Below are 52360 nucleotides of genomic sequence, written 5' to 3'. Positions count from 1 at the left end.
CCGCCACCGCCGCCGCCCGCCCCGCCGGTGGAATTGAATGGCCTCGTGCAGCGCAGCAGCGGGCGCTCCACCGTCTGGCTGAACGGCACGCCCCAGCAGGAACCGCACAACCAGCTCGACCAAGGCCAGGGCCAGGGCGGCACCCTGAGCCTGCGTCTGTCCAGCGGACAATTGATCCTGCTCAAGCCGGGCCAGCGCTACGACCCGGCCAGCGGCAGCGTCACCGAAGCGCCGCAGGGGCAGCCATGAGCCTCCCTCTGCCCCTGCGCCGCCGGCGCCAGCGCGGCGCGGCCCTGCTCCTGCTGGTGGCCGTGCTGGGCCTGGGCGCGGCCAGCCTGCTGATCGGCGCCTTCGGCCGCAACACGGGCGAGGCCGCGCGCCAGCAGCGCACCCTGGCCACCCTGGCGCAGGCGCGCGACGCCCTGCTGGGCTTTGCCGCCACGCATGGCCGCCTGCCCCGCCCCGCCGCCTCCGCCCTCGACGGCCGCGAACGCCCCGCCGACTGCGCCAGCGATGCCGATTGCAGCGGCTTCCTGCCGTGGGTGGCGCTGGGCGTGGCGGGCGCCGACGCCTGGGGCAAGCTGCTGCGCTACAGCGTCACGCCGGAAATGGCGCGCGCCCCCGTCAACTCGTTTTCCGCCGTCGCCAACCGCGTCGTCCTCACGCGCGACGGCCGTGGCGGCCTGGCCTACGTGGCGGGCCAGGACCAGTGCGACGTCAGCGCCCAGTGCCTGCCCGTGGTGCTGTTCTCGCAAGGCAGGGAGGGCTATGGCACGGCCGCCAGCGGCGTGCCGCAGCGCAATACGGCGCTCGGCAATGCCGATGAGGCGGACAACGACCGCGCCAGCCGCCGCTTCATCAGCCGCCCCGCCGCCCGTGACGGCGCGCCCGGCGGCGCCTTCGACGACATGCTGGCCTGGATCACCTTGCCTGCCCTGTACCAACGCATGCGCGCCGCGCGCAACCTGCCATGAACCGCCGCCCCCTCCCTGGCCGCCGGCAGCGGGGCTTTTCCCTCATCGAGATCGCCATCGTGCTGGTCATCGTCGGCCTGATGATAGGCGGCCTCGTCACGCCGCTGACGGTGCAGCTGGAGCAGCGCAAGGTGGCCGAGACGCAGCAGGCGCTGGACGAGGCGAAGGAAGCGCTGACGGGTTACGCGCTGCGCTACGGCTACCTGCCCTGTCCCGCCATCTCGCCCATGAATGGCCTGGAAGACCGGCGCGGCGCCCGCTGCAACGGCGACAAGCGGGTCGGCTTCCTGCCCTGGGCCACCCTGGGACTGCGCCAGGCCGACAGCTGGAACAACCTGTTCCGCTACAGCGTCACGCCCGCCTTCAGCGACAGCGAACAGCCGTTCGGCCTGGGCACGCCGCGCGACATCAGCATCGTCACGCGCAATGGCGGCGCGCTGCTGCAGGCGACGGCGCTGAACGACATCCCCGCCATGATCATGTCGCACGGCAAGAACGGCTACGGCGCCACCAGCGTGCAGGGCCAGCGCCAGGCTGCGCCCATCGGCAACAATATTGACGAGCGCAGCAATGCATCGGGCGCGGCCATCTTCATCAGCCGCCCCGCCAGCGGCGCCCAGCAGCCCGGCGGCGAATTCGACGACCTCGTCGTCTGGCTGTCGCCCAACATCCTCTTCAACCGCATGGTGGCGGCGCAAAGGCTGCCCCGCTGATGCCGATACCGATGCTGCGTCCCGCCCTCACCATCGCCCGTTACACCCTGCTCGAAGCGCTGCGCAGCCGGCTGCCGTGGCTGTTCGTGCTGGCCGCCTGCGGCGCGGCGGCCCTGGCCGGCTTCCTGCAGCAGCTGGCACTGACGGAAAGCGGCGCCGTGCAGGCGGCGCTGCTGGCCGCCACCCTGCGCCTGACCAGCGTCTTTTTGCTGCTTGCCTTCGTCATCACCAGCATGGCCCGCGAAGGGGCGGACAAGGGCCTGGAACTGCTGCTGGCACTGCCCATGCCGCGCGCCGCCTACCTGCTGGGCAAGCTGCTGGGCTACGGCGCGCTGGCGGCCGTGCCGGCCGTGCTGTTCGGCCTGTTGATGGCGCTGTTCGCCCCGCCCGCGCAAAGCGCGCTGTGGGGCGCCTCCCTGCTGGGGGAATTGTGGATCGTCGCCGCCTTCAGCCTGCTGTGCGCGGCCAGCCTGCAGCAGCCGCTGCCGGCCCTGGCCGCCGCCGGCGGCTTCTATGTGCTGGCGCGCATGGTGGGCAGCCTGCAATTGCTGGCGCACGGTTCGCAGGCTGGCCATGCGTGGCCGCAGCGGGCCATGGCCGGCGCCATCGACGTGCTGGCCCTGCTGCTGCCCCGCCTCGACGACTTCACCCGCACGGAGTGGCTGCTGTACGCCACCGGCGACTGGCACGCCCTGGGCCGCGTGGCGGCGCAAACCTGCATCTACGTCGCCCTGCTGGCCGCTGGCGCCCTGTGCGACTTTTACCGGCGCAACATCTGATGGCCGCCGCCCTGCGCCCCTGGTCCAGCGTGCCGCGCCCCGCGTGCTGGCTGCTGGCGGCCAGCCTGCTGCTGCAGCTGGGCTGGCGCCTGGCGCAGCTGCAGTCGCCGCCGCAGGCGCGTCCGCTGCCCGCCGCGCCTGCGGCGCCCGTGGCGCGCCTGGCCAGCCTGGGCGAGCCGCTGGCCATGTCGAAAGCCATGCTGCTGTACCTGCAGGCGTTCGAGGACCAGCCCGGCGTCAGCCTGCCGTGGCGCGTGCTCGACTATGAGCGCCTGGCCGGCTGGCTGGAAACGGCGCAGACGCTCGACCCGCGCAGCCGCTACGCGCTGGTGGCCGCCAGCGAGGTCTATGCGGGCGTGGCCGACCCCGTGCGCGTGCGGCGCATGCTCGATTTTGTCGCCGCCAGCTTCGCGGCCGACCCGGCGCGCCGCTGGCCCGCCATGGCGCAGGCAGCGCTGGTGGCCAAGCACCAGCTGCACGACCTGCCCCTGGCCCTGTCGTATGCGCGCGCGCTGCGCCGGCTGGCGACGGGGCCGCAGGTGCCGTCCTGGGTGCGCGAGATGGAAGCATTCATCCTGGAAGACATGGACCAGCTCGACAGCGCCCGCCTGGTGATCGGCGGCCTGATCCAGAGCGGCCAGGTGAGCGACCCGCACGAGCTGGCCTTCCTCGCGCGCCGCCTCGACGAACTGGCCGACCAAATTGCCGCAAAGAAAGCAAAATGCGCGCACGGAAACAGCCCCCCGTGCGCGCCCGGAATCACCATTCCCGCCCATGGCCATTTGCAGTAAACTTGCCCCTGACCCGGCCCCGCAGGCCCACGCTTTTGATAAGGAATTCCCATGCTCCCACGCCGCCAGCAAGGCTTTACGCTCGTTGAAATCGCCATCGTCCTGGTCATCATTGGCCTGCTGCTGGGCGGCGTGCTGAAGGGACAGGGCCTGATCGACAGCGCCAAGGTGAAGAACATCATCCAGCAATCCAATTCCCTGACGGCCGCCGTCAACGCCTACCAGGACAAGTTCCGCGCCCTGCCCGGCGACGATATCCAGGGCACCGTGCACGTGCCCAATTCGGCCGGCAACGGCAATGGCGACGGCCAGATCGGCGACGGCCAGCCGCGCGAATTCACGCTGGCGCCGCAGCACCTGGCGCTGGGCGGCTTCATCACGGGCTCCTTCAACGGCACCTCCCAATTCATGACCAGCGCCCAGGGCGGCGCCGTCTACCTGTACAACGATGAGGTGGGCGGACGGGCCGGCAACGGCATCCGCTTCGACAACTTGCCCGAAGGCTACGCGGAGCAGATCGACAGCAAACTCGACGATGGCGTGGCCAGCACGGGCAGCGTCCGCGCGAACATGCCATATGGCAATACCGGTGCTATCATTCCCCGCACTGCCGTGTTTTTCTGACAAGGCTGTCACTATCAAAGGAATAGCATGACACTGCACCGCACACTCATCGCCGGCGTGGCCGCCTGCATCCTGCTGGCCGGCAACGCCCAGGCCCAGTACGTGGGGCCGTCCACCACGGCGGAGGCGCCGAAGACCGTCGCCGCCATCCTGAAGCACCCCGTCGACGACCAGGCCGTCGTGCTGCGCGGCTATCTGCTGCGCAAGGTGGGCAAGGAGAAATACACCTTCTCCGACGGCACGGCGGAAATCCGCGTGGACATCGACGACAAGGTCTTCATGAACCGCAAGATCGACGCCAAAACGCAGGTGGAAATCCGCGGCGAAGTGGAAAAGGATTTCATGGAAAGCCCGGAGATCGACGTCGACGTGCTGACCGTGGTGCCGTAAGCCGCCCTGCCGTCCGCCTCCCGCCGCCACGGCGGGTTGATAGTAGAGCCCGCCTGCCGTCCGCGCAGCGCGGCGCCCCTGTGTGTGCCATGCGCAACCTTTTTTTCATGCCAGAAACTAGGCTTGTCAAAAGAATCAAATTCGTCTAGCATCTTTTCATTCAACGTCAGCCAGCGCCAGCGTGAGCCTGCCTGTCGACTCATCCATTCTGGGAGCCTTCCGGGTGCAAGATTTGCCTTCGATACGCTCAAGAATTTCATGGCTGGTGCTCGCCTGGGTCATTCCGACGGCACTCGTCTTCATCCTGCTGGTGGCGCAAAGCTACACGCGCGAGCGCGACCACGTCGTCAGCGAGACGGCGCAGGCGGCGCGCGCCGTGGCCGCGGCCGTCGAGCGCGACCTGAACGGCGCACAGCTGGCCGCGCGCGTCCTTGCCGCCTCGCCTGCCCTGCGGGACGGCGACGTCGCCGCCCTGCGCGCGCTGGCCGGCAGCCTGCTGCAGCCGGGTGTCGCCGTCAGCGCCTTCATCGTCTCCGATGCGACGGGCCGCCAGTTGCTCAATACCTCCCTGCCCACCGCCCAGGTGCCGCCGCCGCTGCCGCAGAAATGGGCGGCCAGCATGCAGCGCGCGCGCGAACAGGGCAAGCCGCGCCTGACCAGCCTGTTCGGCGCGCCGGGCGAACCGCCGCAGCTGGCCCTGAACCTGCCGCTGCCGCGCCAGCGCGACGCCGCGGGCGGCGCCTGGGTACTCACGGCCCTGTACCCGGCCGACTACCTGCCCGTGCTGATGCGCGAGCTGAACATGCCCGCCTACCTGGGCGCGGCCATCATCAATGGGGACGGCATCAACGTGGCGCGCACCCTGGCGCCGCAGCGCTACGTGGGACAGCGCAGCGCGGCGCCCCTGCTGGAGCAGATGCGCCAGGCGCGCGAAGGCGTGCTGCGCCATGCCACGCTGGAAGGACTCGACGTCTACACGGGCTTTCACCGCGCCCGCGACGATGCGTGGACGGTGGCCGTCACCATGCGCACCAGCACCGTGGCCGGCGCCCTGCTGCGCTCCGTGGTGACGGGCTCCGTCATCCTGGCCCTGCTGCTGGGCGCCGCCTACGTGCTGGCCTGGCGCGTGGGCGGCCGCCTGGCGCAGACCCTGCAGCAGCTGACGCAGCAGATCCAGGCCCTGGCGCAGGGCAAGCCCTTGCTATCGGGCAAACACACGGACCGCGAATCGGCCGACATGGCGCGCGCCCTGGACGGGCTGGAGCGCGACCTGCGGCGCCACCGCACGCAGCTCGAAAGCCTGGTGGCCGAACGCACGCTGGCCCTGGAAAAATCCACGCGCCTGCTGGAAACCGTGTACGCGACGGCGCCCATCGGCATGCTGTTCGTCGACCGCGAGCTGCACATCGTCATGATCAACCAGTACCTGGCCGCCATCAACGCGGCCAGCGTGGAGCAGCATATCGGGCGTCCCGTGGGCGCCATGCTGTTCGACGACGCCGTGCGCGTGGAGGTGGAGCGCTGCCTGCGCCAGGTACTCGAGACGGGCCTGCCCATCGTCGACATCGAACTCAAGGGCACCAGCGGCCAGCAGCGCGAGCAGGCCAGCCACTGGATCGTCTCCTACCACCCGATCTTCGGCCAGGAACAGCAGCTGCTGGGCGTATCGGGCCTGTGGCTGGACATCACCGAGCGCAAGCGCAGCGAAGCGGAATTCCGCCGCTCCAAGCACCTGTTCGGCACCATCATCGAGAACATCCCCGCCATGGTCTTCGTCAAGCGCGCCGACAGGCTGAGCTTTGAAATGGTCAACCGCCACGCGGAACTGACCCTGGGCCGCTCGCGCGAGCAGCTGCTGGGCAAGACGGACAGCGATTTCTTCCCGCCCCAGCAGGCGGCCGCCTTCACCAGCGCCGACCGCAGGCTGCTGGCCACGGGGCAGATGGTGGAGATCGAGCAGGAGCCGATCAACACGGCCGACGGCACCACGCGCCACTTCACCACGCGCAAGGTGGTCCTGCGCGACGACGCGGGGCGGGCCAGCCACGTGCTGGGCGTGTCGATCGACGTCACGGAACGGCGGCGCGCCACGGAAGTGCTGCACGCCACCACCTGGCGCCTGGAGCAGAGCGAGCGCTTCATCCGCACCGTCACCGACAACCTGCCCGGCATGGTGTCGTACTGGGGCCACGACCTGCGCTGCCGTTTCGCCAACAAATTCTATAACGAGTGGTTCGGCCGCAGCAGCGCCGAGCTGGCCGGCATCCACATGAGCGAACTGCTGGGCCAGGAACTGTTCGACGTCTACCTGCCCCACGTGGAAGGCGTGCTGGCGGGCCGGCCGCAAAGCTTCGAGCGCGACCTGCTCGACCCGACGGGCCAGGTACGCCACACGTGGACCAACTACATCCCCGATTTCGACGACGGCGGCGGCGTGCGGGGCTTCTTCGTGCTGGCCTCGGACGTGTCCGAACTCAAGCGCACGGAACTGCGCCTGCACGAGCTGAACGAACAGATGGTGCGCGCGCGCGACAAGGCCGAGGCGGCCAGCATCGCGAAGAGCGAATTCGTCGCCAACATGAGCCATGAAATCCGCACGCCGATGAACGCCATCATCGGCCTGGCGCGCCTGCTGGAAGAGTCGCCGCTGGAGCGGCGCGAGCGCAGCTATGTCGGCAAGATCCAGATGGCCACGCAGTCGCTGCTCAACATCGTCAACGACGTGCTCGATTTTTCCAAGATCGAGGCGGGCCAGATGGTGCTGGAACAGCGCCGCTTCTCGCTCGAGCGCATGCTGGGCAGCATAGGCGTCCTGCTGGCCAGCACTGCCTGGGCGCGCGGCGTGGAGCCCGTCTTCGTGCTCGACCCGGGCGTGCCGGCCGAACTCGTGGGCGACGCCCTGCGCCTGGAGCAGGTGCTCATCAACCTGGTGGGCAATGCCGTCAAGTTCACCACCGAAGGCGAGGTGGTGCTGGCCATCCGCATGGACGGGGCCGATGCAAGCGGCGTGACGCTGGCGTTTTCCGTGCGCGACACGGGCATCGGCATCGGCGCGGCGGAACAGCAGCACATCTTCGACGCGTTTTCCCAGGGCGACAGCAGCACCAGCCGCAAGTACGGCGGCACGGGCCTGGGCCTGGCGATCTGCCGGCGCATGGTCGAATTAATGGGCGGCAACATCAGCGTGACGAGCACGCTGGGCGAGGGTTCCGATTTCCGCTTCCGCTGCCGCTTCGAGCGCGTCGCGGAAGCGGGCGTGGCGCCGGCCGCCGCGCCGGCCAGGGCGGCGCCGAAAGCCCTGTCGCTGCTGATCATCGACGACAACGCCAGCGTGCGCGCCATGCTGGAAGACTGGTGCGCGGCGCAGGGCTGGCACAGCCGCAGCGCCGGCAGCGGCGCGGCCGGCCTGGCCCTGCTGCGCAGCCACGCCGACGGCGCCGACGGCATGCCGGCGGCGGACATCGTGCTGCTCGACGCGGCCATGCCGGGCATGGATGGCATTTCCATGCTGACGCAGGCACGCGCCGGCGAGCATGCGCCCCTGCCGCCCGTGATCATGCTGGTGGCCGACCAGGACAGCGAAAACCTGGAGCGCCTGGCCGACAGCCTGATGCTGGCCGGCATCGTCGCCAAGCCGGCCACGCCGGCGCGCCTGCTCGCTGCCGTGACGGCCGTGCGCGACGGACGCAACGGGCGCAACGCGCCGCCCGCGCTGCCCGTCTCCACGCCCCTGTCGGGCTTGCTGGCAGGCATGCGCGTGCTGCTCGTGGAAGACAATGAAATCAACCAGGAAGTGGCGCAGTACATCCTGCTGCACTCGGGCGCGCGCGTGGCCGTGGCCGCCAACGGCCGGCTGGCCGTCGACTTGCTGGCGCGCACGCCGCACGCCTGGGACGTGGTGCTGATGGACCTGCAGATGCCCGTCATGAACGGCTATGACGCCACCCTGGCCATCCGCGCGCTGGGCCTGCCGGACCTGCCCATCGTCGCCATGACGGCCAATGCCATGGACGACGACCGCCTGCGCGCCATCGCCAGCGGCATGAATGCGCACGTGGCCAAGCCCATCGACGTCGACGACATGATCCAGACCCTGACGCGGCTGGTGCCGCAGCCGCGCGACGGGGCCGGCGGCGCGCCGTCCGGCGAGCCGGCCGCGGATGGGCTGGAAGTGCCGGCCACGGTGCCCGGCATCGACCTGGACGCGGCCCTGCACCGCTTCGGCGGCGACTATGGCGCCTTCCTGGCCCTGCTCAAGCGCTTTGAGAATTCGCAAGGCGACGCCGTCGAGGAAACGCGGCGCCTGCTGGCCGAAGGCCGGCGGCAGCAGGCGGCGCAGCTGCTGCACCGCGTGTGCGGCGTGGCGGCCAACCTGGGCGCCGCCCGCATCGCCAGCCTGGCCGCCGGGACGGAAAAGGCGCTGAAAACGGGGCCGTCGCATGCCACCGCCGCCTTGCTGGACCAGCTGGAACAGGCCATGGCCGAAGTCATCGAGGCGGCGCGCACCCTGCCCTCGCCCCTGCGGCGCAGCGATGCGCCATCGCCGGCCTCCGGCGCGCACGCCATCGACCTGCAGGCCGGCCTGGCCGAGCTGCTCGTCCTGATCCGTCACAACAACCTGAAGGCGCTGGCCCGATTCCACGCCCTGCACCCCGCCATCCAACAGTCAGACCGGGAAGCCGCGCTGGCGATGGCAAACGCGATCGAGACGCTGAATTTTTCCGAAGCGGAAAGACTCGTGCTCGATCAGCTGAAACGAGAGGAAAACAAGTGAGCTGGACCAACCTTGCCATGAATGGGCGCATCCTCATCGTCGATGACGCCATGGAGAACATCCAGATCCTGCACCAGCTGCTGCGCGAAGAACACGAGGTGCTGTTCGCCCTGAGCGGTGTCAAGGCGCTGGAAATTGCGCAAAATCAACTGCCGGACCTGATCCTGCTCGACGCCGTCATGCCCGGCATGGATGGCTACGCCGTCTGCAAGGCGCTGCGCGCATCGGCCATCCTCAGCGCCATCCCCGTCATCTTCGTCACGGCCCTGAACCAGCCCGAGGACGAGACGCGGGCGCTGGAAGCGGGCGCCGTCGACTTCATCACCAAGCCCTTCAATGCCGCCGTCGTGCGCGCCCGCGTGCGCAGCCAGCTGACCATCAAGCGGCAGGCGGACGCCATGCGCGAACTGTCGCTGACGGACTCGCTCACGGGCGTGGCCAACCGGCGCAGCTTCAACGACACGATGGAAAGCGAGTGGCGCCGCTGCGCCCGCGACGGCGCGCCCATGGCCATCATCATGGCCGATATCGACCATTTCAAGGATTACAACGATACCTATGGCCACCAGGCGGGCGACCTGTGCCTGCAGCAGGTGAGCGCCGCCATGCGCCGCTGCGCCGTGCGCCCGCCGGACCTGCTGGCGCGCTACGGCGGCGAGGAATTCATCGTGCTGCTGCCGCAGGAGACGCGCGCCGGCGCCGAAGTGGTAGCCCAGCGCATCCTCGACGAAGTACGCGCCCTGCACATCCCGCACGCCAGCTCCAGCGTCGGCCCCCACGTCACCGTCAGCCTGGGCATGGCCAGCGTCATGCCCACGGAAGGCATGGATTCCAGCGCCCTGATCCGCGCCGCCGACGCCCTGCTGTACCGCGCCAAGCACACGGGACGGGACAGGTATTGCGCGTCGGAAGAGGAATGAGCAGGCGGGCTAGCTGCTCTTTGCCGGTGGGGCATTCGAGCGCTTGCCCCCGGAGGGCCGTCCCGTCGTGCTGGGCCAGCCGCCCGCATTTCCCGGGCCGGCCCCCCTGCCCGTAGCGCTGCTGCCCCTGGCGGCCGCCTTGCTGCTGCCCCTGGCGGCCGCCTTGCCGCTGCCCCTGGCGCCCTTGCCGGCGCCGCCATTTCCGCTGTTTGCCTGGTTGGACATCATCGCCTCCTTCGCCGGAAAACGCCGGCGCGCCACCAGCGTACACCTGGCGCACGCGCAGAAGCGCACAACTGCCGACCAGCCCGCGAAGCGGGCTCAACGTACAGCTCAGGGATAGCAGCGCATCAGAAACTCCGCCACGCATACGGGTTTCGCATCGCCTTCCCGTTCCATGGTGACGGCCCAGTTCACTTGCGCCCCTTCCGGCAGGTCATCGACGGACAGGATGTCGAGCCGCGCCCGCAGGCGGCTGTTCACGGGCACGGGACCGGGAAAGCGCACCTTGTTAAGACCGTAGTTGATGGCCATGCGGATGCCGGCCATGTGCAAGGCGCCCTGCAACATGGCGGGCAGCAAGGACAAGGTCAGGAAGCCGTGCGCCACCGTGCAGCCGTAGGGCGACTCGCGCGCGCAGCGCTCCGCGTCCACGTGGATCCACTGGTGGTCATCCGTGGCGTCGGCAAAGGTGTCGATGCGCTGCTGCGTGATGGTGAGCCAGTCGGAGACGGCCACGTGCTGTCCCGACAGGGCCTGGAAGCCGGCGATGCCGGCGATATCACGCACGGACCTGCTCCTCAGGCGCCACGGGGCGGCGGCCGAACATGCCCATGCCCTCGACGGTCGTCACCAGTTCGCCATGCTGGTTGCGCACGCTCCACACGGAAATGACGATGCCGCGGTCCGGCTTGCTGCTCGACGGGCGCACTTCCTTGACCTGGTAGGTCAGGTGCAGGGTGTCGCCCGCGCGCACGGGCAAGATCCAGCGGATGCTGTCCAGGCCGGGCGAGCCCATGCTGGACGAATGCCTGAGCAAGTTGTCCACCACCAGGCGCATCATCATGCCGCAGGTGTGCCAGCCGCTGGCGATGACGCCCTTGAAGATGGTTTTTTCCGCCGCCGCATGGTCGACGTGGAAGGGCTGCGGGTCAAAGTCCGTGGCGAAATCGATGATTTCCTTTTCCGTCACGTGGCGCTGGCCCAGGTCGATTTCCAGGCCTTGCGTAAAATCTTCGAAATACCAGTGCTTGGGTTTGATTCCGGTCAATGCGGTCATGCAGTCTCCGTCGGCAAGAAGCCCGGCTGGGCGATAAAGCGTTCGATATGGTGTTCCACGTCGCCCAGGGTCAGGGCGATCATGCTCAAACGCTTGAAATGGTGGGCGGCAGGCAATTCATCCGTCACGCCCATGCCGCCATGCAATTGCACGGCTTGCTGGCCAACAAAAGTGGCGGCCAGCCCCACCCGCGCCTTGGCGGCGGACACCGTGCGGCGGCGCTCCGCCGCGTCCTCGCTGTCGGCCCTGGCGGCGGCCAGCATGGCCATCGAGCGGGCTTGCTCCAGGTGGATGAACATGTCGGCCATGCGGTGCTGCAAGGCCTGGAACTTGCCGATGGGCGCGCCGAACTGCTGGCGCGTCTTCAGGTAGTCGAGGGTGGCGGCAAAGATGGCGTCCATGGCGCCCACGGCTTCCGCGCACAGCAGGGCGGCGCCGTAGTCGGCGGCCGCGTCCAGCACGGCCCAGCCCTGCCCCGCCTGGCCGACGAGCGCGTCGTGGCCCAGCACCACTTGCACGAGGGTGACGGTGGCGGCCCGCTGGCCATCGATGGTGCGGTAGTCGCACACGGAAACGCCCGGCGCAGCGACGGGCACGAGGAAGAGCGAGATGCCGTCCGTGCCGTCCTGGCCGCCGCTGCTGCGCGCCGACACGATGAGGGAATCGGCCTGCGCGCCGTGGATGACGACGGTTTTCTCGCCATCGACCACGAAACCGTCGCCGCTGGCCGTGGCGGTCGTGGCGATGTCATGCAGATCGTGGCGCGCCTGGCGCTCGCCCAGCGCGCACGCCAGTTTCAGGCTGCCACCGGCGACCTGTTCCAGCACGCCGTCGTGGCCGCCCGCCAGGGTGAGAAAGCGCGCGCCCAGCACGGTGGCCAGGTATGGTTCGACCACGAGGCCGCGGCCCAGTTCCTGCATCACCAGCAGCATGTCGACAGCCGTGCCGTCGAAGCCGCCCGCACCGGCCGGCAGCGGCAGGGCCGTCATGCCCAGCTCGGCCAGGGTGGCCCAGGCCGCATCGGACGTGCCCGTGGCGGAATGGATGATTTTTTGCCGCGTTTCAAACGGGTAATCCTTGTCGACCCAGCGCCTGAGCGCGTCGGCAAATTGCTGCTGTTCCTGATTAAAATGGAAGTCCATGTCGTCTCCTTCTCGCTTACAGGCCCAGGATCATCTGCGTGATGATGTTTTTCTGGATTTCATTCGAGCCGCCATAGATCGAGGTCTTGCGGTAATTGAAGTAATACGCGGCCAAGGGCGCTGCCAGGTCGTCGCCGCCGGCGCCGTGCGGCGCGCTGCCGTCAAGGAATGCCGGATCGAAGGGCAAGGCTTGCGGGCCGATGGCTTCGACCATCAGTTCCGTCAGCTGCTGCTGCAGTTCCGACCCGCGCACCTTCAGCATGGACGCCTGCGGTCCCGGCCCCTTGCCCTCCTCGCTGATGACGCGCAGGACCGTCATTTCCAGCGCCATCAACTCGATTTCCACATGCGCCACCTTGGCGGCGAAGGCGGGATCGTGCAGCAGCGGCGCGCCGCGCTTGGTCTGCTGCATGGCCAGCTGCTTGAGGAACGTCAATTCGCGCTTCGAGCGGCCCACGGCGGCGATGCCCGTGCGCTCGTGACCCAGCAGATACTTGGCGTAGGTCCAGCCCTTGTTTTCCTGTCCCACCAGGTTGCTGACGGGCACGCGCACGTTATCAAAAAAGACTTCGTTCACTTCATGCTCTTCATCCAGCATGATGATGGGGCGCACGGTGATGCCCGGGGTTTTCATGTCGATCAGCAGGAAACTGATGCCTTCCTGCTTGCGCACCGTGCTGTCCGTGCGCACCAGGCAAAAGATCATGTCCGCGTGCTGGCCCAGGGTGGTCCAGGTTTTCTGGCCGTTGACGATGTAGTGGTGGCCGTCGCGCTGGGCCGTGGTTTTCAGGGACGCGAGGTCGGAGCCGGCGCCCGGCTCCGAATAACCCTGGCACCACCAGTCGTCGCAGTTCAGGATGCGCGGCAGATAATAGGCTTTTTGTTCGGCATTGGCGAAGGCCATGATGACGGGCGCCACCATGTTGACGCCGAAGGGCAGGATGGGCGGCGTGGCGGCGCGCGCGCACTCGTCTTCCCAGATGTGGCGCTGCACGGCCGTCCAGCCCGTGCCGCCATATTCCACGGGCCAGGCCGGTGCGGCCCAGCCTTGCTTTGCGACAATCTTGTGCCAGCGCACGTAATCGTCGCGGTTCAGGCGCAGATGCTGGCGCACCTTGCGCTGCAGGTCCGCCGGCAGATGGGTGTCGAGGAAGGCGCGCACCGTGTCGCGGAACGCCGTCTCCTCGGCCGTGTAATGCAAGTCCATGTCTGTCTCCTTGTTCTTATGAGTTGCCGTGATGCCTGCACGCAAGGAAGCTCAGCGCACAAAAAAGCACGACCGTTCTCAAGGATTGTACAACAGATTGGGAGGCGCGCCAGGGGTTTTACACGGGCTGGCGCGCAAGGTAGCGGGTGGAGGTGACTGACTGCTGCCCCAGGCACGTCGCCTATGTATGCGACAGGATATTAATGAGCTTGCCGAAAGGGTCGCGCACGAAAAACCGCCTCACTCCCCAAGGTTCATCGGCAGGACCATATTCAATGGGAAACCCTGCTCCACGCATGCGTGCCAATGCGGTATCCACGTCATCGACTTCGATGGAAAGGTCTGGCACCGCCGTGTTCGAGCCGCCTTCCGTCGCGAAGCTCACTTGCACGCTCATCTCGGTTTGCGAGCCATACGTCATGATCCAGCCGTGGTCCATCAGCAGGCTCAGACCCAGCACGTCTTCGTAAAAAGTCCGCGCCAGGCCCGGATCCGACGCCGGGAAATTTGCAACGATGCGCTTGACTTGCATAGCTTTCCTCACTCCCCAAGATAGTCGCAGACAGGATTCGCCCGCACAGCGGATGTAGGACGCGATGACCGAATCCTCGGCGGCTCAATTCGTTCAGTTTCACTCAATGGCTAAGCCTTGGCAGGCCAGGCTGCATCACGAATCTCTGGTTCGTGCGTCGAGAACACACTGACGCAGGTGGCAGCCGTCACAATGATCCACTCCCGCTGCTGCCGGGCATAGCCTAGACGCTCGTGTTCTTCCTTCGCCCAGCCGCCATCGAAGACCTCAAGGACCGGATAACCCGAAGGAAAGTCTTCGGCGGCCCAGTAGTGCGCCAGCACGATTTCGTCCAGAAGCCGGAAACCGTCAACTTGAGAAAATGCAACCTCGATCCCGCTGTTTTTGTTGCGGTTTCGAAGGACGCGTATTAACAAGCTGCCATCGTAGTCCAGGGAATGTATGTCTGCCCCCCAGTCGAATTGCTTCTGGAAACCAAAAGGACTCGCCTTGATTGGCATATAACTCCTGCTATCTCTGTATTTCTTTGCTGTTAGCTGGCTTGATTGTTCAACGATGAGCGAAAAAATCATGGCCAGCATGAGTGCGCCGGAAAGTTGATCGCGCTGCCTACGGGTGCTCCTGAATGCACTTGACGCCCTCGGCGACGTGCTCCGCCCAACCGGTTTTATGCGTGGCAAACCATGCCTCAGTTTGAGCCTTGGTCGCGCCGCAATCAAACGCAATTTTTTCAATTTCTTCCGGGGTCTTCCCAGGCGAGGATTCCGTGCATCCTGAAATAAACGATACGAAAACTGCGGTTGCCAGCCATACATTATTCCTCATCAATTTCTTTCCTCTATCAGTGACACCAGCAACCCGTCCAGTTGCTTGAGCGGTTCCCGCAAAATGCGGCCCCAGAGCTTAACGAATTACCAGGAAGAAAGACTCTCACATTGTCACGTTGACGCAAATGTCAACCGATGGACGCAATCACCCATACAGATGCAGCAGCACCTGCACGGCGACGATCTTGACGATGGTCATGCTGGGGAAGATCATGGCATAGCCCAGGTTCGGGCGGTCCGACCTGGCCAGGCGGTTGGCGAAGACGAGCACGGCAGGGTTGCCCGTGGCGCCGGCCGCGATGCCCAGCAGTTCGGGAAACGGCAGGCGCAGGAACACCTTGCCCAGGATCACGACGAGGGCCACCACCACCAGCACCGTCACGGCCCCCAGCGCCAGCATGGGCAAGCCGTCGGCGCCCACCTGCTGCACGAAGGGCAAGCCGGACGCCATGCCGACGGAGGCGAGGAAGATCGTCAAACCGTAATTGCGCATCACCAGGTTGGCCGACAGGGGCAGGCGCCAGCTGACCTTGCCGACCCGGCCCAGGCGCCCCAGGATCAGCGCCATCACCAGCGGCCCGCCCGCCAGGCCCAGGCTGAACGAGCCTATCCACGGCAAGGGAATCGGCACCAGCCCCAGCAGCACGCCCAGCACCATGCCCATGCCCAGCGAGACATAGCTGAACTCGGCCGTGGCCGTGATGGAATTGCCAAACAGCTTGCGCACGTCGGCCGCGTGTTTCGCCGGGGCAATGGCCATCACGCGGTCGCCGAATTCCAGCGTCAGATACGGGTGCGGCAGGATCATGGCGTCGCCGCGGCGGATGAAGGCGATTTGCAGGGGAAAGTCTTTCGACAGGTTCAGCTCGCCCAGCGGCACGCCGACGATTTCCGCATCCGATACGAAGACTTCATTGCCGTCGAAATCGCTGCGGTCCTTCAGCAGGCGGCCCGGGTCCAGGTGGCCCAGCGCCGTGCGCGCCGCTTCCACGCCCTCGACCGTGCCCGACACCATCAGCGCGTCGCCCACGCCGATCACCATCGACGGATCGGGCAAGCGGTTCTGGTGGCCCTGACGCACGCCGATCACCTGCACGCCCGCCAGCGGACCGTCGGCCAGTTCGGACAGGGCCGCGCCCGCCAGCCGCGCTTCATCGATGGTAATTTCCGACACGATGATGGGCGCGGGTGGCGGCGTCAGCACGGGTTTCAGGATGCGCCCCGCCAGGTACAGGCCCAGCATGGGACCGACGACGCCGAACGGATAGGCGACGGCATAGCCGACGGCCGCGTCGCCATTGCCATGCGATGCTTCCAGCGCCGCCTGCAGGGCGGCCGTGCTGGTCATGGCGCCGGCGAATACGCCGCTGGCCATGCGCAGGGAAATATCGATCCACTGCCCGCCCCAGACGGAGACGGCCAGGCCGCCCATGACGGCAAGGAAGGCGATCAGGTTGTGCTTTTGCCCCGCGCCGCGCAAGCCGGCGAAGAACTGCGTGCCGTACTGCACGCCTATGCCGTACAGAAACAGCAGCAGGCCGATGGAGCCGACCAGCGGCGGCGGCACGGAACCGGGGGCGAATGCGCCCAGCGCCAGCCCCGCGAACAGCACGCCGCCCACGCCCAGCGAAAAACCGAACACGCTGACGCGTCCCAATGCATAGCCGGCGCCGATGACGAGAAACAGGGCCAGGATGGGCGTGGACTCCAGCGTGTGGCGGAAGAGATCTAGCATGGGCGCAACCTTATTCTGGGGACGGCCCAGTTTAGCATGCACAAAAGCAACACGATGGCGCATTGACAAGCAAGCGTGCGCAGGGCCTGCCGCTTAAAAAAGGGCAAAAAAAAGCCCGCTGCGGGAGCGGGCTGAATCTAATTCCTGTGAGGAAGTAGAGGAGACAGGTGCAATGATGCCGCGTCGCAGCATATAAATCTAATTGTATGTTGTGATGATAGAAATATGCTTTATCAATATCTCGGTCATGCCGAGCCAAAAACGATCACCTTTCGCCCGGCCCCTGGCGTGCGCGTGGCCAGCACGCGGGCCTGCTCCACGCTCACGCAGGCTTGCTGCGCAAACCCCGCTGGCATCGCCAGCGCATCTCGCCGGATCAGTTGCGGATCGTTGATCACGTCATAGTCTCCGCGCTCGAACACCAGCTGCTCGATGCCGGCGTCACCCGCAGGCACCGGCTTGACGACGACGAGCGACCAGTGCCCCTCATCGCCCTGGAAGCGCTTTTGTTTCAGGAAGGCGTTGACCCGGTCCGCCAGCGGTGCCGCGCCGCGCAGTTCACTCTGATACGGAGCCAGCGGGCACAGCAGCGTGCCGGCCGGCCAGGCCATCCCGGGCAGCGCCGAAGGCGCGTCCGGACGCAATTGGGCCAGGTAGCCGTCGAGCGGGTGCCGCTGCTCCGCACAGGCACCGAGCGCCAGCAGCGCCAGCAGGACGGCGGCGCGAACAAGAGGAATCATCAAGGTATCTCCCGGGTCAAGGTCGCGTGACATGTCGGCATGTTAAGCGATCAGCGGGGCGAAACGGGCCGGATCACGCTGAATCCGCGCGCATGCCGGCGCCGCTGGCAGCGACAGGCAAAAAAAAGCCCGCTACGGGAGCGGGCTGAATCTATTTCCTTGGAGGAGATAGAGGAGACAAGTACATGATGCCGCGTTGCAGCATATAAAACCACTTTATATTCGTGATGTCAGAAATACGCGGCAGTGATATTAAGGGCAACGAGCAATGCTCTGCGGCAACCTTTATGCGACCGCCTCCGTTTTCCCGTCGCCGGCACGCAACATATTCTTGATCCCGCGTAACGCTTGCCGCACGCGGGCCTCGTTTTCGATCAGGGCGAAGCGCACGTATTCATCGCCGTATTCGCCGAAACCGATGCCGGGCGACACGCTCACTCTCGCTTTTTCCAGCAGCAGCTTGGCAAATTCCAGCGACCCGAGGTGACGGTACGCTTGCGGGATATGCGCCCAGATGTACATCGACGCCTTCGGTTTTTCCACCATCCAGCCCGCCTCGTGCAAGCCTTTCACCAGCACGTCGCGGCGGCGCTGGTACTGGGCGCAGATCTCCGTCACGCAGCTTTGATCGCCCTCCAGCGCGGCAATGGCCGCCACTTGCACGGGCGTAAAACTGCCGTAATCGTGATAGCTCTTGATGCGCGCCAGGGCCGCCACCAGTTCCGCGTTGCCCACCATGAAGCCGATGCGCCAGCCCGCCATGTTGTAGCTTTTCGACATGGTGAAGAATTCCACGGCCACGTCGCGCGCGCCGGGTACCTGCATGATGGACGGCGCCTTCCAGCCATCGAAGGTGATGTCGGCGTAGGCCAGGTCATGCACCACGAGGATATTGTGCTGTTTCGCCAGCGCCACCACCCGCTCGAAGAATTCCAACTCCACGCATTGCGCCGTGGGATTGGACGGGAAACCCAGCACCATCATCTTCGGTTTCGGGTAGCTTTCGCGGATGGCGCGTTCCAGTTCGGCAAAGAAATCCACGCCCGGCCCCATGCGCACGGAGCGGATGTCGGCACCGGCGATGACGGCGCCCCAGATGTGGATGGGGTAGCTGGGGTTGGGCACCAGCACCGTGTCGCCCCGGTCCAGGGTCGCCAGCATCAGGTGGGCCAGGCCCTCCTTTGAGCCGATGGTGACGATGGCTTCGCTGTCCGGGTCGATATCGACGTCGTAGCGCTTCTTGTACCAGTGGGAAATGGCGCGGCGCAGCCGGGGAATGCCCTTGGAGGCGGAATAGCCGTGCGTGTCGGGGCGTTTCACCGTGTCGATCAGCTTGTCGACGATGTGGGCCGGGGTGGCGCCGTCGGGATTACCCATCGACATGTCGATAATGTCCTCGCCACGGCGGCGCGCGGCCATCTTGAGTTCGGCGGTGATATTGAAAACGTAGGGGGGAAGACGATTGATGCGCGAAAAGCTGCGCGGAGCTTGGCTGTCGGTCATGGTAGATATCTTTACGTAAGCGCCCGGATCCGTCCGAGCGACGTTGGCGCGGTGGCTGCGCCTGCAACGATACTAACCCGGTTTATCCGGCACTGGCAAGGGTGCGCACGAGCCGTTACAATGCAGGCTGATCGAAAATGAGCGCACCGGTTGGTAACCCGGTAAGTGCCCGGCACCGTCCGGCATGCTCCCGCCCACGCGGACCCACGGCGCTGACCTTTGGCTATGACACCGGCCGGGGAAGTGGTCTGGTTCGTGCATCTTTCCCGCCGCGCCATCCCTCCCCTGCCTTGATGAGGAATATAACGGATGGCAACACACGACACCGCAGTAAATGGCATGACCCTGGACCGCGCCGGCATGGAGCAGCAGCTGGCCTTGCCGGTGCGCCACTTCATCGATTGCGCCTTTGATGGCGAAGACCTGTCGCGCCTCGATTTGCAGGGCTGCACCTTCGAGCGTTGCACCTTTGCCGACACGAATTTATTTGCCAGCAAGCTGGCGCGCAGCACGTGGCGCCGCTGCCGCGCGGGCAGCGCCGACTTCGAATCCGTCGACGCCGTCGACGCCAGCTTCGAAGGCTGCGACTTGAACAACACGAAATGGCGGCGCGCCAAGCTGGCCTCGGCCACCTACCACGGCTGCAAGCTGACGGGCGCCTCGTTCGAGGAAGCGGCCCACCTGGGCTTGACGTTCGAGGATACCCTGCTGGTGGGCGCCGACCTGCGCGGCTTCTCCTTCCGCAAGGCGACATTGAAGCAGCTGGATTTTTCCGACGCCTACCTGGCCAGCTGCGACTTCCGTGAAGCCGTCTTCGAAGGGGGCAGCCTGCGCAATGCCACCATCAAGCTGGCGAAGTTCCAGGGCGCGGACCTGCGCGGCGCCGACATCGACGGCTTTAAATTAAGCGAAGCGGCACTCCTGAAAGGCGCCGTCATCACGCATGCGCAGGCGGCCAATTTCATGCGTGCGCTCGATCTCGTGGTGATTTGATGTAAACAGGCAAAAAAAAGCCCGCTACGGGAGCGGGCTGAATCTATTTCCTTGGAGGAGATAGAGGAGACAGGTGCATGATGCGGCAGCGCGGCATATCACGCCACTTTATATTCATGATGATAGAAATATCCACCAGTGATAATGAGGCGCCATCACGGTTTCACGCCGTGCGGCGCGCCGCCAGCGGCAAAAATTCCCCCAGCCATACCAGCAAGGCCAGTCCCGGGAACGCCATGCCAGTCAGCAAGGTTGCCTGCCAGCCATAGCTGGCATACACCCAGGCACCGACGGCCGAGCCGGCCGCGCCGCCCGCGAAGAACAGGGCGAAATACAGGCCGTTCAGGCGGCCCCGCACTTCCGCGCCCAGGCTGAAGATGGCGCGCTGGCCCAGCACCAGGTTGGCCGCCACGCCCATGTCGAGCACGATGGAAGCCGCCACCAGCAAGCCCAGCGCCACGTGTTTCGACTCGGGCGCGAGCATCGGCAAGGCGAAGGCGACGATGCCCAGCGCCAGCGCGGCGGCCGTGGCCGGCAAGGTATGGCCCGCATCGGCCAGGCGGCCCGCGATGGGCGAAGCGACGGCGCCGGCCATGCCCACCAGGGCAAAGATGGCGATGCCCGTTTGCGACAGGCCGAACGCGGGGCTGGCCAGCACCAGCGGCGTGACGGTCCAGAACAGGCTGAAGGCGCCGAACAGGCCCGCGTGGTAGGCGGCGCGGCGGCGCAGCACGGGCGTGCCCAGCAGCAAATGCCACAGCGAGGCCATCAGGGCAGGATATTTCATGCTAGCCACGGGCTGGCGCACGGGCAAGGCGCGGCGCAGCACGGCAGCCAGCGCCAGCATCAGTATGGCGGCGCCGCCGAACACCACGTGCCAGCTGGCATGGGCCGCCACCAGCGACGCCACGGGACGGGCCAGCATGATGCCCAGCAACAAGCCGCTGACGACCTTGCCCACGGTCTGCCCCCGCGTCGCTTCCTGCGACAGGTGGGCGGCAAACGGCACGATCACCTGCGCCGCCACGGAACCGAGGCCGATGGCCAGCGCGGCGGCGAGGAAGACGATGGCGCCCGTGGAGAGGGCCGCCGCCACGAGCGCCGTGGCCGTCACCAGCAGGGCCGTGACGATCAGGCGGCGGTTTTCCAGCAAGTCGCCCAGCGGCACGACAAACAGCAGGCCCAGGGTATAGCCCACTTGCGTCAGGGTGACGATCAACCCGGCCGCCTTGGCCGACAGGCCCGTGGAAGCGCTGATGGGGCCGACGAGGGTTTGCGCGTAGTACAGGTTGGCGACGATGAGGCCGGAAGCGATGGCCAGCAGCAACACCATGCCGGGTGCAATGTCGGGGGGAGCAGACACTGCTGCGCGGGAAGAGGCCTTGTTCATGTTATTTCCTCGGTTCGTTAGGGATGGGTCTATTCTAGGCAAAGCCGGGCCCAAGATAATTAGGGCATAATCCCCCTACACTTTTCACATTAGATGAACAATTCCACAGAAAACCTGCCCCCCCCCCATGGACAAGATCAAGGCCATGCAGACCTTCGTGCGCATCGTCGAGGCCAACAGTTTTTCCAAGGCGGCCGAAACCTTGAATCTGCCGCGCGCGGCGCTGACGGCCACCCTGCAAAAGCTGGAAGCCTACCTGGGCACGCAATTGCTGCAGCGAACCACGCGCCGCTTGTCGCTGACGCCGGAAGGAGCCGATTACTTTCGCCACTGCATCGACATCCTGCGGGCCGTGGACACGGCGGAACTGGCGTTTCGCGGCCCGGAAGCGAAGAAACCGCGCGGCTTGCTGCGCATCAACCTGCCCAATACGGTGGGCCGCCGCCTCGTCATTCCCCATGTCGCGCACTTCCACGCCGCCTATCCCGAGGTGCAATTGCAGCTGAGCCTGACGGACCGCCTGGTGGACCTGACACAGGAAGGCATCGACTGCGCCCTGCGCGTGGGTGACTTGCAGGATTCCGCCTTCATCGGCAGGCAGATCGGCCTGATGCGCTTCGTCACCTGCGCCACGCCCGCCTACCTGGCGCGGCACGGCACGCCGCAGACCCTGGCCGAGCTGGCCGCACACCGGGGCATCATGCATTACTCGGGCCGCACGGGCCGCGCCTTCGACTGGGATTTCCAGCAGGACGGCGAAGTGGTGCGCGTGCCAATGGCCGGTCCCATCGCCGTCAACGATGCGGATGCCAGCGTCGCTTGCGCGTTGCAAGGACTGGGACTGGCCCAGGCGGCCATGTACCAGGTGCGCGAATACCTAGACAGCGGCGCGCTGGTGGCCGTGCTGGCGGATCATCCGCCGACGCCCATGCCCATGTCCCTGCTGACGCCGCAAGGCCGCCTGGCCACGCCCAAGCTGCAGGCGTTTACGGGCTGGATCACGGCCCTGCTGGCCACCCAGCCCGACGTGCAATTGCCGCCGCGCCAAAACTGAGGCAAATCCGAGGCAAAAAAAAGCCCGCTGCGAGAGCGGGCTGAATCTATTTTCTTGGAGGAGAATAGAGGAGACGAGTGAATTATGCTGCATCGCAGCATATCATGCCAATTGATTGTTGAAATAACAGAAATACACTGAGCCAATAACTGCGGCCGGCGCGCCAAAAAAAACGGGGCCGGACCCGCTGGTCCGGCCCCGTCCCGGGCTAGGCGCTGCGGCGGAGCTCGCGCTGGCCGCCGCGCCGCCCTCCCCTGCCGGCTTACTTCGCCGTCGCCGCCACCGGCGTGGCCTTGGCGTCGGCAGCGGCGCCATACGGCAACACCTTGGCCGCCAGGCGCGTGTCGGCCTTGATCAGCGCCACTTCGTCGGCCAGGATGCGCGCCGATTCGTTCAGCAGCACGTCCTTGGCGCTCTTCGCGGCCGTCTCGGCATCGAGTTCGGCGCTCAAGGCCCGCTCGTCGCCCTGCAAGCCGTCGTCGGTGCGCAGCGCGCCCTTCACGGCGGCGATCTGCTTGGCCGTCTTGCTGGCCGCCTTCGCGCCCTTCAGCACGTCCTTCGGATCGGGAATCACCACCAGGTCGTCGGACGGATTGGAAATCTGCGCGATCAGGCGTTTTTCACGGGCCTTGGCGCGCGCTTCCTGGGCATCGCGCTCCTTGCGGCGCACGGTTTCATTGAGCGAAATCTGGTTTTCCTTGCGCTGCTTGACGACGAGGGCGATGTCATCGAGCAAGTACTGGAAATCCTTGTCCTTGGCCACGCGCGCTTCATGCTTCTTGTCCAGCAGGGGCACGATATCCTTCAGGTCGCCCGTCGGCAAATACGGCGCCGGCTTGATGGCCACCCATGGCAGGGCATTGTCGTAGCTCGATTCGCCGAAGTTGTCCGTGTCCGACATGGCCGGCAGCTTGATGTCGGGCGTGACGCCGCGCAGCTGCGTGGTGCCGCCATTGATGCGGAAGAACTGTGCGATCGTCATCTTCAGCTCGCCGAAGCGGGCTTTCTCGCTGCCGCCGAAACGGTCCAGGCTGAACAGGGTCTGCACCGTGCCCTTGCCGAAGCTGCCTTCGCCGATGATGACGCCGCGGCCGTAGTCCTGGATGGCGGCGGCGAAGATTTCGGAAGCGGACGCGGAGCCCCGGTTGATCAGCACGCCCATCGGGCCATCCCACGCCAGGCCGGCGTTGGTATCGCTTTCGATGTCGACCTTGCCTTCGGCATTGCGCTGCATCACGACGGGGCCCTTGTCGATGAACAGGCCCGTCAGTTCGACGGCCTCGTTCAGCGAACCGCCGCCGTTGTTGCGCAAGTCGATGAGGACGTTGTCAACCTTGTCCTTTTTCAACTCGCCCAGCAAGCGGCTCACGTCGCGCGTGGCGCTCTTGAAATCCTTGTCGCCGCGGCGGCGCGCTTCGAAGTCCTGGTAGAAGGTGGGCAGGGAAATGACGCCGATGCGGCGCTTGACGCCGTTGTCGCGCACTTCGATGACGGATTTCTTCGCCGCCTGCTCTTCCATGCTGATTTTCTTGCGCACCAGCGGCAGGACCACGTGCTTGGCGTCCGGGCCGGCATCGGCCGGCAGGATGTCGAGGCGCACCACGGAATCCTTGGCGCCGCGGATCAGCTGCACCACGTCGTCGATGCGCATGCCCAGCACTTCGGTGATGGGGCCGCTTTCGCCCTGCCCCACGCCAACGATGCGGTCGCCCACCTTCAGCTTGCCCGACAGGCCCGCCGGGCTGCCCGGCACGACTTCGCGCACCACCGTGTATTCGTCGCGCGTCTGCAGCACGGCGCCGATGCCTTCGAGCGACAGACGCATGGCGATGTCGAAGTTTTCCGAGGCGCGCGGGCCCAGATAATTGGTATGCGGCTCGATCGACATGGCGTAGGCATTCATGAAGATCTGGAACACGTCTTCGCTGTTGAGCTTGCGCGAACGGGCCGTGTAGCTCTCGTAGCGCTTGTCCAGGGTTTCCCGGATGGCCTTGTCTTCCTTGCCCGCCAGCTTCAGGCGCAGCCAGTCATTCTTGACGCGCTTGCGCCACAGGTCGCGCACTTCCTCGTCATTCTTCGGCCAGGCGGCCTTTTCGCGGTCGATCTGGTAGCTTTCGTCGGCCGTGAAGTCGAACTTGGTTTTCAGCAATTCGCGCGCATACGCCATGCGCTCGTCGAAACGCTGCTGGTACAGATTGTAGATGGCGAACGGCGCCGTCAGGTCTTCATTGGTGATGGCATCGTCGAGCTTGGTGCGCAGCGGGGCGAAGCGGTCGATGTCGGCCTGCACGAAGAACAGTTTTTCCGCGTCGAGCGACTTGAAATAGCGGTCGAAGATCTTTTCCGACATGGCATCGTCGAGCGGCATGGCCTTGTAATGGACGCGCGTCAAGACGCGCGAGGCCCACAGCGCGGCCTGCGTTTGCTGGGCCAGCGGCTTCATGGGGGGCGGAGGAGCGGCGCTCTTGTCCGTCTGGGCTGCGCCAGCTTGGGCTGACAGGGCAAGCACCAGGGTGACCAGCATCATTTGCTTCTTCATCGGCTTCTCCGAAAATTAGTTAAATCAATTCCAGGCGGCGCGACTGCGGGTGCGCCTGCCAGCAAGACAGTAAGGGGAATACACGACTGGTCTGCATATTATTCTACAGGATACGGCCAGGCAGTCTCCCATGGAATATCAGTTTCTTCCTGGAAGCTTAAACGCGGATTAAGGATGGCGTTTCATTCATTACAAAGTGAAACATCCGTGAGCAAGTGCCACGCCCGCGCGCCCGGCTGGCCGCCGGCGCGACGGGCACCGCGGCAAAACGCCAGATACCACGCCAGAAAGTCAATATACGGTTTTCACATTGCTTGATCCGGATGATGTTTTTACGCGAAATAATGATTCTTACGGGAAACACTTAGTAACAAAACGCAAGCAACATGCTATCATCGCCCCCTGAAATCACGCTGGCCCGTGCACCGCAGCCAGCCCGGCAAGCCGCCCTGGCGCGGCATTTCCCCGACAGCTCCCCTCCCCGCGTGTCATGTCATGACCAGGAATGGCCCTGCTGATGACTCCTTAGCCACACGCACTGAAACAATATGCCCACTTTTTCGCTCTCCCTCCGCCACTGCAGTGTCGGCGGCAAGATCACCGTCTTCACGTTTGCCCTGGTCAGCCTGATCCTGGCCAGCCTGACTGCCCTGAGCAGTATCGCCACCACGCGCGCGCTGGAACAGCGGGCCGAGGCGGCCGTCGCCAGCGAACTCAACAGCGTCATGACCACCACGGAAGTCTTCCACGCGGCCATGGTCAACGAGGCCGGCAGTTTCGCCCGCCTGTTCGCGGCCGAGTTTGCCGGCCCGTTCGCCCTGGACCCGGACGACACGGTGGCCGTGGCCGGCAAGGCCACGCCAAGGCTCAGCAATGGCGGCAAGGTGCTGAACCTGGACACGGCCACCGTCGACCGCTACCTGGCGCAAACGGGCGTGGTGGCCACCATCTTCGCCGCCGATGGCGATGAATTCGTGCGCATCAGCACCTCGCTGAAAAAACAGGACGGCACGCGGGCCATCGGCACGCAGCTGGACCACGACCACCCCAGCTATGCGCCCCTGCGCGCGGGCCAGCGCTTCGTTGGCATGGCAACCTTGTTTGGCAAGCAATACATTACCCAGTACGACCCCGTGCGCGACGCGGCCGGCAAGGTGGTGGGCGTGCTCTTCATCGGCCTCGATATCAGCAAGAATCTGGCCATGCTGAAAGACAAGATCCGTCAGGTCAGGATCGGCCAGACGGGCTACATCTTCATCGTCGACGCGGCGCCCGGCGCCGGCTACGGCCAGCTGGTGCTGCACCCGAACAGCGAAGGCAAGAGCGCGCTCGACTTCAAGGCCAGCGACGGCCGCCCCTTCATCCAGGAAATGCTGGCGCAGAAGAACGGCGCCCTGCGCTACGCCTGGACGGCGCCGGGCGACACGACCGGCGCGCGCGAAAAGCAGCTCAGCTACCGCAGCTTCGCGCCCTGGCACTGGGTCATCGCGGGCGGCGCCTTCAGCGACGAAATCACGGCCGAGGCGCGCCAGTTGCGCAACCGGCTGGCCCTCTCCGGCTTCATCGCCCTGCTCGTCTTTACCCTGCTGCTGTACTGGCTCGTGCGCGTGCTCGTCTCGCGTCCGCTGGCGCAGGCCGAAGCGGCCGCCGCGCAGATCGCCGGCGGCGACCTGACGGTGCGGCTGCACGCGCGCAGCGAGGACGAGATCGGCCGCCTGCTGCACGCCATGAACCGCATCAGCGGGCAGCTGTCGCAGGTGGTGGGCAAGGTGCGCGGCAGCGCGGGACAGATCGCCGCCGCATCGGGTGACATCGCCAGCGGCAACCTGGACCTGTCGAGCCGCACGGAAGAGCAAGCCGGCTCGCTGGAAGAAACGGCCGCCTCGATGGAGGAACTCAGCTCCACCGTGCGCCAGAATGTTGATCATGCTCAACAAGCAAGCAGCCTGGCGCGCGCATCATCGACGCTGGCGGCCGAAGGCGGCGCCGCCGTGGCGCAGGTGGCCAGCACCATGCAAGCCATCCGCAGTTCCTCGGGCAAGATCGCCGACATCATCGGCGTCATCGACGGCATCGCCTTCCAGACGAATATCCTGGCCCTGAACGCGGCCGTCGAGGCGGCGCGCGCCGGGGAGCAGGGACGGGGCTTTGCCGTCGTCGCCACGGAAGTGCGCACCCTGGCGCAGCGCGCGACGCTGGCCGCCAGGGAGATCAAGGACCTGATCGAGACCTCCGCCGGCACGGTGGACCTAGGCCACGCGCAGGTGAACCAGGCCAGCGCCACCATGGACAGCGTGGTGGCCAGCGTGCGGCAGGTGAGCGGCATCATGGCCGAGATCGCGCAGGCAAGCGAAGAGCAGCGCAGCGGCATCGAGCAGGTCAACCAGGCCATCGCCCAGATGGACCAGGTGACGCAGCAGAACGCGGCCCTGGTGGAGGAAGCGGCGGCGGCGGCCGGCGCGCTGCAGGAGCAGGCGCAGGAACTGACGCAGGTGGTGGGCGTGTTCAAGCTGTAACACGGGGACTCGGTGCTAAGATGGCGCATCCATGCCGCCAGGAGCCACGATGCACAACGACTACGTTCTGATTGCCCGCCTGATGATTCCCACGGACGCCCACGTGATCCGCGGCTGCCTGGCCGCCGCCGGCATCGACGTGCTGCTGACGGACGACCAGCACATGCAGGCCGACATGCTGCTGGCCCCGGCCATCGGCGGCGCCCGCGTGCTGGTGCGCGAGCACGACGTGGCGCGCGCCAATGACATCCTCGCCGCCTTCGAGCGGGGCGACCTGGCGCTGTCCGACGATGCCGACGTGGGCGCGCCGGCTGCCGAGTAGCCCCGGCGTCAGGGCTGCCTGCCCGGTTGACACCATGCGCCAACGCGGCGCATGATGCCCCAAGGAAAGCGCGTCAGGCGGGCGCGACGGGCACAGCGCCACGGCGCCAGCCTGCTGCACGGCTAGGACTCCGCCCCGCCGGACACCATTGCAAGCGCTTTTTAGTCATATTACTGCAGGCACCATCCACACCTGGAGAGAACAATATGCACACTCCCGCTGACAACGCGCAAGCGCATAAACCGCCATCGCTGGCGCCGCCAGGGTCCCGCCTGCAGCATCCGGCCGATGCGCCAGCGCCAGGAAAATGGCAGGCGATGGCCAATGCCGCGGCGCACACGGCGCAGCTGCAGGCCTTGCACGCGATGGCGGCGCACAGTCCGCAGGCGGCACGCACGGCACAATTGCAGGCCATGGCGAACGGGCCAGCGGCGCGCAGGCAGGACAATGCCACGGGCCTGCCCGACCGGCTGAAAGCGGGGATGGAAGCCCTTTCCGGCATCTCCCTCGATGACGTGAAGCTGCACCGCAATTCCGCCAGGCCCGCGCAACTGCAGGCCCATGCCTATGCCCAGGGCAGCAATATCTACCTGGCCCCGGGACAGGAACGGCATCTCCCGCATGAAGCGTGGCACGTGGTGCAGCAGAAGCAGGGCCGGGTCCGGGCCACCCTGCAAATGAAGGGCGGCATCGGCATCAACGACAGTGCGGCGCTGGAACGGGAGGCCGATGTCATGGGTGCGAAAGCCTGGTCGGCCGCCAGCGCCCTGCCGCCTTCGGGCATGGCGGCGCCGTCCGGCGCCGCGCAACGCGTTCCCATGGCAGGTGCTGCCGTGGCGCAGCGCGTCTACCTGCACGACGCCAGCGGCACGCGCTACATCCTTCCCTCGGCCCCCATCCCGCCCGGCTATGTCAGGACCGGCATGTATGACGATGGCAGCCATGGCCGGGACGCCCTGTACCAGCCAGGCGCATCGCTGGACGCCAGCACGAATCCCTTCCTTGCCCAGCACGGCTTCGGCAAGGCACACGTGGCGGACGCGCTGATTCGCCCCGATGAGCAGGTGGCCGAGCCGAGCAGGAAAAAAATCGATGACCACTACCGCAGCAGGATCATCAAGCGGCAGGACGCCAGCAGGCAGGCACACCTCGACGACGTCGATTCGTCCGACTCCGAGAGCGAAGCGGGCCCCAATCCCCGCCACCAGGCGCGCCGCCGCCACTACAAGGCCAGCATGCTGACGGCCATCAGCGAAACCTTGCACCCCCTGAACGCATCGGACGAGCAATTCCGCGAGGAACTCTACAAAAAACGCAAGCTCAACAACGATGCGCAAAGCGGCAACCGGCAGATGTACACCAAGACTACGCGCACCATGTTTGCCCAGGTCGGGGAACAATTCAAGCGCACCAGCTTCCGCCACAATCCCTATTACCGGCGCGCGTTCCGCCGCGCCGTCTCCGGGGACAAGGTCAAGGCGGGGGGATCGGACGCCTACACGCAGGCGCAGGCCAGGATACGCACCGAATTGCAGAAGGAAATCGCACAGGATGCGCTCAAGATGCAATGGCGCAAGGAAGACTTCCCCAATGCCCAGGTATGGGCAGACATCCAGTTCATGCAAAAAAGCGTGCTGTCGAATGCCTCGAAGGGCGATACCTATCACGGCAGGACGGAATCGGCGCAGGATACGGCCGGCTCGGAGGCCAGGATCGGCTTTCACCACGTGGCATGGAAAGAAGCCGAAAGCGGCGCATTTACGCCCTATGCCCTGAATCCGGCCAATCTCACCGGCCTCAATGACATGCGCGACATCCTCAATCCGAAGAAGCTCGAAAAGCTCAAGGCGGCAGGCGGGAAGCCCCCTGCCGTTGGCGCGCACGACGCCTTCGGGCACCAGGGAGCAGGATTCAAGGCCAGCGACAAGGCCGCTTTCGAGCGGGCGAAAGGGGGTGGCCAGTTCAAGGATATCGACCTGGAGGCCACCGACCAGATCCTCGAACCCCTGCTCGAGGACAGGACGAAGAAGAGAAAGCTCTACCAGGTCGATGACGCGGCGACGTCTCCCGCCAAGCAGCCGGTCGCCGACGTGGTGCATCTGGCGGCGGCGGTGGCACAAACCGCCCAGCAATTGCTCGCGGCCATCCCGGGCCCCCAGGGGAACGCTGGCGACCAGGCCCGGCTGGCGTTCGGCCAGATGGTACAGGCGGTGGCCCAGGCAGCAGGACTGGTCGATACGACGGATGCGGCCAATGTGGCGACCCTGCTGGCCCTGCATCGCGATTTGAGCCTACGGTTCCGGTATTTCCGCACCCTGGTCCGCAGGAATGCGCCGGTATGGGTTCCGGCCGGCAATGCCCTGGGCGCGGAAGGCGAGCGCATCCCGGCACTGGCACAGTTTTTTGCGGAGTGCGGTCAGATGGCCGCCCATAATGCACTGGTCATGGCCGAATTCCCCCTGCTGGCGCAGCCCCCCGCCCGTCTCGACGAGGCCCGGCTGAACCAGCTCGGGTCGCTGGAGAATAACATCACGGAAACCCAGATCCGCACGATCATCGGGACGGCCGGACGCAGGGACATCCCCGTTTTTGGCAATATTACGCAAATGGGCACGATCGTCCAGCTGCTGCGCCATGGCAATTATCATGCCCTGGCGCAATATCAAATCGGCGCGCAGGAGCAATGGGGCGCTTACTACCTGGCCCGCTTCATGGATGGCCACACTGGCAGCCTGGTCGCGGTCGTCAATACCGACAGCCACCAGGATGCGAAGGCCCCGGGCCATCACTGGATCACCGTCCGCTTCACGCGCCAGCCGGATGGCCAGATCGCCATCCACTATCTGGACTCGCTGGTGGCTCCCGCCGACTACCGGCAGCTTTTCCACACCTTGCGCGTTTTCCTGAACCATGTCCCGGCGCAGGCGGCCGTGGCCCAAGGCCCCGGCACGGGCACGGGCACGGGACCGGTCTGAGGGCGGCAGGACGTCGCCGGCAGGTCAGGAATAGAAGCAGCGCCCGCACGCCTGGCGGTAGCTTTCATTGCCGCCTATGCTGATCTGCTCGCCTTCCTTGATGCGGCGCCCCTGCTCGTCCACGCGGATGTTCATCGTGGCCTTCTTGCCGCAGGTACAGATATTTTTCAGTTCCTCGATGTCGTCGGCCAGCGCCAGCAGGTAGGCCGAGCCGGGGAACGGTTCGCCCTTGAAATCCGTGCGCAAGCCGTAGCAGATGACGGGCACGCCCTTTACCTGCGCCAGCTGGTGTAATTGTTGCACCTGGGCCGTGCTGAGAAATTGCGCTTCGTCAACGAGCAGGCAAGCCACCTGCGGAATCTCATCGAGGAAATTCGTGTCGGCATGGAAGATATCGACCTGGCGCTGCGGCCCCAGGCGCGAGGTGACGCGTCCCACGCCGTAGCGGCTGTCGATGGCGGCCGTGTACAAGCGTACCTGCTGGCCCTGCTCTTCATAGTTGTGCGCGACCTGCAACAAGGCCGTCGACTTGCCCGCGTTCATCGCGGAGTACCGGAAATAAAGTTTTGCCACTGCCGCCTGCCCTGTCTGAGTAAATTGCAATACTATTCAGTATCTTTTCGAGGCGTGATTATAAATCGCCTTGCCTGCCTTGCGGCAGCTTAATGTCTGCGCCGACGGCGCTGCATGGCGCGAAAAAACGGCGCATACTGGGACGATGCAGGCCGCCGTCCATATGCGCGGAGCGCATATGCAAGCATTAAAACATTCGTTCGCGGCCCCTGTCCACCGGCCTACACTGCGCGGCACGGAAAGCGGCTCGGGACACGATCCAGAGCGGCTGTTTCGCCAACAGGAGCCACCATGAATGATCGAATGCCATCCCCACCCCAGCCGCCGGCGCTATACAAGCTGATCGGCAATACCCCCTTGGTCGAAGTGACCAGGCTCGACACGGGCCTGTGCCAGCTGTTCCTGAAACTGGAATCGCAGAATCCGGGCGGTTCCATCAAGGACCGCATCGGCCTGTCCATCATCGAAGCGGCCGAAGCCGACGGCCGTTTGCAGCCGGGCGGCACCATCATCGAGGCCACCGCCGGCAACACGGGCATCGGCCTGGCCCTCGTCGGCCGCATCAAGGGCTACCGCGTGATTTTAGTGGTGCCCGACAAGATGTCGACGGAAAAAGTGCTGCACCTGAAAGCCCTGGGCGCCGAAGTGCATACCACGCGCTCGGACGTGGGCAAGGGCCATCCCGAGTACTACCAGGACTACGCGGCGCGTTTGGCGCGCGAACTGCCGGGCGCCTTCTTCGCCGACCAGTTCAACAATCCCGCCAATCCGCTGGCCCACGAAACGACCACCGGCCCGGAAATATGGGAACAGAGCGGCCATGACGTGGACGCCATCGTCGTCGGCGTCGGTTCGTCCGGCACCCTGACGGGCCTGACGCGCTACTTCCGCAAGGCGCAGCCGAAGCTCGAATTCGTGCTGGCCGACCCGCAAGGCTCCATCCTCACGGAATACATCGAGTCCGGCAAGGTGTCCGACACGAGCGGCTCCTGGGCCGTGGAAGGCATCGGCGAAGACTTCATTCCCGCCATCGCCGACATGGACAGCGTCACGCAGGCCTACACCATCAGCGACCAGGAAAGCTTTGATTCCGCGCGCGCCCTGCTGCGCGCCGAAGGCATCCTGGGCGGCTCGTCGACGGGCACCCTGCTGGCCGCCGCCCTCAAGTACTGCCGCGAACAGACGACCCCGAAGCGCGTCGTCACCTTCGTCTGCGACACGGGCACGCGCTACCTGTCGAAGGTGTATAACGATGGCTGGATGCGCGACCAGGGCTTATTGCAGCGCGCGCCGTCCGGCGACCTGCGCGACCTGATCGGGCGCCGCTACGACGAGGGCGACGTGGTCAGCGTGGCACCGGGCGACACCCTGCTCACCGCCTTCAACCGCATGCGCGCCAGCGACCTGGCGCAGCTGCCCGTCATCGACGGCGGCCAGCTGGTGGGCATCCTCGACGAATCGGACCTGCTGCTGCACGTGTCCGGCGACGCCGCCCATTTCGCGGGCCTGGTGGGCGCCACCATGACGACGCAGATCGAAACCCTGGCGCCCGCCAGCGGCCTGCCCGCCCTGCGCGCCACCCTGGACCGGGGCCTGACGGCCGTCGTCGCCGACGATAACGCCTTCTATGGCCTGATCACCCGCTTCGACCTCCTCAACCACTTACGCAGGACACTATCTTGAGCCAGGAAACCACCCGCAAGAGCCGCCTCGCCACGCGCGTCATCCACGCCGGCCAGTCGCCCGACCCGTCGACGGGCGCCATCATGCCGCCCATTTACGCCACCTCCACCTTCGTGCAGGACAGTCCCGGCGTGCACAAGGGACTCGATTACGGCCGCTCGCACAACCCCACGCGCTGGGCGCTGGAACGCTGCGTGGCCGACCTGGAAGGCGGCAGCGCCGCGTTCGCGTTCGCCTCGGGCCTGGCCGCCATCGCCTCCGTGCTGGAACTGCTGGACGCGGGCAGCCACATCGTCGCCGGCGACGACATGTACGGCGGCACCTACCGGCTGTTCGAGCGCGTGCGCCGCCGCTCGGCCGGCCACGAATTCACGTACGTGGACCTGACGAAGCCGGAAAACCTGCTGGCCGCGCTGCGCCCGGAAACCAGGATGGTGTGGGTGGAAACGCCGACGAATCCCATGCTGAAGCTGGCGGATTTGCGCGCCATTGCCGACATCTGCCGCGAGCGGGGCATCATCGCCGTGGCCGACAACACGTTTGCCAGCCCGCTGGTGCAGCGCCCCCTGGAACACGGCTTCGACATCGTCGTGCATTCGACCACCAAGTACTTGAACGGCCACTCGGACATCATCGGCGGCATCGCCATCGTGGGCGCGGAAGAGCGCCAGGCGGAATGGCGCGAGCAGCTGGGCTTTCTGCAGAATTCCGTGGGCGCGATTGCGGGGCCGTTCGACAGCTTTTTGGCCCTGCGCGGCGTGAAAACCCTGGCCATCCGCATGCAGCGCCATTGCGAAAGCGCCCTGGCGCTGGCGCAGTGGCTGGAACAGCAGAAGGAGGTGCGCAAGGTGTTCTATCCGGGGCTGGCCTCGCATCCGCAGCACGCGCTGGCGCGGCGCCAGATGGACGGTTTCGGCGGCATCATCTCCATCGACCTCGATACGGACCTGGCGGGCGCGCGCCGCTTCCTCGAGCGCTGCGAAGTGTTCGCCCTGGCCGAGAGCCTGGGCGGCGTGGAAAGCCTGATCGAGCACCCTGCCCTCATGACGCATGCCAGCATCCCGGCCGAACAGCGGGCCAGGCTGGGCATCGGCGACGGCTTGATCCGCCTGTCCGTGGGCATCGAGGATATCGAGGATTTGCGCCACGACCTGCGCACGGCGCTGGACGCGATCTGATAGTTCCAATCAACCCAGGAGCAGAACGACCGGGGCCGTACCCTGAGGGTACGGCCCCGGCTCTTGCTGCGGGTTAGACACACCACAGACTTTACTCCCCCGGCCGGTACCTGCGCTCCAGGTGCTTCGCCACATCCTCGGGATAGAACAGCACGTCCTTGAATTCGCCCCGGGCATACATGGCCGCCTGGTCCTTGAAATGCGGCGACTGTGGGTCGCCGCTCTGGCCACCGGCGAGGATGCTTTTCGCCCTGATGCGGGGACCGAATTCCACGGCCGCGACAAAGCTGTTGCCCCGCTCGCCGTAGATGCGCTTCGTCGTGCTCTTGCTGCTCTGGCCATACGCGGCCAGCGCGCCCCAGTTACCCGACGCATACGGCACGGGCAGGCTGGCTTGCGCATCGTCAAACGGCTGCACGATATCTCCCGTCAGGCGCTGGAAGCGGTTGATCTCGCCCCACGGGGTTTGCCAGCTGCCAAAATCGCGCTGCAATTTGCCGGCCGCCGTCGCCAGGGCCGCCAGGCGCTGCGCCGCCGCGACCTTGTCCGTGGCCATGAAGTCGACCACGGGCACGCCCAGCTCGCGCGCCTGTCTTCCAACCAGTTCGGCCAGTTCCTGGCCCCAGAACACGGCCAGCGAGGTGGCCGTGGAGTCCAGCGCATAGCGCCAGTCCCAGGCCCGCAGCAAGGCCACCTTGTCGGCCAGCGCCAGCTTCTGCGCGTCGCCGGCAGGCAGCGCATCGTATGCCGCGAATAGGGGCGGCAGCAGCGCCTCGAACGCCGTCAGCTCGCTGTCATACGATGCGGCGATCAGCTTGTCGAGCGTGAAATCCTTCTGGTTCTGGAAAACCTTGACGGCATGCAGGCCGCGCGCGTTTTCGCCATACACGGACATGTAGGCGGGATAGTCGCTCTGGCGCGGGCTAAAGGCGCCGGCCGCCGAATACGGCCAGTTGTTCGTGTTCTGTATCCAGCCATTCTTCGGATTGAACAGGGTGATGGTTTGCGCCACCGTGTGCAGCCCTTTCCACTCCGTGGCCGGATCGCTGCCGTCGACGGGCTGCTTCCAGTTGAAGCGCGGGTCGCGCACGGGAATGAAATTGCCGTGGAAATAGGCGATATTGCCATCCGCATCCGCGTACACGGTGTTGTTCGAGGAATTCGTGCGCAATTCCATCGTTTGATAAAACGCAGTATAATCGCGCGCCTTGGTGCGCGTGTACGATTGCGTCAAGGCCTTCAGGGGCTCGTTCATCAGGCGCACGGCCACCCAGCGTCCATCCTGCGCGCGCACGATGGGGCCGTGATGGCTGTAGTAGACCGTGATGGTCTTCGCTCCCATGGTGCCGTCGGCCCGCTTGAACGGCAGGGTAATCGGCACGGCTTTCAGGGGCCGCAGCGCGCCATCGTAGCGGTAGAACCAGGCGCCGTCCTTGTCGACGATGCTTTCCAGGTATTCGTCGATGACGTCGCCGCCGCCCGAGGTATGCATCCAGCCGACGCGCTCATTGAAGCCCTGGTAGACGAAGAACTGGCCCCAGGTGACGGCGCCGTACGCGTTCAGGCCTTCGCCGCTGGTGACTTGCACTTCTGGGCGGAAGTAGAACGAGGTATGCGGATTGATCATCAGCAGCGCATGGCCATTTTGGGTGATGGCGGGCGCGATGGCGAAGCCGTTCGAGCCGCTCGGTTCCGGCTCCAGGCCGGTCTCCAGGCTGGCCAGCGCCACGGCCGCAGGACCGGCCTGCTGGCCGTAGAACGCTTCGAGCTGCGCCAGGTTGACCGATTCGATATCGCCGCCGATGCTGCCTTCGCTGAAACTGAGGGCCATCCACGGCTCGAAATGCGTGATCAGCCGCGGCTTCACCTGCGGGTGCGTGGCCAGGTAAAAATTCAGGCCATCGGCGAAGGCGTCCATCAGCTTGCGCAGCCAAGGCGGGCTGGCGCGGTACTGCGCTTGCAGCTCGGCCGGGTCGATGAAAAGCTTCATGCGCAGGTCGCGGTACAGTTCGCGCTCCCCCTCCACCTCCGCCAGGCGCCCCATGGCATTGATGTAGTTCAATTCCACGCGGGGGAAATCGTCCTCCGCCTGCGCATACATCAGGCCAAACACGGCATCGGCATCGCTCTTGCCCGTCACGTGGGGGATGCCCCAGGTGTCGCGCGCGATGCTGACATGGGCGGCCTGCGCCTGCCAGCGGGCCATGTCGGCGGCCGGAACGGTGCTGGAAGCGGCGGGCGCGGCCAGCGCGGGCATACTCGCGACAGCGACGGAGGCAAACAGGACACTGCGACGTAACATGTACAAACTCCCGTTCAGGATGCGTCAATCAAGGCGGCGATGCGCTGGTTCAATTCGGTATTTTCCGCCTGCAGCTGCGCCACCTTCTGTTTCAGGCTGGCGACCTCGCCGCGCAGGCGCTCCGCTTCGGACGGCGTCTGCGCCGCGTTTTCCGCCCACGGCTCCTTGCCCGTCTCCGGCGTATCCTGCGGGACGTGCACTTTCGGCTCGCGCGGCGTGCGCGTGGCGGCGCGCTGTTCGCGGATTTCCTTGGCCGCCTGGCGCAGCAGCTTCTTGCCGCCGGCGACGGCCGCCACCTGTTCTTCCGGCGGCAACGACGCCACGGTGGCCGCCGCATTGATGGAAATCGTGCCCGAACGGACGGCTTCCACCAGTTCCGGCGAGGCCGCCTTCTGGATCTTCTCGATCTGGCTGATCTGGTTGCTGCTCAGGCGCGCCGCCTTGGCCACCTCTTCACGCGTGCTCATGGGCGGCTTGGGCGCGTTTTCGCCTTCTGGCGCATCCTGGGCGCTGACGGGCGCCGGGCTGCGCGCGGCGACGATTTCCTTCTTGCGCAGGGCCAGCACGCCGCGCTGGAAGTCCGACACGCTGCGGCGCGCCAGGTGATTGTCGATCATCCACAGCATGACGTCGTCGAGCGAGGTAAAGCTGGTGTTCTGGATGGTCTTGAATTCGATGCCGTGCTGGCGGCAGATGGCATAGCGGTTATGCCCGTCGATCAGCACGTCGTTCCACAGCACCAGCGCGTCGCGGCAGCCTTCGGCCAGCAGGCTGCGCTCGAGTGCCGCGTATTCGCTGGCGGTGAGCGGGTCGATATACGACTGCAGCACCTGATTGATAGTGATATTCATGGTTGTCCTCAATAATGCAGCTGGCGGCGCGATGGTCCGCGCCGGCACGAATGCTACACCATCTGCCGCCCATGGCCGGGTAAAATCACGGCGGCACAGCTCATTCCAGAACACAGACCATGAAAAGAAAGTACGCCACCGCCGCGATTTTTGCCGTTGCCGCCATCGGCTTCACCTGGGTCAGCCCCTACATCGCCATGTACCGCATCAGCATCGCGGCGAAATCCGTGCGCCTGGAAGCGCTGGCGCAGCACGCCGACCTGCCCGCCATCCGCGCCAGCGTGGCGCGCCAGCTGCAGGCGGCAGGCGAAACGGCCGATGCGGAGGAGCTCAAGGAAATGCTCGACACCATCGTCTCGCCGCCCGGCATCACGGTGCTGATCCTGCACGGCAAGCAGGGCGCCGATGGCCAGCGCCATGACTTCGGCATGGCCTACCGCTCGTGGAATGAGGTGGCGCTGCGGCGCAAGGGCGCCGGCCCCGCCGTCAGCCAGTTCCTGCTGCGCCGCCAGGGCATCTGGGACTGGAAACTGGCGGACATCACCTTGCCGCCGGAATTACTTTGAAGAAACTTGATCTAAAACAACACTTACTTAAACCGCTATATTGATTTACGGAAATATTATGTAGAATGCCAACACTTCAGGCGCACCGGGTCGCCAGCATCCGAGAGTTTGCACGATGAAAAGAATGTTGCTTCTCGCTGTAGTGGCACTGGTCGCCCTGGCCGGCATCTTCTATGGCAGCCCTTACCTCACCATGAACCAGATCCGCACGGCGACCATGAATGAGGATACGGATGCGCTGGCCGCGCACATCGACGCGGCCCGGCTGCGGGGCAGCCTGGGCAGCCAACTGCAGGCCCTGTTCTCGGCGCCGGAAGTGGCGGACGACATCAGCTCCGACGTCATCGCCCCCCTGCTCGACACCATGCTCATGCCCGAAGGCATCGTCGCCTTGATCAAGCTCAATGACCGCTACGAACGTCCGCTCGCCAAGGTCAGCGACATCAGCGGACGCCAGCGCAACACCAAGCCCGACTACACCCTGCGCTACACCTCCTGGGACAGCGTCGTCGTCCAGCGCGCGCACAGCAAGAGCCATATCGGCGAGCTGACCCTGACGCGCGACGGCGTGTGGGGCTGGAAGCTGACCTCGGTGGCACTGCCGAAAAATCTGCTGGCCGACGCCTGAAAGTCCGGCGCACTGCTATCATCCGCCCATCCCCATTCCTACGGAGGCAGCATGTCTGACCTGGTACAACACGCCCTGGCCCACGCGGCCAAACCTGCCACCACGCCCTGGGTCGTCACCCTGATCAGCGGCGAAAAGCTGACGGGTCCCATCACGGCACTGGCCGACGGCTGCTACGCCATCGGCCTGGGGCAGATCAAATACTTTTCCAGCGACAAGGTCGCCAGCCTGAACGTCTCGGGCGCTGGCGCATTTCCCATCTGATGGCGAAACCAGCCGGACCAGGTGCCACGGACATGGCGGTCCAGCTGCAGGCCCTGGAAGCGGCGCTGCAAAGCCAGGCGGTGCGCGCCGACGGCGCCAGGCTGGCGGCCCTGCTGGCCGACGAATTCGTCGAATTCGGCAGCTCGGGCCATGTCTGGACGCGCGCGGCCACCCTGTCCGACTTGCCGGCGCAACCCTTCTGCGCCCGCAGCATCAGCGATTTCCAGGTCCGCCAACTGGCCGCCGATGCGGCATTCGTGACCTACCGTTCGCTGCGGCATGCCAGCGGCGCCCTGCCCGCCAGCGCCAGCCTGCGCAGCTCGCTGTGGAAATGGCGCGATGGCCGCTGGCAACTGGTTTTTCACCAGGGCACGCCGATACCCGGCTGAACTGTCCCTGACAATTGCCAGGTCTGCCGCATGCACGACACTGACCGCCGCCTTGCGGACTGTGGGCCCCATATGCATCGCTGCCGTCCGGGCAGCACCGTGGATCTCGATGCCCGCACTGCCACGCCTGGGAAGCAATGCCGCCTGCCGGCGTGCCAGCACCGATGCTGGCGCAAGATAAACGGCGGCAGGCGACGCAGGCCATCCCCGGTGGACAAGGAGCGAAGCTCCCATGATGGCGGCATGGATGCAAAACTTGGTCCGCTCCTGCCGGCTTTCGCCGGCACGATCATCTGCTGAACCGGGCCGGACGAAACCCAGCGCTTCCCATTGCCGCACCACGGTCGCGACATCCTCGGTTATGTCGAAGCAGATTTCCGCCTGCTTCGATATGCTCGGCGCCAGCTATGCTCCCTCAGCGTCGACAGGAATATAGCGCTCAAATAAATCATTCATTTGCCTGGCCCAGGCGGCACCAGCCTGCAGAACAAACTGATGCCCATGAGTATCCATCGCAAGGTTTTCAAGAATGCAATAAGCGCTACTGCACAGGTGTCATGCGCACGCTCACATGCCGTCGCTGTGCGTCTGGAGTGCATCGGAGATGCGCGTGGATAACCAATCCACATCCTTTCTGGCAGACCTTTTACCCGAAATCATCCCTGCAGTGGCGACTCCGAACAAGGCGACGCCGGCCAGCGGGAAGTAAAGATCCGTCAACGATTCGGAAGCAACCGACACGGCGGCGAACATGGTCCACAAGATGATAATGCCAAAGTAAAAAGACATCGATATCTTTGTCGAACTTGAAAATCCAAATTGCCCCTTCAGGACAGTTTTATCGCCATCCAATTCAAATGCACCAACAAAGCAAGGTTTCCAGGAGTTTCTAACGAAGGGGATTTTCCGACAAATTGAAACTCTCTTTTCTGTAACAGTGCCAACCGCACACTGCTCTGAAAAGTTGAACAAAGTGGCTGGTTTCACTTTGCCGGCCAGGCGGGAAACGGATTCATCAAGGGGGTATTGGCTTTCGAACTGGACAGATGTGGAACCGTAGAGCAAATTGAAGAACCTGGAAATCATGGTGATATATACGCGTCGAAAAAACGAACCCCTCAGGGGCGTCGTGTCCATCAATGATCAAGTATGGCAAGCACAACCCTGAACTCCCGCTGCCGCTCCGTACACATCTGCCATCCGGGCCGGGAGCGGCAGGCGCCATTCCTGCCCATACTTTTTAAAGAAACTCACTACATCCAGTAAAAGAGTAGCAACAAAGTGCACCGCTTTGACTGTACGTCAAAGCAAGCGGATGGACAACAAAAAACCCACGCTCCTATGACGAAGGCGGTTTTTTGGACGTTCTTGGATTTTTACGGCTGAGTTCTGGGTGCCCGGAGTCGGAAGCCAATTCTCTTTAGAATCAGTGTCTTGAGTGGAAGAATGGTAAATTTTCGCCAGTTATTCGCACACCATTTTTTCCCTAGTGAGCCAGAGCCTTTGGTAATTCTTGCCAATTAGTAGTGTACCGCGGCGTGCGGTTTTCCGACAACATTGCCCAGCGCCTGACCAGACCGGCCGAGCCAAGGTGTACCGTATCGCGCCCGAACCGCTCATTCAGCGAATCCAGCGCCGCCATGGCGCGCACTGAACGAGCGCGATCGGGATCCGCACCAAACAAAACACCTTGGCGCTGGGTATCCGGCCGAAGGTCAATCAGCATGATTCCGGCTTTCTTATATTTGTAGCCGGCTCGAAAGATCATGGCCAGGCCAAGCAGTGAGGCGCCGGCCAAGATGCACTTTGGACTAAGCGATGAAGACAATGTGGCCCTACTCCACCCCCATACCTGCGACCACAAGCACGCTGGGCCGCCAATTGATACTTCTTTTTTGAATCAAGATGAGTATACAAAAAAACAATCTTGTGAAATAATGCAAATCACAATCATTCGCATTCAATGATTCTATCGAATTGTTTCATCATCGAATAAATGTATTTATCGGCATCACTTTTGGAGAAAAAATGCTACTCAAACTGATCGCAATTGTCACTTGCTCCCTTACCCTACTCAATGCTACCGCTTCAGAACAAAGTGAGGCTGAGACTACTCGCCACGAAAAGCGCGAAGATGTTATTCAAAAATCCATAATTCGTATAGATGAAGAATTCGCTAAGGCTTCAAATCCCGAAGCCCCCGCACCCCTGTCTCAATCCAGTAATGTATCCCTCTCAGACTTAAAAAAGAAATGGGACATAGCTTTAGTTCAAGTCAAGAATAATAATTTCACCACCATTGCAGACACAGAAATATTGAAATCCATGGCCATAGATATTAATTGCACTAATATTATTGGCATAATTCCTACCGGCTTCCCAACAGATGATACAAATCGCCAAAAACTTAGCGGGGCCACATTATTCGCAGAATGCCCCGAAGGGAATTATGTAATTATTAGTACATATTTCAGAGCAGGAAACAGTGGAAATAGATTAATTACGCCTCCAGAAAGCTTCAAACAATCCCTTGCTGGCTTTCCTGCTCGCAAACTATTTTACAAATCCAAAGATGGCTTAGAAAAAAGAACGCTTTCTGTTTTACATGGCGATTTTTTATATGCAGTTGAGTACTGGACCTCAGAAAAAAATAAGATCAACTTGCAACAGAAAAATAAAACTCACACAAACAACCTTGACAATATTCAAAATACTCTCGTGAAGTTAAACACCAACACAAACATAAAAAACTAATACAATGAAAAATAAAAAAATATTAAGAGTGATATTCTTCATCTTAGCATCATTAATAACTAGCTCAGCATCAGCAGGATTTTTCTCATTGACATTCTTTTCAAGAGCAAATTGCGCCAACAATGAAAGTATCACATGGGATGCAACAGCAACGTGGCAACTACTAGTCTACTCAAACCAATTTAATGTTGAAACAGGTGAAAACAAGTTTTTTATGGTAGAGCAAGCAAACGCAAACCGTGCTGCTGCTGTTTGTTGGGGATGCGGTCTAGGTGGAGGATGGGTTGTCGAAGGGAGTCATTTCATATCGACCCCTTCGTCCGCTGGTAGTTCGCGCGAAGTTGGTGAAAAATTACAGGATGATTGCACTGGATACATCTTTACAGGTGACCATCAGTTCTTTATGCCTTGCCAATCGACATACGCGGATTCTTGCAATTTTACAGATTGGTAATGCCAAATAATCAACTTTGAAAAGTGGGATTCTAGTTGAGGCCTACTTGTATTTTATTGACGATGGCGGCCACATCATGCGCCAGCTCGCCGATATCCTTGTCGCGGCGCTTGTCGAGCCCGCGCACCGTGGCGCCCAGCATCCACCAGGCAAGCAAGCCAGCGGCCACCTTCAGCGGCGCGGCGATGAATAGGAAGCCCAGGGCCGCGTCGCTGCCGTACATCAAGGCTGCGACGCGGCGGTATCGATGCCAGCGGCCAGCACCTCTAAGGCGCCACAAAATACTGTATATTTATACAGCACCTTAAACATCGAACGCTGTAAAGTAAACAATGGCCGAGCGTGTAGACGTGTCTGCACACCCAGCCGCTTGGGCTTAGAACAAGCCGGCTGGTTCGGCCGCCCTATCCCAGCTGTAAATAATCAACTCCTTGCGCTCCACCGATCTACCGCCGCCGCCCACGTTGTACTGGATGCCGGTTGTATCCATCTGGAAGCTGGCAAACACTCGCCGGATGCCTGGATGGTCATTCAAGCTCAAGATGGCCTTGCCCTTCAGCTTGGCCATCAACTCAGCCATCTTCTCGTACTGAGCGAATTCAAACTCTACCCCATAGCCGGCCGTCTCCCAGTACGGCGGGTCCAGGTAAAACAGCGTATGCGGCCTGTCGTACCGTCTCGCCATCGGCCGCCACCACCTTCAACGTGGCGTTGGTAGTTAGGTGCGTGATGGTGCGGATGTGATCCTGCACCTTCAGCATCACTGTCAATTCGTCGTCAGCCTTGATCATTGCCGCCATCGGCTTGTAGCTGTTGTCTGCAATCTCCTTCGTTGGTGCCAGGACGATGTACTCCCCCTCCAGGCGCCAGTTCATCAGCAGAGCCGTCAGCATGATCCCAGCCGCAATGGTCGACTTGCCGTTTTTCTTGCTGATCAAGAGCATGAATTCCTTGATCAGCCGGCGCCCAGTCTCGGAGTTGTAGGCGCCGAAGATGGCCTCTACAAACTCCCGCACCCAAAGCTTGACGACCTCGCCCATCTTTGGGCTGCCGGGCGCATCCACCATGCGCAGCTCGGAGAAAATCGCCCAGGCCGCAGCAGCCTGATCAGGATAAAGCGGCGCGCATGGCGTCACCGGCAGGCCGGCGACAATACGCGTTTCCCAATCGTGGCAGGCGGTAGACCACTCCGGATACGGGGTCATTTACCGCCGCCAGATACCAGGCGGGGCGGGGCCGGTGGCGCGCCGAAGCGGCCACGCGCCTACATTAAAGACCGGGGAGCCGCGGGCGCGTGGGCTGGCGAGGAGCAAGCCATGTTTTCGCTTCGCTCAAACCGGCTTGCCCTGCGGGGCCATCCTCGCTGCGCTCGCCCATCACGCCAGGAGCATCGATGCACGCCGAGACCACGCCACGCAAGCGACAAGGCGGCCGCCCGAAAGGCGACCCGGCCGCCGTGCGCGGCGCCACCATCGGCGTGCGCGTCTCGGCCGCCGAACATGCGGCGCTGCTGGAACGCGCCGCCCGCATGCAGATGCGTCCCGCGCAATGGCTGCGCGCCGCAGCGCTGGCGCGCGCCTTGCCCTCGCCGCCCGTCGCCGCCATCAACCGCGAACACTACGTGGAACTGGCCCGCCTGGCGTCCAACCTGAATCAATTGACCCATCTCGCCAACGAGGGCGGCCGCGTCGCCGTGGCCGACGCCCTGCTGCAGCGGCTGATCGCGGAAACGCGCCGCCTGCGGCTGGCACTGCTGGGCGTGAAGGAGCAGGACGATGATCGCTAAGGCCATCAAGGGACGCGGCTTTCGCGGCGTGCTGGCCTATGACCTGGGCAAGGAGCAGGCGCGCGTGATCGACACCAACATGACCGGCCGCACGCCGCGCGAACTGGCGCAGGAATTCGGCGCCGTGCGCAAGCTGCGCCCAGGCCTGGGCAAGGCGGTGCTGCACGTGTCGCTGTCGGCCGCGCCGGGAGAGCAGCTGTCCGACGCCCAGTGGACGCAGATCGCGGGCCGCTATCTGGCGGGCATGGGCCTGGACGACAACCAGTACCTGCTGACGCGCCATGCCGACACCCGGCATGAGCACGTGCACCTGCTGGTCAACCGCGTCCGCTGCGATGGTGGCGTGACCAGCGACAGCCACGACTACCGGCGCCAGGAAAGCATCATGCGCGCCGTCGAACGCGACTTCGGCCTGCAGCAGCTGCGCCCCTCCGTCGAGGCGCCGCGCCGCGCGGCGAGCCGGGGCGAGATCGAGGCAGGCCTGCGCACCGGCATCGCCTCGACGCGGCAACGGCTGCAGCAGCTGCGGGTGGACGCACGCCGTGTCGCCCATCGTGGCGCGGCGGCGACAGGCATGCGTCTCGCCGCACCTGTACGGGCCAGCGCCGCCGCTGGTTTTCTTTCTCCAGACGGGCGTCGCCGTCAGGCTGGCGGCGTGGCGACGCCGTCGCGCAGGGCGTCGAGATAGTCGGCCCAGCGCTGCATCATGGCGCGGCGCGCAGGCAGGTGCGCCGTGCGGTTGTAGGCGCGCCCGTTCGGGTCGATGACGCTGTGCGCCAGCTGGTGCTCGATCAGGTCCACGCGCTCCTGCAGCACTTCGTCGAGGATGGTGCGGGCCATGGCGCGGAAACCGTGGCCGGTCATGACTTCCTTGGCATAGCCGAGGGAACGCAGCGCCGCATTGATGGTGTTTTCGCTCATGCAGCGCTGGCCGCCGCGCAGACCGGGAAACACGTAGCGGCCTTCGCCGGTGACAGGCTGCAGCGCGCGCAGGATCGCCACGGCCTGTGTCGGCAGCGGCACCAGGTGTTCGAGCTGCATTTTCATTTTCCTGGCCGGGATGCGCCACTCGGCGGCATCGAGATGGATTTCGCTCCATTCGGCGGCGCGCAGTTCGCCGGGACGCACGAACAGCATGGGCGCCAGTTTCAGCGCCGCCACCGCCGTGACGTGGCCGTGGTAGCCATAAATGGCGCGCAGCAGCGGCGCGACATCGCCCGGTTCCGTCAGTGCCGGGTAGTGCGTTCTCGGCACCGGCGTCAATGCGCCTTTCAGGTCTGCCGTGACGTCGCGTTCGACGAGGTCCATCGCCACGCCGAAGCGCAGCACCTGGCCGCACAGCTGCTTGATGCGGTGCGCCGAGTCGATCGCGCCGCGCGCCTCGACGCGCTGTACCACGCGCAGCACGTCGCGCGGGCGGATGGTGTTGAGCGGCATCTTGCCCAGGTAGGGGATGACGTCGCCTTCGAGCCAGTTGCCGACTTTCTTGCGCGTGCTGGCACTGCCGTTGCGCTGGATGGTGAGCAGCCACTGGCGCGCCAGCTTGTCGAAGGTATTCAAGGCAGCGCTGCGCTGCTCGGCCTTCTGCGCGCGCTTGACGCCGTTCGGATCGATCCCTTCGGCCAGCGCCTTGCGCGCCTCTTCGGCCTTGCGCCGCGCCTGGGCCAGGCTCACGCGAGGGTAGACGCCCAGGGCCAAGGTCTTTTGTTTGCCTGCATGGCGGTAATTCAACCGCCAGTACTTGCCGGTACGGGTGACCAGCAGGTACATGCCGTACAGGTCGGGATACTTGTCGCCGCTGGGTGTGCCCTTGTAGACGGCATGGCGGATAAGCAGATCGGACAGTGGCATGGCGCACTCCCTGATGGTATTTTTTTAGAGAAAACTCTAAATCCAGCAAAAAGTACCAACAAAGTTCATCACTTTTAATGTACGCCTATGGACGCGAATGGACAACAAAAAACCCGCTCTCCTATGACGGAGGCGGGTTTTTGGACGTTCTTGGATTTTTACGGCTGAGTTCTTGGTGCCCGGAGCCGGAATCGAACCGGCACGCCCTTACAGGCGGGAGATTTTAAGTCTCCAGTGTCTACCAGTTTCACCATCCGGGCAGCGCGGCGAGATTCTAGCACAGGTGATGCCGATTGCACCATCTTGCTTGGCAATTGGCCTGTCGCCGTCATTCGCTCCCGTGGCTGTTCTCCTTCGCCTTCTCCCTCGCCTCGTCCGGCGATGCCAAGCCATTGAAGAACAAATTGAGCAGCACGGCGACGATGGCGGCCAGCAGGATGCCGCTGTGCAGCAAGGGGGACAGGGCCTTGGGCATGTGCTGGGCGTACTGTTCCGCCACCAGCGGCAGCATGCCGAAACCGATCGACAGGGCCACGATGAACAGATTGTTGCGGTTGCTCCTATAGTCGACGCCGGCCAGGATGCGGATGCCGGTGGCGGCCACCATGCCGAACATCACCAGTCCTGCCCCGCCCAGCACGAAGGCCGGCACGGCTTCGGCCGCCTGGGCAATCTTCGGGATCACGCCCATGACCAGCAGGATGATGCCGGCCGCGACGCACACCCAGCGGCTGCGCACGCCCGTCACGCCGACCAGGCCCACGTTCTGCGAAAACGAGGTGTAGGGGAAAGTATTGAAAATGCCGCCGATCAGGGTACCGAGGCCGTCGACGCGCAAGCCGCGGCTGATGTCGGCCTGGGTGATGCGCTTGTCCGTCATTTCGCCCAGCGCCAGGAACATGCCCAGCGACTCGATCATGACGACGATCATCACCAGGCTCATGGTGACGATGGCCATCACGTCGAAAGTGGGCATGCCGAACTGGAATGGCGTGACGATGGCAAAAGCCTTGGCGCTGGCCACCTTGGCGAAATCAGCCTTTCCCAGCGCAAAGGACAGGGCCGTACCGGCAATGATGCCGATCAATACGGCGATATTCGACAGGAAACCGCGGCCATACTTCGCTACCAGCAAGATAACCGCCAGCACGAAAAAGGCGATGCCCATGTTGTCCAGCGCACCATAGCCGGGGTTGGCTATCATCGGCACGGGCCCGGCTGGTGCGGGCAAGCCGGCCGCCGTGGCCGCAGCAACCATGTTGGCGAAAGCGGGGTCGGCGATCTGCGCCATGGCCGGCGGCCCGCCCATGGCCCAGTTGACGCCCACGCGCATCAGCGACACGCCGATCACCGCAATGATGCTGCCCGTGACCACTGGTGGAAACAGGGCCAGCAGCCGGCTGATGAAGGGCGCGATCAGCATGGAAACGACGCCGGCGCCGATCACGGCGCCAAAGATGCCGCTGATGCCCAGGGCCGGATTGTTCGCCATGGCCAGCATGGGGCTGACGGCGGCGAAGGTCACGCCCATCATGACGGGCAGGCGGATGCCGAAATACTTGCCTATCCCCAGGGACTGGATCAGGGTCACGAGGCCGCAGCAGAACAGGTCGGCACTGATCAGCGCCGCCACCTGCTCGGGCGGCAGCTTGAGGGCGCGGCCGACGATCAGGGGCACGGCGATGGCGCCGGCATACATGACGAGCACATGCTGCAAGCCCAGGGTGAACAGTTTTCCGGCAGGCAGTATTTCATCGACGGCCGATGGCGTAGCAGGCGTCGCGCCGGGCACGCCGCGGTGGATGGATTTCAGACGGGGAGAGGCCATTTACGCTCCATTTCCTGGGTTTCCGTGGCCAGGATGGACGCGGATGAAAGGGAAAAGCAAGAGAGAAACGGGACGACAGGAACATACTGGTGGCCGATGACGCATGCGAAGCTCCTTGGATGGGGACGACTTCAGCAAGCCATGCACGCTTCGTGCCAGCACCGATTGTATACAGGAATTGTGCCGAAATATCATCTCGGCAATAAAAGGGGGCACCGGACGCGCAGTGTTGCACTGTTTTCTGGCACGCCTTCGTGCAGTCGCACCACCAGGCGGCACCGGCCGGCACCGGGATATGGCACGACGACGAGGACGACGACGCACCAGGCGCCGGCGCGCGGCACGTGCCGCCGACAGGCCCAGGCCGCAAGTACAGGCCGCAAGTACAGGCCACAAGCACGGGCCAGCACCGCGTCAAGCGGCCCCTGGCGGCTTCACGGCCAAGTGCCCCGCCAAGTACCCCACTACACGCTTGATTATCGCAGCGGCCAGAACTGGCGCGCCGCTGCCCCCCATGGTGCGCTCGTTTCCGACTCACGGCCAACGGTGCCAAGGCCACGCCTTTGGGTGCCATGCATCGCATCCCGTTCTGTTTGCCCTCAATCCAGAATATTCTCAGAACGATGTTCTGGTGATGACTTAGCCGCCCGCGCAGCCGTCTATCAGCGCTTCCAGCTGCTGCACATAGGCCGCACGCAGGTGTTCGCGGGCGAGAAGGGCTTGCGTTTGCGCAAAGATGCCCTGCAGCGGCACGCGCGGCAAGAATGGCGCCACGGGACGCGCGACGAGACAGGGCACGACCATAGGCAGCCTTTCCGGCGCAGCGCCCCCCGCCACCATCCCTGCTGGCCCGCCCGCCGCGCAGCCACCGAGCATACATGGCAGCAAACCCGGCAGTACCAGCGCCGCTGCGCTCTTCAACGCCGCCGTCATCGTCACCTTCACGGTATCCCGCCTGCCGTATCGCTGGCAGCGTCACTGGCAATCAATGCTTCTGCCGCGCGGCAAGCGTCGCCGTCCGGCTGCAGGGCCAGGATGCGCGCCGCTGCCGCCTGGGCATCGGCCTGACCGGCCTGCGCGCTGGACAGTGCCTGCCGTGCGCGCGCGGACCGCCTTGCCCCCTCCTCGCGCAAAGTATTGACTGCCACGTTCTGGCGCTGCAACGCACCTTGCAGCGCCTGCACTTGCCCCGCGCAAGCGGCGCGGCCCGTTTCGTGTCCCCAGCGCTGGGCGCATAACACGGCTACGCCCAGCAACAGCAGCAGGGCCAGCACCATCGACGGCGGCTTCATGCCAGCACCCTGCGCGCCGTCTGATACAGCGCCAGGCGCTCGGCCAAGCCATTCACGCCGCCGTTGATACGGCGCGTCAGCCGTTCCTGGTCGCCCGCATCGGCCAGCCGGTTCAGGCCACGCGACTGCCAGAACCAGCCTGCCGAACGGCAAGCGTTGCCTGGCTGCTCCAGCAAGTCGGGCCGGGACAGCAGATCCAGGCGCAAGGCCACGCCGCAGGCAGCATAGTTGGCGCGCCCCGTCACCTGCAGCAAGCCGCGCCCCTTGAAACGCATGCCGTCGCCGGCGACGACATTGCCGAGGTCGCCACGCCCTTCATACGCGGCGCCGCTGGCCAGTTCCCGCACGTAACGCAATTGGCCCGACTCATGGCCCACCTGGGCCAGAAATGCCGCCTGGCGCAGCGGCGTATCGATACCGAATTCCACCATGGCCGCCTTCAGGGGTTCAAGGAACAACGTAGCGCGATGGCCAGCAAACGGCATGATCTGCATCAATTGCGCGCCTGTCACAGCACGCCCCGCACATCCTTGACGACGGCCGCAGCATCGGCCGCCAGTTCGCCGATATCCTTCCCGCGCCGCTTGTCGAACCAGCGCACGCAGGCACCCAGCACCCACCAGGCGGGCAAGCCGGCCGCCACCATCAAGGGCGCGGCGATGAAAAGAAAGCCCGTGGCCGGGTCGCCGCCATACAGGCCCGCCACGGTTTTCGCGCTGTCGAACAGGCTGGGCCACCAGGACAGCACGGCGGCCACCAGCAGCGGACCGAGAAAGGTGGAAATGATGATGCTGGAACAAAAGCGGATGAATGCCTCCTTGGTGGACTGGGGCCACATGAACATGAAGCCCAGCGACGTGGCGGCTGCGCCGGCCAGCACGGGCACGCCAAACAGTTTGATCAATGCGCCGCCGGCGGCGGTGGTTTCGAGGGCCATGATTGCCTTTCTATCGGAGAAATAAAAAAACCCGCCGAAGCGGGTTGGATGTGAATTGCTGGTCTGCTACGCGGCCTTGACCATCACATAGGCGCGACCGTCCGGCTCGATCGAAATGACGCGGCCGACGGCATGCAGGTACTGCTTCATGGTGAGGTCATCTTCACGCACGGCGATACCCTTGATGCCTGCGCCGTCCTGCACCGGCACGATATAGTCGCCCGGCCGGGCGCCCAGCACGTTCACCGGCACGCGGCCGGCGATGGCAATGCGGTCAACCTTCTGGCGTTCGGCTTCGAGCGCCGCGTCAAAGGCGGCCATGACCTCGGCATCCAGCTGCGTGGCGGCGTCATGCGCGGCCAGGGCCGCAGCGTAGGCAGCCTGTTTGGCAGCCCACTCGGCATCGGTATCGCCAGGTGTCACCACGTCCTGATATTCCGGGGGATTGGTGCCGGGCAGCGCCTGTTGCTCGCCTACCCCGGCGCGGCGCGGTGGCGGCATCGGAGCTGGCCCTGCCTGGGGGGTTGGGCGCGGCCCGACGCAGTTCGCCCAAGAGTCGCCTCCGACGAAAGAAGGCTCCGTCGACTTAATTCCAAACAGAACAGCATCTTCCCATTTATCCGTGAGAGTATTAACAGCGGTGATGCCGATAATTTGCCCCTTGATAACAGTGTTACATGTTTCTGACTTGAGAATATATTCTGCATAGTCACTACCCGACGTATTTACCGTGCCGTTTGCCGATACGCTGCGGCCAGTACCGGAATATTTGCCTACGTACATCACCGATGCAGGCTGAGGGAATGACGTGCCATCGCCTGCGTAGAGCAGAAATGCGGCATTTCCGACCGCAGCTCCTGCCGTCATCAACAATGGTCCAACGGTCGGTGAGCTTGTAATCTGCACTGGTCCCACAACTTGCAATTGTCCTTGTGCCGCTTCAGTAGCGGTGCCAATCAGCAGCGCACCGCGCTCCGTGAACCGCGCAATCTCGCGATAACTACTATTACCTACACCCACCTCAAATGCGGTGTATCCGGCATAGCTAGTCGAGGGATTGCCAGCACCAACAATCCGGGTGCCGTAGCCGGGCACACCGGGATAGCCAAACCGAAGAGCAGTACCTGCAATACCGTCAATACCGGCGTTGGTAAGCAACGCAAGTTGCTCAATGATGCCAGCCGTTCCCACGCGCAGTGCGGTGACGGTTGAGGTCGTCGTCAGAGGTCCCGTCATGGTCCCGCCGGTCAAGGGAACTGCATTGTAGGGGCCAGCAGAAAATGCGCTGTACAGCGTGTTCAGGCGCTCATTGACATTTGGCATGCCATCATAAAAAAAGTTAGCCATTTAAATCCCTTCGATTTGGAGTGGTGCGGAATAGGTGTCGTAATACGGCATGGCCACCGCGTCCAGGTTGCTGGCCTTGCCATACAGCATGTGGTCCTGCTCAAGCAGCGGATCCGGGTTTTCCGGGAACAGGCTGAACAACATGGCCCTGCCCTTGCCGCTCTCACGCAGGATGCGCATGAAGCGCGCACGGTCGAGCGGCGTCAGGTGCGCCAGTTGGATGCTCAGTTTGTCGCTGGACGTACCCATGGCGGTTTTCAGATCGCCGGCGGCAGTGCGGTAGTCCTCGCTGCTGTCCTGCATTTGCAGCTGCGCGCCGTATTCGGCGTTGCACTCGGGTGACCAGTAATGGCCCGCCACCAGGCGCGAGATCTCCAGGTAACCGTCTGGGCTTTGCGGTGCCGACACATCAATGACCAACTGGCGCACGCGCACCGGGGCGAACCAGGTCACGCCATCGGCGCCACCGCCGCGCGCCCAGGTGTTCACGCCGCCCGATTTATAGGCATTCCAGCCCAGCGGCAGTACGCCCCAGGGAAATGAGCCATGTATGGCAGCCGGGCACGGGAAGATGCTGCCGGTGTCTAGCACCAGTTCGCCGTCCGGGGTAGCGTAGCCGCGCACGCGCATGCGCGCGCTGCTGGTCAGGTTGGTAAAGATCAGGGCTACGCAAGCGATGGCCTCTTGCGTCGGCCAGGTGGCCGTAATGGTCTGCACCGTGCCGGTGGCGCGCAGCACGGCCGTTTTGCTGTCGCGCTGCAGGTTGGCTGGGCCCAGCGTGCCGGCCTGGCTCGATGCGGCCAGCACGGCGCGGTCGGCGGCGTTGTCGTGAATGATGCGGAGATTTGGCATGTTATTCCACCGTAGTATTAGATAAGCGTTGATACACCGCATTCACAGGCGGGCGATCAGCGCCAGGACGAGTGCCTATCGTCACCGCCTGCTCCACCATGGCCAC

At 64.4% G+C, this 52360-nt stretch carries 52 protein-coding genes, 1 tRNA gene and 1 pseudogene; 25 read left to right on the top strand and 29 right to left on the bottom strand.

Annotated elements, in window-relative coordinates; translation table 11 throughout:
• The 10 genes from EBS11_RS19985 to EBS11_RS19940 form a co-directional block, all read left to right on the top strand.
• The coding region (locus tag EBS11_RS19985) for a hypothetical protein (RefSeq protein WP_290605650.1) at positions 1-249 on the top strand (249 nt) is incomplete at its 5' end.
• Complete coding sequence (locus tag EBS11_RS19980; protein ID WP_290605648.1) at positions 246-974, top strand: hypothetical protein; 729 nt, start codon at positions 246-248, stop codon at positions 972-974. The genes EBS11_RS19985 and EBS11_RS19980, both read left to right, overlap by 4 nt.
• Positions 971-1687 (top strand): type II secretion system protein, encoded by a 717-nt coding sequence (locus tag EBS11_RS19975; protein WP_290605646.1) that lies wholly within the window; start codon positions 971-973, stop codon positions 1685-1687. The genes EBS11_RS19980 and EBS11_RS19975 overlap by 4 nt, the downstream gene beginning before the upstream one ends.
• Positions 1687-2466: an ABC transporter permease subunit gene (locus EBS11_RS19970; protein WP_290605644.1), complete on the top strand. Its 780-nt coding sequence runs from the start codon at positions 1687-1689 to the stop codon at positions 2464-2466. The genes EBS11_RS19975 and EBS11_RS19970 overlap by 1 nt, the downstream gene beginning before the upstream one ends.
• Complete coding sequence (locus tag EBS11_RS19965; RefSeq protein WP_290605642.1) at positions 2466-3257, top strand: hypothetical protein; 792 nt, start codon at positions 2466-2468, stop codon at positions 3255-3257. The genes EBS11_RS19970 and EBS11_RS19965 overlap by 1 nt, the downstream gene beginning before the upstream one ends.
• Positions 3258-3308: 51 nt before the next feature.
• Positions 3309-3881: a prepilin-type N-terminal cleavage/methylation domain-containing protein gene (locus tag EBS11_RS19960; protein ID WP_290605640.1), complete on the top strand. Its 573-nt coding sequence runs from the start codon at positions 3309-3311 to the stop codon at positions 3879-3881.
• 27 nt (positions 3882-3908) lie between these two features.
• Positions 3909-4271 carry a NirD/YgiW/YdeI family stress tolerance protein gene (locus tag EBS11_RS19955; protein WP_290605638.1) on the top strand — a complete coding sequence of 121 codons (363 nt, stop codon included), beginning with the start codon at positions 3909-3911 and terminating at the stop codon, positions 4269-4271.
• 265 nt (positions 4272-4536) lie between these two features.
• Positions 4537-9045 (top strand): PAS domain-containing protein, encoded by a 4509-nt coding sequence (locus tag EBS11_RS19950; protein WP_290605636.1) that lies wholly within the window; start codon positions 4537-4539, stop codon positions 9043-9045.
• A complete protein-coding gene (locus tag EBS11_RS19945; RefSeq protein ID WP_290605634.1) occupies positions 9042-9965 on the top strand; it encodes a diguanylate cyclase in 924 nt (307 codons plus the stop codon). Before EBS11_RS19950 ends, EBS11_RS19945 begins: the two co-directional genes overlap by 4 nt.
• A gap of 43 nt (positions 9966-10008) precedes the next feature.
• The gene (locus tag EBS11_RS19940; RefSeq protein ID WP_290605632.1) at positions 10009-10308 is read left to right on the top strand and encodes a hypothetical protein; all 300 of its coding nucleotides are present in this window, start codon (positions 10009-10011) and stop codon (positions 10306-10308) included.
• Here EBS11_RS19940 and EBS11_RS19935 read toward each other — a convergent pair.
• The 10 genes from EBS11_RS19935 to alaC all read right to left on the bottom strand — a co-directional run bounded on the left by EBS11_RS19935 (position 10299) and on the right by alaC (position 18930).
• A complete protein-coding gene (locus EBS11_RS19935) occupies positions 10299-10754 on the bottom strand; it encodes a MaoC family dehydratase (RefSeq protein WP_290605630.1) in 456 nt (151 codons plus the stop codon). The genes EBS11_RS19940 and EBS11_RS19935 overlap by 10 nt on opposite strands.
• Positions 10747-11244, bottom strand: coding sequence for a MaoC family dehydratase (locus EBS11_RS19930; protein ID WP_290605628.1), 498 nt, complete (start codon positions 11242-11244; stop codon positions 10747-10749). Before EBS11_RS19930 ends, EBS11_RS19935 begins: the two co-directional genes overlap by 8 nt.
• Positions 11241-12386: an acyl-CoA dehydrogenase family protein gene (locus EBS11_RS19925; protein WP_290605627.1), complete on the bottom strand. Its 1146-nt coding sequence runs from the start codon at positions 12384-12386 to the stop codon at positions 11241-11243. Before EBS11_RS19925 ends, EBS11_RS19930 begins: the two co-directional genes overlap by 4 nt.
• Before the next feature lie 16 nt (positions 12387-12402).
• On the bottom strand, positions 12403-13593 hold the full coding sequence (locus tag EBS11_RS19920) for an acyl-CoA dehydrogenase family protein (protein ID WP_290605626.1): 1191 nt from the start codon (positions 13591-13593) through the stop codon (positions 12403-12405).
• Between the two features lie 181 nt (positions 13594-13774).
• The gene (locus EBS11_RS19915) at positions 13775-14125 is read right to left on the bottom strand and encodes a VOC family protein (protein ID WP_290605624.1); all 351 of its coding nucleotides are present in this window, start codon (positions 14123-14125) and stop codon (positions 13775-13777) included.
• A gap of 110 nt (positions 14126-14235) precedes the next feature.
• Positions 14236-14706, bottom strand: a complete 471-nt coding sequence (locus EBS11_RS19910; RefSeq protein ID WP_290605622.1) for a hypothetical protein — start codon at positions 14704-14706, stop codon at positions 14236-14238.
• Positions 14707-14734: 28 nt separating this feature from the next.
• On the bottom strand, positions 14735-14950 hold the full coding sequence (locus EBS11_RS19905) for a hypothetical protein (RefSeq protein WP_290605621.1): 216 nt from the start codon (positions 14948-14950) through the stop codon (positions 14735-14737).
• 147 nt (positions 14951-15097) lie between these two features.
• The gene (locus EBS11_RS19900; protein WP_290605619.1) at positions 15098-16687 is read right to left on the bottom strand and encodes a TrkA C-terminal domain-containing protein; all 1590 of its coding nucleotides are present in this window, start codon (positions 16685-16687) and stop codon (positions 15098-15100) included.
• 245 nt (positions 16688-16932) lie between these two features.
• On the bottom strand, positions 16933-17427 hold the full coding sequence (locus EBS11_RS19895) for a hypothetical protein (RefSeq protein ID WP_290605655.1): 495 nt from the start codon (positions 17425-17427) through the stop codon (positions 16933-16935).
• Between the two features lie 285 nt (positions 17428-17712).
• Positions 17713-18930, bottom strand: a complete 1218-nt coding sequence (gene alaC / locus EBS11_RS19890) for an alanine transaminase (protein WP_290605617.1) — start codon at positions 18928-18930, stop codon at positions 17713-17715.
• A 339-nt stretch (positions 18931-19269) separates the two neighbouring features.
• Here alaC and EBS11_RS19885 point away from each other — a divergent pair, with 339 nt between their 5' ends.
• Complete coding sequence (locus EBS11_RS19885; protein ID WP_290605654.1) at positions 19270-19923, top strand: pentapeptide repeat-containing protein; 654 nt, start codon at positions 19270-19272, stop codon at positions 19921-19923.
• 163 nt (positions 19924-20086) lie between these two features.
• Here EBS11_RS19885 and EBS11_RS19880 read toward each other — a convergent pair whose 3' ends face one another.
• Positions 20087-21313, bottom strand: a complete 1227-nt coding sequence (locus EBS11_RS19880; protein ID WP_290605615.1) for an MFS transporter — start codon at positions 21311-21313, stop codon at positions 20087-20089.
• Between the two features lie 127 nt (positions 21314-21440).
• Here EBS11_RS19880 and EBS11_RS19875 point away from each other — a divergent pair, with 127 nt between their 5' ends.
• A complete protein-coding gene (locus EBS11_RS19875) occupies positions 21441-22367 on the top strand; it encodes a LysR family transcriptional regulator (protein WP_290605614.1) in 927 nt (308 codons plus the stop codon).
• A 262-nt stretch (positions 22368-22629) separates the two neighbouring features.
• Here EBS11_RS19875 and EBS11_RS19870 read toward each other — a convergent pair whose 3' ends face one another.
• Positions 22630-24906 carry a carboxy terminal-processing peptidase gene (locus EBS11_RS19870; RefSeq protein WP_290605613.1) on the bottom strand — a complete coding sequence of 759 codons (2277 nt, stop codon included), beginning with the start codon at positions 24904-24906 and terminating at the stop codon, positions 22630-22632.
• A 548-nt stretch (positions 24907-25454) separates the two neighbouring features.
• Between EBS11_RS19870 and EBS11_RS19865 the strand changes: the two genes are divergently transcribed.
• From EBS11_RS19865 to EBS11_RS19855, 3 genes are all read left to right on the top strand, one after another.
• On the top strand, positions 25455-27422 hold the full coding sequence (locus EBS11_RS19865) for a Cache 3/Cache 2 fusion domain-containing protein (RefSeq protein ID WP_290605611.1): 1968 nt from the start codon (positions 25455-25457) through the stop codon (positions 27420-27422).
• Between the two features lie 49 nt (positions 27423-27471).
• The gene (locus EBS11_RS19860; protein ID WP_290605610.1) at positions 27472-27744 is read left to right on the top strand and encodes a DUF2007 domain-containing protein; all 273 of its coding nucleotides are present in this window, start codon (positions 27472-27474) and stop codon (positions 27742-27744) included.
• A 206-nt stretch (positions 27745-27950) separates the two neighbouring features.
• Complete coding sequence (locus tag EBS11_RS19855; RefSeq protein ID WP_290605609.1) at positions 27951-30719, top strand: DUF4157 domain-containing protein; 2769 nt, start codon at positions 27951-27953, stop codon at positions 30717-30719.
• 24 nt (positions 30720-30743) lie between these two features.
• Here EBS11_RS19855 and EBS11_RS19850 read toward each other — a convergent pair whose 3' ends face one another.
• On the bottom strand, positions 30744-31292 hold the full coding sequence (locus EBS11_RS19850; protein ID WP_290605607.1) for a thymidine kinase: 549 nt from the start codon (positions 31290-31292) through the stop codon (positions 30744-30746).
• Between the two features lie 303 nt (positions 31293-31595).
• Between EBS11_RS19850 and EBS11_RS19845 the strand changes: the two genes are divergently transcribed.
• On the top strand, positions 31596-32975 hold the full coding sequence (locus tag EBS11_RS19845; protein ID WP_290605653.1) for a cystathionine beta-synthase: 1380 nt from the start codon (positions 31596-31598) through the stop codon (positions 32973-32975).
• Positions 32972-34153: a PLP-dependent aspartate aminotransferase family protein gene (locus tag EBS11_RS19840; RefSeq protein ID WP_290605606.1), complete on the top strand. Its 1182-nt coding sequence runs from the start codon at positions 32972-32974 to the stop codon at positions 34151-34153. The genes EBS11_RS19845 and EBS11_RS19840 overlap by 4 nt, the downstream gene beginning before the upstream one ends.
• Before the next feature lie 91 nt (positions 34154-34244).
• Here the strand turns inward: EBS11_RS19840 and EBS11_RS19835 are convergent, their stop codons facing one another.
• Together EBS11_RS19835 and EBS11_RS19830 are read right to left on the bottom strand one after the other, a co-directional pair.
• The gene (locus EBS11_RS19835) at positions 34245-36455 is read right to left on the bottom strand and encodes an acylase (RefSeq protein ID WP_290605605.1); all 2211 of its coding nucleotides are present in this window, start codon (positions 36453-36455) and stop codon (positions 34245-34247) included.
• Positions 36456-36469: 14 nt separating this feature from the next.
• Entirely contained in the window at positions 36470-37306 is an 837-nt protein-coding gene (locus EBS11_RS19830; protein WP_290605603.1) for a hypothetical protein, read from the bottom strand.
• A 119-nt stretch (positions 37307-37425) separates the two neighbouring features.
• Here EBS11_RS19830 and EBS11_RS19825 point away from each other — a divergent pair, with 119 nt between their 5' ends.
• The 4 genes from EBS11_RS19825 to EBS11_RS19810 all read left to right on the top strand — a co-directional run bounded on the left by EBS11_RS19825 (position 37426) and on the right by EBS11_RS19810 (position 39153).
• On the top strand, positions 37426-37872 hold the full coding sequence (locus tag EBS11_RS19825; protein WP_290605601.1) for a DUF2939 domain-containing protein: 447 nt from the start codon (positions 37426-37428) through the stop codon (positions 37870-37872).
• 124 nt (positions 37873-37996) lie between these two features.
• On the top strand, positions 37997-38500 hold the full coding sequence (locus EBS11_RS19820; protein WP_290605599.1) for a DUF2939 domain-containing protein: 504 nt from the start codon (positions 37997-37999) through the stop codon (positions 38498-38500).
• A 51-nt stretch (positions 38501-38551) separates the two neighbouring features.
• Positions 38552-38764, top strand: a complete 213-nt coding sequence (locus EBS11_RS19815; protein ID WP_290605597.1) for a hypothetical protein — start codon at positions 38552-38554, stop codon at positions 38762-38764.
• A gap of 32 nt (positions 38765-38796) precedes the next feature.
• Positions 38797-39153 (top strand): nuclear transport factor 2 family protein, encoded by a 357-nt coding sequence (locus EBS11_RS19810; RefSeq protein WP_290605595.1) that lies wholly within the window; start codon positions 38797-38799, stop codon positions 39151-39153.
• A gap of 567 nt (positions 39154-39720) precedes the next feature.
• Here EBS11_RS19810 and EBS11_RS19805 read toward each other — a convergent pair.
• Together EBS11_RS19805 and EBS11_RS19800 are read right to left on the bottom strand one after the other, a co-directional pair.
• Positions 39721-40290, bottom strand: coding sequence for a hypothetical protein (locus EBS11_RS19805; protein WP_290605593.1), 570 nt, complete (start codon positions 40288-40290; stop codon positions 39721-39723).
• Between the two features lie 349 nt (positions 40291-40639).
• Complete coding sequence (locus EBS11_RS19800; protein WP_290605592.1) at positions 40640-40921, bottom strand: DUF4113 domain-containing protein; 282 nt, start codon at positions 40919-40921, stop codon at positions 40640-40642.
• 260 nt (positions 40922-41181) lie between these two features.
• Here EBS11_RS19800 and EBS11_RS19795 point away from each other — a divergent pair, with 260 nt between their 5' ends.
• Positions 41182-41907 (top strand): hypothetical protein, encoded by a 726-nt coding sequence (locus EBS11_RS19795; RefSeq protein ID WP_290605591.1) that lies wholly within the window; start codon positions 41182-41184, stop codon positions 41905-41907.
• 4 nt (positions 41908-41911) lie between these two features.
• Entirely contained in the window at positions 41912-42361 is a 450-nt protein-coding gene (locus EBS11_RS19790) for a hypothetical protein (RefSeq protein ID WP_290605590.1), read from the top strand.
• A gap of 31 nt (positions 42362-42392) precedes the next feature.
• Here EBS11_RS19790 and EBS11_RS19785 read toward each other — a convergent pair whose 3' ends face one another.
• The 3 genes and pseudogenes from EBS11_RS19785 to EBS11_RS19775 form a co-directional block, all read right to left on the bottom strand.
• The gene (locus EBS11_RS19785; RefSeq protein ID WP_290605588.1) at positions 42393-42584 is read right to left on the bottom strand and encodes a hypothetical protein; all 192 of its coding nucleotides are present in this window, start codon (positions 42582-42584) and stop codon (positions 42393-42395) included.
• Positions 42585-42737: 153 nt separating this feature from the next.
• Positions 42738-43037: pseudogene (locus EBS11_RS19780) on the bottom strand (DNA adenine methylase); the annotation flags it as partial.
• On the bottom strand, positions 42961-43305 hold the full coding sequence (locus EBS11_RS19775; protein ID WP_290605652.1) for a terminase large subunit: 345 nt from the start codon (positions 43303-43305) through the stop codon (positions 42961-42963). The gene EBS11_RS19775 and the pseudogene EBS11_RS19780, both read right to left, overlap by 77 nt.
• Positions 43306-43754: 449 nt before the next feature.
• Between EBS11_RS19775 and mobC the strand changes: the two genes are divergently transcribed.
• Both mobC and EBS11_RS19765 read left to right on the top strand, forming a co-directional pair.
• Entirely contained in the window at positions 43755-44147 is a 393-nt protein-coding gene (gene mobC, locus EBS11_RS19770) for a plasmid mobilization relaxosome protein MobC (RefSeq protein ID WP_152257874.1), read from the top strand.
• Positions 44137-44835: a relaxase/mobilization nuclease domain-containing protein gene (locus tag EBS11_RS19765; protein WP_290605585.1), complete on the top strand. Its 699-nt coding sequence runs from the start codon at positions 44137-44139 to the stop codon at positions 44833-44835. Before mobC ends, EBS11_RS19765 begins: the two co-directional genes overlap by 11 nt.
• On the opposite strand, the gene EBS11_RS19760 is transcribed toward EBS11_RS19765, so the two are convergent.
• From EBS11_RS19760 to EBS11_RS19720, 9 genes are all read right to left on the bottom strand, one after another.
• The gene (locus EBS11_RS19760; protein WP_290605583.1) at positions 44790-45998 is read right to left on the bottom strand and encodes an integrase arm-type DNA-binding domain-containing protein; all 1209 of its coding nucleotides are present in this window, start codon (positions 45996-45998) and stop codon (positions 44790-44792) included. The two genes, EBS11_RS19765 and EBS11_RS19760, sit on opposite strands and share 46 nt — an antisense overlap.
• A 173-nt stretch (positions 45999-46171) precedes the next feature.
• Positions 46172-46258: transfer RNA gene (locus EBS11_RS19755), tRNA-Leu, on the bottom strand.
• A gap of 68 nt (positions 46259-46326) precedes the next feature.
• Positions 46327-47826 carry a nucleobase:cation symporter-2 family protein gene (locus tag EBS11_RS19750; protein ID WP_290605581.1) on the bottom strand — a complete coding sequence of 500 codons (1500 nt, stop codon included), beginning with the start codon at positions 47824-47826 and terminating at the stop codon, positions 46327-46329.
• 639 nt (positions 47827-48465) lie between these two features.
• The gene (locus tag EBS11_RS19745) at positions 48466-48630 is read right to left on the bottom strand and encodes a hypothetical protein (RefSeq protein WP_290605579.1); all 165 of its coding nucleotides are present in this window, start codon (positions 48628-48630) and stop codon (positions 48466-48468) included.
• 137 nt (positions 48631-48767) lie between these two features.
• Positions 48768-49118, bottom strand: coding sequence for a hypothetical protein (locus EBS11_RS19740; RefSeq protein ID WP_290605577.1), 351 nt, complete (start codon positions 49116-49118; stop codon positions 48768-48770).
• Positions 49115-49576: a glycoside hydrolase family 19 protein gene (locus tag EBS11_RS19735; protein ID WP_365955795.1), complete on the bottom strand. Its 462-nt coding sequence runs from the start codon at positions 49574-49576 to the stop codon at positions 49115-49117. The genes EBS11_RS19740 and EBS11_RS19735 overlap by 4 nt, the downstream gene beginning before the upstream one ends.
• A gap of 50 nt (positions 49577-49626) precedes the next feature.
• Positions 49627-50055, bottom strand: a complete 429-nt coding sequence (locus tag EBS11_RS19730) for a hypothetical protein (protein WP_290605576.1) — start codon at positions 50053-50055, stop codon at positions 49627-49629.
• Between the two features lie 66 nt (positions 50056-50121).
• Positions 50122-51402, bottom strand: a complete 1281-nt coding sequence (locus EBS11_RS19725) for a hypothetical protein (protein WP_290605574.1) — start codon at positions 51400-51402, stop codon at positions 50122-50124.
• Positions 51403-52254, bottom strand: coding sequence for a hypothetical protein (locus EBS11_RS19720; RefSeq protein ID WP_290605572.1), 852 nt, complete (start codon positions 52252-52254; stop codon positions 51403-51405).
• Positions 52255-52360: the final 106 nt, after the last annotated feature.

It is taken from the genome of Janthinobacterium sp., assembly GCF_009923995.1.
Lineage (GTDB): Bacteria > Pseudomonadota > Gammaproteobacteria > Burkholderiales > Burkholderiaceae_D > Janthinobacterium.
The sequence above is the reverse complement of the archived record's forward strand: the minus strand, read 5'-3'. Positions and strand labels throughout refer to the sequence as shown.

What these genes read in the sequence shown, in the direction of transcription:
- EBS11_RS19980 (WP_290605648.1), top strand. Translation starts at nt 246, where the DNA reads ATGAGCCTCCCTCTGCCCCTGCGCCGCCGGCGCCAGCGCGGCGCGGCC.
- EBS11_RS19975 (WP_290605646.1), top strand. Translation starts at nt 971, where the DNA reads ATGAACCGCCGCCCCCTCCCTGGCCGCCGGCAGCGGGGCTTTTCCCTC.
- EBS11_RS19970 (WP_290605644.1), top strand. Translation starts at nt 1,687, where the DNA reads ATGCCGATACCGATGCTGCGTCCCGCCCTCACCATCGCCCGTTACACC.
- EBS11_RS19965 (WP_290605642.1), top strand. Translation starts at nt 2,466, where the DNA reads ATGGCCGCCGCCCTGCGCCCCTGGTCCAGCGTGCCGCGCCCCGCGTGC.
- EBS11_RS19960 (WP_290605640.1), top strand. Translation starts at nt 3,309, where the DNA reads ATGCTCCCACGCCGCCAGCAAGGCTTTACGCTCGTTGAAATCGCCATC.
- EBS11_RS19955 (WP_290605638.1), top strand. Translation starts at nt 3,909, where the DNA reads ATGACACTGCACCGCACACTCATCGCCGGCGTGGCCGCCTGCATCCTG.
- EBS11_RS19930 (WP_290605628.1), bottom strand. Translation starts at nt 11,244, where the DNA reads ATGACCGCATTGACCGGAATCAAACCCAAGCACTGGTATTTCGAAGAT.
- EBS11_RS19925 (WP_290605627.1), bottom strand. Translation starts at nt 12,386, where the DNA reads ATGGACTTCCATTTTAATCAGGAACAGCAGCAATTTGCCGACGCGCTC.
- EBS11_RS19920 (WP_290605626.1), bottom strand. Translation starts at nt 13,593, where the DNA reads ATGGACTTGCATTACACGGCCGAGGAGACGGCGTTCCGCGACACGGTG.
- EBS11_RS19915 (WP_290605624.1), bottom strand. Translation starts at nt 14,125, where the DNA reads ATGCAAGTCAAGCGCATCGTTGCAAATTTCCCGGCGTCGGATCCGGGC.
- EBS11_RS19910 (WP_290605622.1), bottom strand. Translation starts at nt 14,706, where the DNA reads ATGCTGGCCATGATTTTTTCGCTCATCGTTGAACAATCAAGCCAGCTA.
- EBS11_RS19905 (WP_290605621.1), bottom strand. Translation starts at nt 14,950, where the DNA reads ATGAGGAATAATGTATGGCTGGCAACCGCAGTTTTCGTATCGTTTATT.
- EBS11_RS19900 (WP_290605619.1), bottom strand. Translation starts at nt 16,687, where the DNA reads ATGCTAGATCTCTTCCGCCACACGCTGGAGTCCACGCCCATCCTGGCC.
- EBS11_RS19895 (WP_290605655.1), bottom strand. Translation starts at nt 17,427, where the DNA reads ATGATTCCTCTTGTTCGCGCCGCCGTCCTGCTGGCGCTGCTGGCGCTC.
- alaC (WP_290605617.1), bottom strand. Translation starts at nt 18,930, where the DNA reads ATGACCGACAGCCAAGCTCCGCGCAGCTTTTCGCGCATCAATCGTCTT.
- EBS11_RS19885 (WP_290605654.1), top strand. Translation starts at nt 19,270, where the DNA reads ATGACCCTGGACCGCGCCGGCATGGAGCAGCAGCTGGCCTTGCCGGTG.
- EBS11_RS19880 (WP_290605615.1), bottom strand. Translation starts at nt 21,313, where the DNA reads ATGAACAAGGCCTCTTCCCGCGCAGCAGTGTCTGCTCCCCCCGACATT.
- EBS11_RS19875 (WP_290605614.1), top strand. Translation starts at nt 21,441, where the DNA reads ATGGACAAGATCAAGGCCATGCAGACCTTCGTGCGCATCGTCGAGGCC.
- EBS11_RS19870 (WP_290605613.1), bottom strand. Translation starts at nt 24,906, where the DNA reads ATGAAGAAGCAAATGATGCTGGTCACCCTGGTGCTTGCCCTGTCAGCC.
- EBS11_RS19865 (WP_290605611.1), top strand. Translation starts at nt 25,455, where the DNA reads ATGCCCACTTTTTCGCTCTCCCTCCGCCACTGCAGTGTCGGCGGCAAG.
- EBS11_RS19860 (WP_290605610.1), top strand. Translation starts at nt 27,472, where the DNA reads ATGCACAACGACTACGTTCTGATTGCCCGCCTGATGATTCCCACGGAC.
- EBS11_RS19855 (WP_290605609.1), top strand. Translation starts at nt 27,951, where the DNA reads ATGCACACTCCCGCTGACAACGCGCAAGCGCATAAACCGCCATCGCTG.
- EBS11_RS19845 (WP_290605653.1), top strand. Translation starts at nt 31,596, where the DNA reads ATGCCATCCCCACCCCAGCCGCCGGCGCTATACAAGCTGATCGGCAAT.
- EBS11_RS19835 (WP_290605605.1), bottom strand. Translation starts at nt 36,455, where the DNA reads ATGTTACGTCGCAGTGTCCTGTTTGCCTCCGTCGCTGTCGCGAGTATG.
- EBS11_RS19830 (WP_290605603.1), bottom strand. Translation starts at nt 37,306, where the DNA reads ATGAATATCACTATCAATCAGGTGCTGCAGTCGTATATCGACCCGCTC.
- EBS11_RS19825 (WP_290605601.1), top strand. Translation starts at nt 37,426, where the DNA reads ATGAAAAGAAAGTACGCCACCGCCGCGATTTTTGCCGTTGCCGCCATC.
- EBS11_RS19820 (WP_290605599.1), top strand. Translation starts at nt 37,997, where the DNA reads ATGTTGCTTCTCGCTGTAGTGGCACTGGTCGCCCTGGCCGGCATCTTC.
- EBS11_RS19815 (WP_290605597.1), top strand. Translation starts at nt 38,552, where the DNA reads ATGTCTGACCTGGTACAACACGCCCTGGCCCACGCGGCCAAACCTGCC.
- EBS11_RS19810 (WP_290605595.1), top strand. Translation starts at nt 38,797, where the DNA reads ATGGCGGTCCAGCTGCAGGCCCTGGAAGCGGCGCTGCAAAGCCAGGCG.
- EBS11_RS19805 (WP_290605593.1), bottom strand. Translation starts at nt 40,290, where the DNA reads ATGGACACGACGCCCCTGAGGGGTTCGTTTTTTCGACGCGTATATATC.
- EBS11_RS19800 (WP_290605592.1), bottom strand. Translation starts at nt 40,921, where the DNA reads ATGATCTTTCGAGCCGGCTACAAATATAAGAAAGCCGGAATCATGCTG.
- EBS11_RS19795 (WP_290605591.1), top strand. Translation starts at nt 41,182, where the DNA reads ATGCTACTCAAACTGATCGCAATTGTCACTTGCTCCCTTACCCTACTC.
- EBS11_RS19790 (WP_290605590.1), top strand. Translation starts at nt 41,912, where the DNA reads ATGAAAAATAAAAAAATATTAAGAGTGATATTCTTCATCTTAGCATCA.
- EBS11_RS19785 (WP_290605588.1), bottom strand. Translation starts at nt 42,584, where the DNA reads ATGTACGGCAGCGACGCGGCCCTGGGCTTCCTATTCATCGCCGCGCCG.
- EBS11_RS19775 (WP_290605652.1), bottom strand. Translation starts at nt 43,305, where the DNA reads ATGCTCTTGATCAGCAAGAAAAACGGCAAGTCGACCATTGCGGCTGGG.
- mobC (WP_152257874.1), top strand. Translation starts at nt 43,755, where the DNA reads ATGCACGCCGAGACCACGCCACGCAAGCGACAAGGCGGCCGCCCGAAA.
- EBS11_RS19765 (WP_290605585.1), top strand. Translation starts at nt 44,137, where the DNA reads ATGATCGCTAAGGCCATCAAGGGACGCGGCTTTCGCGGCGTGCTGGCC.
- EBS11_RS19760 (WP_290605583.1), bottom strand. Translation starts at nt 45,998, where the DNA reads ATGCCACTGTCCGATCTGCTTATCCGCCATGCCGTCTACAAGGGCACA.
- EBS11_RS19750 (WP_290605581.1), bottom strand. Translation starts at nt 47,826, where the DNA reads ATGGCCTCTCCCCGTCTGAAATCCATCCACCGCGGCGTGCCCGGCGCG.
- EBS11_RS19745 (WP_290605579.1), bottom strand. Translation starts at nt 48,630, where the DNA reads ATGGTCGTGCCCTGTCTCGTCGCGCGTCCCGTGGCGCCATTCTTGCCG.
- EBS11_RS19740 (WP_290605577.1), bottom strand. Translation starts at nt 49,118, where the DNA reads ATGAAGCCGCCGTCGATGGTGCTGGCCCTGCTGCTGTTGCTGGGCGTA.
- EBS11_RS19730 (WP_290605576.1), bottom strand. Translation starts at nt 50,055, where the DNA reads ATGGCCCTCGAAACCACCGCCGCCGGCGGCGCATTGATCAAACTGTTT.
- EBS11_RS19725 (WP_290605574.1), bottom strand. Translation starts at nt 51,402, where the DNA reads ATGGCTAACTTTTTTTATGATGGCATGCCAAATGTCAATGAGCGCCTG.
- EBS11_RS19720 (WP_290605572.1), bottom strand. Translation starts at nt 52,254, where the DNA reads ATGCCAAATCTCCGCATCATTCACGACAACGCCGCCGACCGCGCCGTG.